Below are 57671 nucleotides of genomic sequence, written 5' to 3'. Positions count from 1 at the left end.
GTACCGTGGGGGTCATGCGGCCCGTTTCCGAGATCGAACGCACTGTGGCGCCCTTCGAGGTCGTCAGCCCCTACCGGCCCAGCGGTGACCAGCCCGCCGCCATCGAGGAGCTGGAGCGGCGGATCGGCGGCGGCGAGAAGGACGTCGTCCTGCTCGGCGCCACCGGCACCGGCAAGTCGGCGACCACGGCCTGGATGATCGAGCGTCTCCAGCGGCCGACCCTGGTCATGGCGCCCAACAAGACACTGGCCGCGCAGCTCGCCAACGAGTTCCGCGAGCTGCTTCCCCACAACGCCGTCGAGTACTTCGTCTCCTACTACGACTACTACCAGCCCGAGGCGTACGTCCCCCAGACGGACACCTACATCGAGAAGGACTCCTCGATCAACGAGGAGGTCGAACGGCTGCGGCACAGCGCCACCAACTCCCTGCTCACCCGGCGGGACGTGGTGGTGGTCGCCTCGGTCTCCTGCATCTACGGCCTGGGCACCCCCCAGGAGTACGTGGACCGCATGGTGCCGCTGCGGGTCGGCCAGGAGACCGACCGGGACCTGCTGCTGCGCCGCTTCGTGGACATCCAGTACACCCGCAACGACGCCTCCTTCACCCGGGGCACCTTCCGGGTCCGCGGCGACACCATCGAGATCTTCCCGGTCTACGAGGAGCTGGCCGTCCGCATCGAGATGTTCGGGGACGAGATCGAGGCGCTGTCCACCCTGCACCCGGTGACCGGTGAGGTCATCTCCAGCGATGAGCAGCTCTATGTCTTCCCGGCCTCGCACTATGTGGCCGGCCCGGAGCGCATGGAGCGGGCGATCGGCGGCATCGAGGCGGAGCTGGCGGGGCGGCTGGCCGAGCTGGAGCAGCAGGGCAAGCTGCTGGAGGCCCAGCGGCTGCGGATGCGCACCACCTACGACATCGAGATGATGCGCCAGATCGGCACCTGCTCCGGCATCGAGAACTACTCCCTGCATGTCGACGGCCGGGAGACCGGCTCCCCGCCGCACACCCTGCTGGACTACTTCCCGGAGGATTTCCTCCTGGTCATCGACGAGTCCCATGTCACGGTGCCGCAGATCGGCGCCATGTACGAGGGGGACGCGTCGCGCAAGCGGACACTGGTGGAGCACGGCTTCCGGCTGCCGTCCGCCATGGACAACCGCCCGCTGAAGTGGGAGGAGTTCCAGGAGCGGATCGGGCAGGCCGTCTATCTGTCGGCCACTCCCGGGGCGTACGAGCTGTCCCGCTCGGACGGCGTGGTGGAGCAGATCATCCGGCCCACCGGCCTGGTGGATCCGGAGGTCGTGGTCAAGCCCACCGAGGGCCAGATCGACGATCTGGTGCACGAGATCCGGCTGCGCACCGAGCGGGAGGAGCGGGTGCTGGTCACCACGCTCACCAAGAAGATGGCCGAGGATCTCACCGAGTACTTCACCGAGCTGGGCATCGCCGTGCGCTATCTGCACAGCGACATCGACACCCTGCGCCGGGTGGAGCTGCTGCGCGAGCTGCGGGCCGGTGAGTTCGATGTGCTGGTCGGCATCAACCTGCTCCGTGAGGGCCTGGACCTGCCGGAGGTCTCGCTGGTGGCGATCCTGGACGCGGACAAGGAGGGCTTCCTGCGCTCGGGCACCTCGCTGATCCAGACCATCGGCCGGGCGGCCCGGAACGTCTCCGGACAGGTCCATATGTACGCCGACAAGATCACCCCGGCCATGGCGAAGGCGATCGAGGAGACCAACCGGCGCCGCGCCAAGCAGATCGCGTACAACGAGGAGCGCGGCATCGATCCGCAGCCGCTGCGCAAGAAGATCAACGACATCGTCTCCTCCATCGCCCGCGAGGAGGTGGACACCGAGGAACTGCTCACCACCGGATACCGCCATCCCGGAGGGGGCCGGGCCGGGAAGAACGGCCAGCCCGGCCGGGCGCCGGTGCCCGCCCTGGGCAGGCGGGCGGAGCGGAGGAACGGCGCCGGTGCGGCGCCGACCGACCGTCCGGCCACCGAGCTGGCGCAGACCATCGAGGAGCTGACGGAGCGGATGCGGGCAGCCGCCGCGGAGCTCCAGTTCGAGGTGGCGGCCCGGCTGCGGGACGAGGTCACGGAACTGAAGAAGGAACTGCGCCACATGCGGGAGGCCGGCCTCCAGTAGGGTGGCCGGTACCTCCGTGGGACGCCGGGGGCGGGGCCTTCGGCACACAATGCCGGGAAGGCGGGATCAGATGGCAGTCAATCTCACCAAGGGCCAGGCCATCAGCCTGAAGAAGGACGACGGCACCGGGCTGACGGTGGTGCGCATGGGCCTGGGCTGGAAGGCGGTCCAGCGCAAGGGCCTCCTCGGGCGGCTGATGGGCGGCGGTGACATCGATCTGGACGCCTCCGCGGTGCTGTTCTCCGGACAGCAGATCACCGACCAGGTGTGGTTCCGGCAGCTGACCAGCCGGGACGGCTCGGTGCAGCATTCCGGCGACAACCTGGTCGGCGGCGCCGGCGCGGGCTCCGACGACGAGACCATCCGGGTGGATCTGACCAAGGTGCCCGGCGGCGTGGACCAGATCGTCTTCACCGTGAACTCCTTCACGGGGCAGACCTTCGCCCAGGTGGAGAACGCCTTCTGCCGGCTGGTGGACGAGACCACCGGGGTGGAGATGGCCCGCTACACCCTCACCGGAGGCGGCCCGGTCACCGGGCAGATCATGGCCAAGGTGCAGCGGCAGGGCGGCGGCTGGTCCATGACCGCGATCGGCGCGCCGGCCAGCGGCCAGACCTTCCAGCATCTGCTGCCCGCCATCCTGCCCCACCTGTGACGGCCCCGCGGGCCCGGCCGACCGGGCCGCGGGGCCCGGCGGTCAGCCGGCGGCAGCGGCAGCGGCAGCGGCGGGGTGCGGACGGATCTCCGCGGAGAGCCAGTCCGGGCCGCCGCGGGAGGGATCACGCCGGACGCCGAGCCAGTCGGCGGCGGAGAGCCGGTCCACGCCGAACAGCGTCCAGCCGTTGACGGCGCCCGCTTCCCCGCTCGCCGCCGGGGCGCCGGTCAGCCCGCCGCCCAGCACATACGGCACCCCGGAGTGCAGATAGGCGTCGAAGAGCCCGGCATGGCCGCCCAGGCAGGTCACCCCCTTGCCGGTGGCCGCCCGGAAGCCGGTCAGCCAGTGCTCCAGCAGCAGGGCGTCCATCCGGTCGGTCAGCCGTCCGGTGTCCCGGACCGAGGTGTCCCGCGGCGGCACATGGGTGATCACCGCCACCGCGCCGACATTCTCGTCGCGGGCCGCGTCCAGGAGCCGGGAGCGAAGCTCCAGCCACTGCTCCAGGCCGCCGCCGCTGATGGACCGGGTGGAGGTGTCCAGCGTGATGAAGCGGGTCCCCCGGTGGTCGAAAACCCGCCGGGTCTCCCCGAACTCCGCCTCCCAGCCCTCCAGCGAGCCGCCGTGCATCTCGGCGTCACCCGGTACATAGACCCAGGGCACGGTCAGTTCCCCGGTGAGCAGTTCCCGCGCGAAGGCGAGGTTCTCGGCGGTGCCCCCGGCCACCCAGTCGCCGTTGACCACCACGAACTCGGGGCCCGCCGACTGGATCTCGGCCAGGGCGGCGCGGGCGGTGCGGGCCGCCTCGCCGTCGGGCCCGGCGGCGGCCTCCAGCCCGGCGCCCGACACCACGGCGAACCGCCACTCCCGCCCGGCCACCTCGGCGGCTTCCGCGAACACCGGACCGGCCGGACCGGTCTCCTCCGGCAGTTCGACCTCCTGCGGGGTCAGCGCGGTCAGTTCGTCGATCAGGATCTCGCCCCGGTAGCGCACCGGCGGCCGGGTCTCGGTGAGGTAGAAGCGGTAGACCGACACCGGCTGCGGAATGTCGTCCGGTACCTCGAAGACGATGCGCCGCCAGCCCTGATGATCGATATGGGGCCCGCGCAGCACCCGGCTGGTGCCGGTGGCGTCGAGCAGATGCAGGGCGGGCCAGGCGCCGCGCCCGTCGCCGTGCACCCACAGGGCGAAGGCGCTCGGCCGGCCGGTCACCGGGATCTCGGCGGGCGGGGTGGCGCGGGCGGTGCGGGCGCTCTCCGAGAGGCTGAAGTCGTAGCTGAGCCGCAGCGCCGTGTCCTGATGGCCGTCCGGGGCGGGGGAGAGGGACCCGGCGGCCCGGCTGTGGCTGAACCGCCAGTCCCCGGCGTTCTCGAAGTCGGCCACCACGGTCTCCTCCAGACCGATGCCGGCCCCGAGCACCGTGCTCACCCCGCCGGCGCGGGCGGTGATCCGTCCGGAGGTGAAGCCGTCGGCCAGCGCGGTCACCACAAAGCCTCCGCTGTCCGCCTCCGGCCGGACGGCGAACAGCGAGCGGTCGTACTCCAGGGTCACATCGGCCGGTTCCACGGGGGCACTGGTGCCCGTGGCGTCATGGCCCAGCAGCCCGAACCAGGCGGTGTCCCCGGCCCCGGTCAGGCCGATCCGCCGCTGGGTGGATGTCAGCCGGGCCAGCTCACCGATCACGGTGAGCCGCAGGGAGCCGCGGGCGGAGCCGGAGGACGCCCGCACCTCGGCCGTGCCCGGCCGCCCGGCGGTGAACACTCCGTCCGCACCGACCTCCCCGGCGGCCGTTCCCTCCGTCCGCCACACCGTGCTTCCGGCCGCCCCCGGCGCCGGGCCGAAGGTCTCGTCGTGGCCGACCGCGGACAGCGCGCGGGTCAGGCCCGGGAAGACCCGCTCCGGCCGGCCGCCGCCCAGCACTTCGGCGGTGGCGGCGCGGGCGGGGTCGATCACGGTGCGCACGGTGAGAGCGGCCGGGTCACCGCTGCCGGTCGGCGCCGTGATCGCCAGCCCGTTCGGGACCTCCCGCTCCCGGCCGTCGGACGGCGAGTTCACCAGCCGGGGAGTCTCCGCCCCGGGATCGCGGGCGAGCAGCGTGGTGGAGCCGCCGCCGTCCAGATTGAGCGCCTCCCAGGCGCCCAGTTGCCGCATCATCTCGGCGAGCCGGGTCAGGGTGACCCCGCCGGAGTGGGCCTGCCGGCCATCCACCACCAGCACGAACATCCGCTGCCCGTCCCGGGAGAAGCCCACCGCGGTGCGCGGCGCGGCCAGGTTGTTGGGCGCGCCCTCCCAGTTGTGCGGCTGGCCGTCGGTGACCAGCAGTTCCCCTCCGCCCACCGCGGTGCGCGGCAGCGGCAGGCCGTCGTCGGTGCGCACCGTGTACGCCAGGTCGATCCGGTCGCCGGCCGCCAGTCCGGCGAGGGCCGTGGCCCCGGCGTCCCGGCCGAGCAGCGCCGTGACTCCCTCGGGCAGCGGCTCCCCGTCCGGCTTGGCGGAGACCGAGGTCACCTCGCCGTCCTCCACCAGGACCTCGGTGACGAGCGGGCTGCCGCGCACGGTCAGCGCCCGGTCGGCCGCGCCCCAGCCGTCGGTGAAGACGCCGATGCCGTCCTCGGGGATCACGGGGGAGTTGTAGGCGGACAGCGGCAGTTCGTCCCCCGCCGCGGTCTCGGCCTTGCCCTCGAACAGGATGTGCAGCACCCGGCCGGTGCCGTCCTCGTCGATTCCCACCGCATGGTGGCGGCCGGGGCTGCCGGACTGCACCAGTTCGCCGTTGCGCACGCCCGGCGCGAGGGGCGCCTCGGTGACATTGATGTCGAAGAAGTCCGCGTTGAGGGCGGCGACCGTGGCGCGGCCCGGACCGGGCGCGTGGGCGGCGGTGAGTTCGGAGAGGGTGCCGCGCTCGCTGACGGTGGCGGGCCCGAGGTAGTCGACGGAGAGATCGTGCCCCAGGTCCAGGCTGAGCTGCCGGATGTCCAGCCATGCGTCGGTCTCGCGGCGCCGGACGGCCGTCAGTTCGGCGCCGGGGGCAAGGGTCTGCTGCTGCCGGGACAGCTCCAGGCCGTTCGCATCGGTGACGCCGAGGGTCTCTTCGAAGGCGGAGCCGCGGGCGGTGGCATCGCCGGCCGGCGGGCCGGAGGAGAGAAGGCCCCCGGCCGCGGGGGCCCGGTCCGGTCCCGCGGCGGCGGACGGCACGGCGGGCGGCACCAGCCACAGCAGCAGTGCCGCCACCGTCAGCGCCTGTGCCGCCAGCCGTCGCCGCGCCGCCCCTGCCGGCCGTCCGCCTGCCCGTCCCTGCCACTGTGCGTCTGCCACCGATGCTCCCCGGGGTCTGCCCGCGTGCGTTCCTGCGCGGATAACGCGGTGAGATCCCCTGGAGTATTGGGTGCTGATACGGACGGGTGCCGACCATCGGAGAGCTTCCCGATGGCAAACCCATGACGAGACGGCGAATCCGGTGAATGCCCGGTGAACCCCCGGTGGCGTCCGGCTCGGCCGGTCCGTCCGGAGGGACCGGCCCGGACCGGCCCGAGCCGGACGCCTCTTGCCGTTACCCCTTCCGGGCCGTGCGCGCGGGGCTCTTGCGGGCGGGCGGGGCATCGCTGACCGCCTCGCCCAGGATGTCGCGCAGGAATTTGCCGGTGTGGCTGGCCGGGACGGCGGCGATCTCCTCCGGGGTGCCCTCGGCGATCACCAGACCGCCGCCGCTGCCGCCCTCCGGGCCCATGTCCACGATCCAGTCGGCGGTCTTGATCACATCGAGGTTGTGCTCGATGACGATTACGGTGTTGCCCTTGTCGACCAGGTTCGACAGCACCCCGATCAGCTTGCGGATGTCCTCGAAATGCAGGCCGGTGGTGGGCTCGTCCAGCACATAGACCGTCCGCCCGGTGGAGCGCTTCTGGAGCTCGGAGGCGAGCTTGACCCGCTGCGCCTCGCCGCCGGAGAGGGTGGGCGCCGGCTGCCCCAGCCGGACATACCCCAGGCCGACGTCGTTCAGCGTGCGCAGATGGCGGGCGATCGCGGGGACGGCGGAGAAGAACTCCAGTGCCTCCTCGATCGGCATGTCCAGCACCTCGGCGATGGACTTGCCCTTGTAGTGCACCTCCAGCGTCTCGCGGTTGTACCGGGCGCCGTGGCACACCTCGCACGGGACATAGACATCCGGCAGGAAGTTCATCTCGATCTTGATGGTGCCGTCGCCCGCGCAGTTCTCACAGCGCCCGCCCTTGACATTGAAGGAGAACCGGCCGGGCAGATAGCCCCGCACCTTGGCCTCCATGGTCTCCGCGAACAGCTTGCGGATGTTGTCGAAGACACCGGTGTAGGTGGCCGGGTTGGAGCGGGGGGTGCGGCCGATGGGGGACTGGTCCACGTGCACGACCTTGTCCACCTGGTCGATGCCGTCGATCCGGGTGTGCCGGCCGGGCACCAGCCGGGCACCGTTCAGCTCGCGCGCGAGATGGGTGTAGAGGATGTCGTTGACCAGGGTGGACTTGCCGGAGCCGGAGACCCCGGTGACCGCGGTCAGCACCCCCAGCGGGAAGCCGACGGCGATGTTGCGGAGGTTGTTCTCCCGGGCGCCGTGCACGGTCAGCCGGCGGTCCGGGTCGGCGGGCCGGCGCTGCGCCGGCACCGGGATGCTCCTCCTGCCCGCGAGATACTGCCCGGTCAGCGAGGCGTCGTTGGCCAGCAGCTCCTTCAGCGGACCGCTGTGCACCACCTCACCGCCGTGCTCACCGGCGCCCGGGCCGATGTCCACCACCCAGTCCGAGGTGCGGATGGTGTCCTCGTCGTGCTCCACCACGATCAGGGTGTTCCCCAGGTCGCGCAGCCGCACCAGGGTCTCGATCAGCCGGTGGTTGTCCCGCTGGTGCAGGCCGATGGAGGGCTCGTCCAGCACATAGAGCACGCCCACCAGACCGGAGCCGATCTGGGTGGCCAGCCGGATGCGCTGCGCCTCGCCGCCGGAGAGGGTGCCGGCGGCGCGGTTGAGCGAGAGATAGTCCAGGCCGACATCGACCAGGAAGCGCAGGCGCTCGTTGACCTCCTTGAGCACCCGCTCGGCGATCTTCTTCTCCCGGGCGGTCAGCCTCAGCTCGCGCAGGAAGTCGGCGCACTCGCTGATCGACATGGCGGAGATGTCCGCGATCGACCTGCCCTTGACCGTGACCGCCAGCACCACCGGCTTGAGCCGGGTGCCGCCGCAGGCGGAGCAGGGCACCTCGCGCATATAGCCCTCGAACCGCTCCCGGCTGGAGTCCGACTCGGACTCGGCGTGCCGCCGCCGCACAAAGGGGATGACCCCCTCGAAGGCGGTGGTGTAGGTGCGCTCCCGGCCGTGCCGGTTCTCGTAGCGCACCTCGATCCGGGCCTTGTGGCCGTGGAGCAGGGCCTTGCGGGCGCGCTGCGGCAGCCCCTCCCAGGGGATGTCGGTGCGGAAGTTCAGCGCCTCGGCGAGGGCGTTGATCAGGTGGTTGAAATAGCCCTTGGTATGGCCGTTGGACCAGGGGTGCAGGGCTCCTTCGTCCAGCGAGCGCTCCGGGTCGGGCACGATCAGCTCCGGGTCCACCTCCATGGTGGCGCCGAGACCGGAGCAGGCCGGACAGGCGCCGAAGGGGGAGTTGAAGGAGAAGGAGCGCGGCTCCAGCTCCTCGAAGGAGAGGTCGTCGTAGGGGCAGTACAGGTGCTCGGAGTACATCCGCTCGCGCTGCGGGTCGTCCTCCGGAAGATCCACGAAGTCCAGCACCACCATGCCGCCGGACAGGCCGAGCGCCGTCTCCACCGAGTCGGTCAGCCGCCGCTTGGCGCTCTCCTTGACGGTGAGCCGGTCGACCACCACCTCGATGGTGTGCTTCTCCTGCTTCTTCAGCACGGGCGCCTCGGCGAGCTGGACCACCGCGCCGTCCACCCGGGCCCGGCTGTAGCCCTTGGCGCGCAGCTCGGCGAAGAGGTCGGCGAACTCGCCCTTGCGCTGCCGCACCAGCGGGGAGAGCACCTGGAAGCGGCTGCCCTCGGCCAGGCCCAGCACCTTGTCCACGATCGCCTGGGGCGACTGCCGGGCGATGGGCCGGCCGCACTCCGGGCAGTGCGGCTTGCCGATCCGGGCGAACAGCAGCCGGAGGTAGTCGTAGACCTCGGTGATGGTGCCGACCGTGGAGCGGGGGTTGCGCGAGGTGGACTTCTGGTCGATGGAGACCGCGGGGGACAGGCCCTCGATGAAGTCCACGTCCGGCTTGTCCATCTGGCCCAGGAATTGCCGGGCGTAGGAGGACAGCGATTCCACGTAGCGGCGCTGGCCCTCGGCGAAGATGGTGTCGAAGGCCAGCGAGGACTTGCCCGAGCCGGACAGGCCGGTGAACACGACCAGCGCGTCCCGGGGGAGGTCCAGCGAGACGTTTTTGAGATTGTGCTCGCGAGCGCCGCGAACGATGAGTCGGTCGGCCACGCCGAATGGCACCTTTCCTGTCCGTCAGGGGCATCGGGGTGTTTCTGGATACCCCGGCCTCAAGAGTAGGCGGGGGGTCCGACAAAGACCCTCCGGCCGCCGGGCCGGGGACTCAGCAGCATATAGCACATGCGTTCGATCAAGGGTCCGTTTCCCTTTTCCGGACCGGTCCCGGACCCGGGCGTGGCGCGGCGGCGGGCCCCGGACTAGCGTGGTGATCATGAGTCGACCCATGACCGATCTCGCCGGGGTGTCGGACGCCACACAGCGGCTGATCGCCGGTGCCGCCGCCCTCCGCCCCGAAGCCGTCGGCGAGCCGTCCCTGCTGCCGGGCTGGACCCGGGGCCATGTCCTGGCACACCTCGCCCGCAATGCCGACGCCCTGGTCAACGTCTGTTCCGGCCTGCCCATGTACCCCAGCGCCGAGGCCCGGGACGCCGACATCGAGCGGGATGCCGGCCGCCCGCTCCAGGCCCACCTCGCCGACCTGCGGGAGAGCGCCGGCCGGCTGTCCGCCGCCTGGGACCGGCTCACCGGCGAACAGTGGGCGGCCACCGTGGAGCTGCGCAACGGGGTGACCGACCGTGCCTCCTCCGTCCCCCTCCGCCGCTGGGTGGAGGTGGAACTGCACCACATCGACCTCGGCGCCGACCGCTCCGTCGCCGACCTGCCGGGAGCCTTCACCGACCGCGCCGTGGACTACTTCGCCCGCCGCTTCGCCGGGCATCCCGGGGTGCCCGCCCTGGAACTGCGCGCCGAGGACGGCCGCCGCTGGCGCACCGGGGACCCGGCGGGCGAGCCGCTGGTGGTGGCCGGCACCCCGGCCGCGCTCACCGGCTGGCTGGCCGGCCGCACCACCGGCACCGGCCTCACCGCGGGCGGTGCGCCCGGCGCCGCCCTGCCCGTCCTGCCCCCGCTCTGACCGGCTCCGGCCCCGCTGATCCTGCTCCGCCGTCCGCAGTACCGTCCCGCTCCGAGGGAGCCGCATGCCATGACCTACACCGGAAAGGTTGCCGTTGGCGGCCCGCCCGCCGTCCATGAACTGGCCGAACTGATCATCTCCAAGGTCGCCGTCGGTTCCCTGGAGAACAACGCCTATCTGCTGCGCTGCCGCCGCACCGACGAGCAGCTGCTGATCGACGCCGCGGCCGAGCCGGCGGTGCTGCTCCGGCTGATCGGCGCGGACGGGCTGCGCACCGTGGTCACCACCCACCGGCACGCCGACCACTGGCAGGCCCTGGCCGAGGTGGTGCGGGCCACCGGCGCCCGCACCTGTGCCGGGCGCTACGACGCCGAGGGCATCCCGGTGCCCACCGACGTACCGCTGGACGACGGCGACGAGCTGCGGGTCGGTGCCTGTGTGCTCACCGTCCGCCACCTCACCGGTCACACCAAGGGCTCGGTGGCCCTGTGCTACGACGACCCGCACGGCCATCCGCATCTGTTCACCGGCGATTCCCTCTTCCCGGGCGGGGTGGGCAACACCTTCGGCAACCGGGCGGCGTTCGAGCGGCTGATCCACGATGTGGAGACCAAGCTGTTCGGCGAGCTGCCCGACGAGACCTGGGTCTATCCGGGCCATGGCGCGGACACCACGCTGGGCGCCGAGCGCCCGCAGCTCCCCGCCTGGCGCGAGCGCGGCTGGTGACCGGGGCAGGCGCCCGGCCCGCCCCGGATCCCCGGGCGCCGGACCCGGTTGTCACTGAGTGTGAGTAGGGTTGCTGTCATGGCAGATCCCTCCACCTACCGGCCGCGGCCGGGACAGATCCCGGACTCCCCGGGCGTCTACCGGTTCCGGGACGAACACCGCCGGGTGATCTACGTCGGCAAGGCGAAAAGCCTCCGGCAGCGCCTGTCCTCCTACTTCCAGGACCTGGCCGGGCTGCACCCGCGCACCGCCACCATGGTCACCACCGCCGCCTCGGTGGAGTGGACGGTGGTCTCCACCGAGGTGGAGGCCCTCCAGCTCGAATACACCTGGATCAAGGAGTACGACCCCCGGTTCAACGTCAAATACCGGGACGACAAGAGCTATCCCTCGCTGGCCGTCACCCTGGGCGAGGAGTTCCCGCGCGCCCAGGTGATGCGCGGCCCGCGCCGCAAGGGCGTGCGCTACTTCGGCCCCTACGCGCACGCCTGGGCCATCCGGGAGACGGTCGACCTGCTGCTGCGCGCCTTCCCCGTCCGCACCTGCTCCGCCGGGGTCTTCAAACGCGCCGCCCAGGCCGGCCGGCCCTGCCTGCTCGGCTATATCGACAAGTGCTCCGCCCCCTGCGTGGGCCGGATCAGCGCGGCGGACCACCGCGCGCTGGCCGAGGAGTTCTGCGACTTCATGGCCGGCCGCACCGGCACCTATCTGCGCCGGCTGGAAGAGGCCATGCACACGGCCGCCGAGGAGCTGGAGTTCGAGAGGGCGGCCCGGCTGCGGGACGACATCGACGCGCTGCGGCGGGCCATGGAGAAGAACGCCGTGGTGCTGCCGGACGGCACCGACGCCGATCTGATCGCGGTCGCCGAGGACGAGCTGGAGGCCGCGGTCCAGATCTTCCACGTGCGCGGCGGCCGGGTGCGCGGCCAGCGCGGCTGGGTCACCGACAAGGTGGAGGACGTCTCCACCCCCGAGCTGGTGGTGCACGCCCTCCAGCAGCTCTACGGCGACGAGCGGGGCGGCAGCGAGGAACTGGCGGGCAGCGGCGGCGTGCCCCGCGAGGTGCTGGTGCCCGCCCTGCCCGAGCCGGTGGCGCCGCTCGCCGAGTGGCTCGCCGGGCGCCGCGGCGCCCGGGTCGCCCTGCGGGTGCCGCAGCGCGGCGACAAGAAGGAGCTGCTGGCCACCGTCGCCCGCAACGCCCAGCAGTCCCTGGCGCTGCACAAGACCCGGCGGGCCTCGGATCTCACCACCCGCTCCCGTGCCCTGGAGGAGATCGCCGAGGCGCTGATGCTCGACTCCGCGCCGCTGCGCATCGAGTGCTACGACATCTCCCACCTCCAGGGCGAGGACGTGGTCGGCTCCATGGTCGTCTTCGAGGACGGCCTGGCCCGCAAGAGCGAGTACCGCCGCTTCCAGATCAAGGGCTTCACCGGCCAGGACGACGTCCGCGCCATGCACGAGGTGATCTCCCGCCGGTTCCGCCGCTATCTGCGGGAGAAGGAGCGCACCGGCGAGTGGACCGGCTCCGCCGAGGCCGGCTCCCCCGACGGCCCGGTCCCCGCCGGGGAACCGGGGGCCGGAACGGAGGCGTCCTCCCCCGGGGACGAGGAGGGCCGCCCCAAGCGGTTCGCCTACCCGCCGCAGCTGGTGGTGGTGGACGGCGGCGCGCCCCAGGTGGCCGCGGCCCGGCGGGCCATGGACGAGCTGGGCGTCGACGATGTCGCCGTGTGCGGCCTGGCCAAGCGGCTGGAGGAGGTATGGCTCCCCGGCGAGGAGGACCCGGTCATCCTGCCCCGCAGCAGCGAGGGGCTCTATCTGCTCCAGCGGGTGCGCGACGAGGCGCACCGCTTCGCCCTGCGCTACCAGCGCGGCAGGCGCGCCCGGGCGGTCCGCCGCAGCCCGCTGGACGAGGTGCCCGGCCTGGGCGAGACCCGGAAGAAGGCGCTGCTGAAGCACTTCGGCTCGATGAAACGGCTGCGCGCGGCCACCATGGAACAGATCGGCGAGGTTCCCGGCATAGGCCCGAAGACCGCCGAGGCGGTCGCCGCCGCACTGGCGGCCGGAGCGCCGCCGGAGCCGGCCGTGAACACCGCCACCGGAGAAATCCTGGAGGATTGACCCGGCGCCGCCGGCCGGACGGAAGCGCCCGGCGGCACCATCGACAGGCGACCATGGAGAGACACGTGAACCGCGGGGGAGAAGAGATGCAGGACGAGCGAACACCGCAGGAGGAACCGGCACCCGCCGGGCAGGGCGAGGAGGGACTGACCCTCCCCGAGCTGGTGATCATCACCGGCATGTCCGGGGCCGGCCGCTCCACCGCGGCCAACACCCTGGAGGATCTCGGCTGGTTCGTGGTGGACAACCTGCCGCCCGCCCTGATCACCACCATGGTCGACCTCGGCGCCCGCTCGCAGGGCAATGTGGCCAGGATCGCGGTCGTGGTGGACGTCCGCGGGCGCAGCTTCTTCGACAGCCTGCGCGAATCCCTGGCCGATCTGGCCGCCATGGGCGTCACCCGCCGGATCGTCTTCCTGGAGGCGTCCGACAACGCCCTGGTGCGCCGCTTCGAGTCGGTGCGCCGGCCGCACCCGCTGCAGGGCGAGGGCCGCATCGTGGACGGCATCGCCGCCGAGCGCGATCTGCTGCGCGAGCTGCGCGGCGACGCCGACCTGGTGATCGACACCTCCAACCTCAATGTGCACGAGCTGCGCGCCAAGATGGACGCCCAGTTCACCAGCGGGGACGAGCCGGAGCTGCGCGCCACCGTGATGTCCTTCGGCTTCAAGTACGGCCTGCCGGTGGACGCCGACCATGTGATGGACGTGCGCTTCCTGCCCAATCCGCACTGGGTGCCCGAGCTGCGCCCCTACACCGGCACCAGCGAGGAGGTCTCCTCCTATGTGATGGGCCAGCCGGGCGCCAAGGAGTTCCTGGACCACTACGCCGAACTGCTCAATCTGATCGCGGCCGGCTACCGCCGGGAGGGCAAGCGCTATGTGACCGTCGCCATCGGCTGTACCGGCGGCAAGCACCGCAGCGTGGCCATGGCCGAGAAGCTGGCCCGCCGGCTCTCCGACGCCGGCGTGGAGACCGTTGTGGTGCACCGGGACATGGGACGCGAGTAGACATGGGACACCAGTAATGGGGGGAATGCCGGGCGGCACCGCGGGCCGGGGCCGGTCCGGCGGACACCGGGAACGCCCGGGGACCGCCGGTCCGGCGGACCCCGGGCACCCCGAGCGCCCCGAGCGCCCGGGGACCGCGCGCACCCACCGCGGCCTGCGCACCCTGCGCGGGCTGCGGGCCCGCCGCGGCGCCCAGCCCAAGGTGGTGGCGCTCGGCGGCGGGCACGGGCTGTCCGCCTCGCTGACCGCGCTGCGCCGGATCACCGGGGATCTCACCGCCGTGGTCACCGTCGCCGACGACGGCGGCTCCAGCGGCCGGCTCCGCGACGAGCTCGGCGTGCTGCCCCCGGGCGATCTGCGCAAGGCCCTGGCCGCGCTGTGCGGGGACGACGACTGGGGCCGCACCTGGGCCGAGGTGATCCAGCACCGCTTCAAGACCCGCGGCGAGCTGCACGACCACGCGGTGGGAAATCTGCTGATCGTCGCCCTGTGGGAGCAGCTCGGCGATCATGTGCAGGCGCTGGACCTGGTCGGCCGGCTGCTCGGCGCGCACGGCCGGGTGCTGCCGATGTCCGCGGTGCCGCTGGAGCTGACCGCCCTGGTGCGCGGGCACGACCCGGAGCGGCCCGGCGAGCTGTCCACCGTGCGCGGCCAGGCCACGGTGGCGCTCACCCCCGGTGAGGTGCAGCGGGTGCGCCTGGAACCGGCCGATCCGCCGGCCGTGCCGGAGGCGGTGCGCGCCGTGCGGGACGCCGACTGGGTGGTGCTCGGGCCGGGCTCCTGGTTCAGCTCGGTCATCCCGCATCTGCTCGTGCCGGAACTGCGCGAAGCGCTGACCGAGACCAAGGCCCGGCGGGTGCTCTCGCTCAATCTGGCCCCCCAGCCCGGCGAAACCGATGGGTTTTCTCCGCAGCGTCATGTGGAGGTTTTGGTACAACACGCCCCTAAACTCGCCTTCGACGTGGTGCTGGCCGACCGCTGCGCGGTGCCCGACGAGGACAGTCTGCGCGCCGCCGCCGCGAAGCTGGACGCCACCGTCGAGCTGGCGCCGGTGGCCGCCGCCGACGGGGCGCCGCGGCACGACCCCGAGCTGCTGGCCGCCGCGTACGACCGTATTTTTCGGATGCATGGAAGGATCGGCCCATGGCGATGACGGCAGCGGTGAAGGACGAGATCTCCCGGCTCCCGGTGACCCGGACCTGCTGCCGCAAGTCGGAGGTGTCGTCCACCCTGCGCTTCGCCGGCGGACTGCATCTGGTCAGCGGGCGGATCGTGATCGAGGCCGAGCTGGACACCGGGATCGCCGCCCGGCGGCTGCGCCGGGACATCCTGGAGATCTTCGGCCACGCCTCCGATCTGGTGGTGATGGCGCCCGGCGGGCTCCGCCGCGGCAGCCGGTACGTGGTCCGGGTGGTGGCCGGCGGCGAGCTGCTGGCCCGTCAGACCGGCCTGGTGGACGGCCGCGGCCGGCCCATCCGGGGCCTGCCGCCCCAGGTGGTCTCCGGCGCCACCTGTGATGCCGAGGCCGCCTGGCGCGGCGCCTTCCTGGCGCACGGCTCGCTCACCGAACCGGGCCGCTCGTCCTCCCTGGAGGTCACCTGCCCAGGCCCGGAGGCCGCGCTGGCCCTGGTCGGGGCCGCCCGCCGGCTCCAGATCGCGGCCAAGGCCCGTGAGGTGCGCAATGTGGACCGGGTGGTGGTGCGGGACGGCGACGCGATCGGCGCGCTGCTGACCCGGCTCGGCGCCCACGAGTCCGTGCTGGCCTGGGAGGAGCGCCGGATGCGGCGCGAGGTGCGGGCCACCGCCAACCGGCTGGCCAACTTCGACGACGCGAATCTGCGCCGCTCGGCGCGGGCCGCGGTGGCGGCCGGCGCCCGGGTCTCCAGGGCCCTGGAGATCCTCGGCGAGGAGGTGCCGGATCATCTCGCCGCCGCCGGCAAGCTGCGCATGGAGCACAAGCAGGCGTCGCTGGAGGAGCTCGGGGCGCTGGCCGATCCGCCGCTCACCAAGGACGCGGTGGCGGGCCGCATCCGCCGGCTGCTGGCCATGGCCGACAAGCGCGCGGCCGACCTCGGCATCCCCGGCACCGAGGCGAACCTCACCGAGGAGATGGTGGGTTAGCCGGGCCCGCGGTGCGGCTGCCCGGCGGGGGCTTCGCCGCGGTCGGCGTGCCCGGGCGGTCCGGGAGGGGCCGGGGCGGTCTCCCGGACGCCGCCGGAGCCGTGCGCGAGGGCCGTGCGCGAGGGCCGTGCCCGGAGCCGTGCCGGGGCCCGGCTCGCGGGCGGCTCGCGCGGCGGGTCGCCCGGCCCCGCCGGGCCGGGGCCGCACCGCCGTCCGGACCGGACGGGGACCCGGGCTCCGCCCGGCCGCGCGCCTCGCCCGGGACCCGGAATCCGCTCTGCTGAGCGGGGGTCCGCGCGGTTGGTGCGGCCGGCGCAACGTCACCGCGGTTACCGGGAAGTAGGGCCGGTCGGCGGGGCCGGACAGGCCCCGGTCAATGTCACGGCGGCGGGCCCGGCGCGGTAGGGTCGTGGGTGGTCGGGGACATCCCAAAAAGCTCCGCCGGTGTCCGCGCCGGCGCACCAACGAGGAGATCGGTTCCGTGACGATCCGCGTAGGTATCAACGGTTTCGGCCGTATCGGACGCAACTACTTCCGGGCCCTGCTGGACCAGGGGGCGGACGTGGAGGTCGTGGCCGTCAACGATCTGGGCGACACCGCGACCACGGCTCATCTGCTGAGGTACGACACCATCCTGGGCCGCCTCGACGCCGAGGTCACCCACACCGAGGACAGCATCACGGTCAACAACAGGACCATCAAGGTCCTGTCCGAGCGCGACCCGGCCGACCTGCCCTGGGGCGAGTTGGGCGTGGACATCGTCATCGAGTCCACCGGCATCTTCACCAAGCGCGAGGACGCCGCCAAGCACCTGGCCGGCGGCGCCAGGAAGGTGCTGATCTCGGCGCCCGCCAAGAACGAGGACATCACCGTGGTGATGGGCGTCAACGAGGGCGACTACGACCCGGCCGCCCACCACGTGATCTCCAACGCCTCCTGCACCACCAACTGCGTGGCGCCGATGGCCAAGGTGCTGGACGAGAACTTCGGCGTGGTCAAGGGCATGATGACCACCGTTCACGCCTACACCAACGACCAGCGCATCCTGGACTTCCCGCACAAGGACCTGCGCCGCGCCCGGGCCGCCGCGCAGAACATCATCCCGACCTCCACCGGCGCCGCCAAGGCCACCGCCCTGGTGCTGCCGCAGCTCAAGGGCAAGCTGGACGGCATCGCCATGCGCGTCCCGGTGCCCACCGGCTCGGTCACCGACCTGGTCGTGGAGCTGAGCCGCGAGGTCACCCGGGACGAGGTGAACTCCGCCTTCCAGAAGGCCGCCGAGGGCCAGCTCCAGGGGGTCCTGGAGTACACCGAGGACCCGATCGTCTCCTCCGACATCGTCAACACCCCGCCCTCCTGCACCTTCGACTCGCTGCTCACCATGGCGCAGGGCAAGCAGGTCAAGGTGGTCGGCTGGTACGACAACGAGTGGGGCTACTCCAACCGCCTGGTCGACCTGACCGTCTACGTCGGCGAGCGGCTCTGACCGAGCCGGCAGGCAACGCGATGAGACGACAGGGCCCGTGCACCGCACGGGTCCTGTCGTGCGAGATCCCCCGACTGGCACAGCACCTGGCAGGAGCCGATTCGACATGAAGACGATCGAGGAACTGATCGCGGACGGCGTGGCCGGCAAGCGGGTGTTCGTCCGCGCCGACCTCAATGTGCCCCTGGAGGGCGCCGAGGGGGCCCGCCGGATCACCGACGACGGCCGCATCCGCGCCGCCCTCCCCACCATCAACGCCCTGGCCGCGGCCGGCGCCAAGGTCCTGGTGGCCTCCCACCTGGGCCGTCCCAAGGGCGCCCCGGACCCGGTGTACTCCCTGGCCCCGGTGGCCGCCCGGCTCGGCGAACTCCTCGCCCCCGAGGGCCGCTCCGTGGTCTTCGCCCACGACACCGTGGACGACTCCGCGCGGGACGCCGCCGCCGCGCTCGCCGACGGCGGCGTGCTCCTGCTGGAGAACCTCCGCTTCAACCCCGGCGAGACCAGCAAGGACGACGCCGAGCGGGCCGCCTTCGCCGACCGCCTGGCCGCCCTGGCCGACCTCTATGTCGGCGACGGCTTCGGCGCCGTGCACCGCAAGCACGCCTCCGTCTACGACCTGCCGCAGCGGCTGCCGCACGCCGCCGGCTATCTGATCGCCACCGAGGTCGGCGTGGCGCGCCGGCTCACCCACGAGGTGGCCCGCCCCTACGCCGTGGTGCTCGGCGGCGCCAAGGTCTCGGACAAGCTGGGCGTCATCGACAATCTGCTGGAGAAGGCCGACCGCATCCTGATCGGCGGCGGCATGGCCTACACCTTCCTCGCCGCCCAGGGCCACCCGGTGGGCCGGTCGCTGCTCCAGCAGGACCAGCTCGACGCGGTGCGCACCTATCTGCGGCGCGCCGAGGAGCGGGGCGTGGAGTTCGTCCTCCCGGTGGACGTGGTCGCCGCCGCGGACTTCCCCGACCTGGCCGCCAAGGCCCCCACCGAGCCGGTCACCGTGGCCGCCTCGGAGATCCCGGACGCGCTGATGGGCCTGGACATCGGCCCGGAGTCGCGGAAGCTCTACGCCGCCAAGCTGGCCGACGCGGGCACCGTGTTCTGGAACGGCCCGATGGGCGTCTTCGAGCACCCGGACTACGCCGAGGGCACCCGCACCATCGCCCAGGCGCTGACCGACAGCCCCGCCTTCACGGTGGTCGGCGGCGGCGACTCGGCGGCGGCGGTGCGGCTGCTCGGCTTCGACGAGGCCGCCTTCGGCCACATCTCCACCGGCGGCGGGGCCAGCCTGGAGTATCTGGAGGGCAAGACCCTGCCCGGCCTGGCCGCGCTGGCCGTCTGAGCCGCTCCGGCCGCTCCGGCCCCGTCACCCACCCCAGGACCATCCGAGGACCATCCGAGGACGATCGAGGAAACCGGCAGACATGACCACTCGCATTCCGCTGATGGCGGGCAACTGGAAGATGAACCTCAACCACCTGGAGGCCATCGCCCACACCCAGAAGCTCGCCTTCGCCCTGGAGGACAAGGACTTCGCGGCCGTGGAGGTCGCCGTCCTGCCCCCCTTCACCGATCTGCGCTCGGTGCAGACCCTGGTCGACGGCGACAAGCTGAAGATCAAGTTCGGCGCCCAGGACATCTCGGCCCACGACCTCGGCGCCTACACCGGCGAGGTCTCCGGAGCGATGCTGGCCAAGCTGGGCTGCGCCTACGCCGTGGTGGGCCACTCCGAGCGCCGCCAGTACCACGGCGAGGACGACGAGCTGTGCAACACCAAGGTGAAGGCCGCGCTGCGGCACGGGCTCACCCCGATCCTGTGCATCGGCGAGGGCCTGGACACCCGCCGGGCCGGGGACCACGTGCCCTACACCCTGGCCCAGCTCGACGGCGCGCTGCACGACGTCGGCGCGGAGCAGGCGGCCGGCCTGGTGATCGCCTACGAGCCGGTGTGGGCCATCGGCACCGGTGAGGTGGCCACCCCGGAGGACGCCCAGGAGGTCTGCTCGGCGATCCGCGGCCGGCTGGCCGAGGTCTACGGCCGGGAGACCGCGGACCAGGTCCGCATCCAGTACGGCGGCTCGGTCAAGGCCTCCAATGTGGCGGCGATCATGGCGCAGCCGGATGTGGACGGCGCCCTGGTCGGCGGCGCCTCGCTGGACGCCGACGAGTTCGTGCGGATCGTCCGCTTCCGCGACCAGTGACCGGGCGGGCGGGCCGGCCGCCGGCCGGTCACCGTCCGTCCGCGGTCCGCCGCCCACCGCCCCGCACCTTTCTCCCGGGCGTCCGGCCGGGTGGCCCGGCGCCCGGGAGCCTGTACATTGGGGGGCGCCCGGGCTTTGTCCCGTTGTCGTTCCGCAGTCCATCCGTTCCCGAGTGTCCGAGAGAGTGGGTCCAGCCGTGGTCGTGGGGTTCTCGATCGCCCTTGTCGTGTTCAGCTTCCTGCTGGGGCTGCTGGTGCTCATGCACAAGGGGAAGGGCGGCGGCCTGTCGGACATGTTCGGCGGCGGCATGCAGTCCTCGGTGGGCGGCTCCTCGGTGGCCGAGCGCAACCTGGACCGGATCACCGTCGTGGTCGCGCTCGTGTGGTTCGCCAACATCGTGGTGCTCGGCCTGCTGATGAAGTGAGGCGCCGCCCGGGACATTCCGTCCCGGGGCGGAGCGCCGGTGCACCGCCGCGCGCCCCGGCGGGTTGCGGGCACATCGCAATTCAGTAACCACGCCCCTGGACTGGCGTTGAACCTTGCATAGACTGAGGCGACTTCGCAGCACGTGAGGCAGGGAGTACGACCGTGGCAGGTGGCAACGCGATTCGCGGCAGCCGGGTCGGGGCGGGGCCCATGGGTGAATCCGAGCGCGGCGAGTCGGCACCGCGGGTCCGGGTCTCGTTCTGGTGCGCCAATGGGCACGAGACGCGGCCCAGTTTCGCTTCCGACGCGCAGATTCCGGAAAGCTGGGACTGCCCCCGGTGCGGCTTCCCGGCCGGCACCGACCAGGACAATCCCCCGGATCCGCCGCGTACCGAGCCGTACAAGACGCACCTGGCCTATGTCCGGGAGCGGCGCAGCGAGGCGGACGGCGAGGCGATCCTGGCCGAGGCCCTGGCCAAGCTGCGCGGCGAGCTCTGACCGACCGCGGTCACCGGCCGCCGCCGCGGCACTCCGCGGCGGCGGCCGGTGACGCGTGGGGCCCCCGAGCCGCGCAGCGGTTCCGGTTCCACCGGAGGCAACGGGAGGTTGGCCGGAACGCCAACGTATGGTGAAGGCCGGTGGAAGGGGGCGACGGGCAGAGACCGGATCACTAAGGTCGTGCCATGTCGAAGCCGTCAACGCCGCGTCGGCTGGCCGGCGCCGTTCTCCGCCCCGTACTCCGCAGGCTCGACGCCCGGACCGACTGGCGCATCCGCCGGGCCGGCACCGCGCAGCGGAGAACCATCGCCGAACTCCAGCGGACGGTGGACCGGATGAGCGCCGAACTGCTGGCACTGCGCGCGGCGGTCCAGGCCGGCGCCGCCGCCCCGGCCGCGGGCCCGTCCGCCGCCGCGGCGGAGCGTCCCGCCGCCGGCGCCCCGGCCGAGCCCTCGGTCGCCGGGCTGGTCACCGCCTCGGTGTACGCAGCCTACGGCCCGGAGGGCCGCCGCGACCGGCGGGTCAGGCCCGGCCAGCTGCGCCGGCTCGCCTCCGAGGTGGCCGATGTCTCCGGTGTCTCCTCGGCCGCCCGCGAGACCGTCACCGCCTACCGCACCCTGCTGGAGGTGGAGAACCGCGGCGTCGGCCGGATCGCCGGCGGCACCGCCAACATCGTGGGCAAGCTGGCCGCGGTGCCGCTGCTCAGGCCGCCGAACGGGGAGATCCTGGAGATCGGCTGCCTGTACGGCCTGTTCGCCGGCGCGCTGGTCCGCCAGGTGCTGCGCACCGGCCTGGACTACCACCTCACGCTGGTCGACCCGGTGGCCACCCGGCAGATCCAGAACGGCCACGAGGGCCGGGGCGAGGACGCCTCCGGCACCCCCATCAGCGAGTCCCTGATCCGGGCCAATCTGGCCCTGTCCGGCGTGGACGACGGCCGGCTGCGGCTGTGCCGCGGCTTCTCCCAGGACGAGGCGGTGCGGGCCGCGGCCGGCGACCGGCGCTACGGCCTGGTCGTCATCGACGGCGACCATGCCCGGGAGGGCGTGCTGGCCGATCTGGAATGGGTGGAGAACATCGTGGTTCCCGGCGCGGTGGTGGTGCTGGACGACTACGGCGCCCGCCAGTGGCCCGGCGTCGAGGAGGCCACCGACGAGTATCTGAAGCGCGGCGACGCCCGGCTGCGCTGGGTCGGCCAGGTGGCCACCAGCGCCTTTCTGCGTGCCCAGTGAAGACTCCCGGCCGCGGCCGGGCCCCGTGATCGGCTAGCGTGGGTGCCGGCGGGGCCAGTGTTGACCGACAGATGGGCTGAATCGACAGATGAACGCAGCAGACCGGGCCAGGCTGGACCGGATGCCGGAGTGGCATGCCCTGGCGAAGCACCGGGAGCAGCTCGGCGAAGCGCACCTGCGTGAGCTCTTCGCCGAGGACGCCGGCCGGGCCGCGCGCCTCACCGTGAAGGTGGGCGATCTGTTCCTGGACTACTCCAAGAATCTGGTCACCGACGAGACACTGCGGCTGCTCCGCGATCTGGCGGTGGCCGCGGACGTCCCCGGCCTGCGGGACGCCATGTTCCGCGGCGAGCGGATCAACACCACCGAGGACCGGGCGGTGCTGCACACCGCGCTGCGGGCGCCGCAGGACGCGGTGGTGACCACGGCCGGGCCGCGCGGCGAGCAGAACGTGGTGCCGGGCGTGCACGCCGTGCTCACCAGAATGCAGGTCTTCGCCGACAAGGTGCGCTCCGGCCGGTGGACCGGCCACACCGGGCGGCGCATCCGCAATGTGGTGAACATCGGCATCGGCGGCTCCGACCTGGGCCCGGCCATGGCCTGCGAGGCGCTGCGCTCCTTCACCGCGCGGGAGCTCGACTGCCGCTTCGTCTCCAATGTGGACGGCGCCGATCTGCACGAGGCGGTGCGTGACCTGGACCCGGCGGAGACCCTGTTCATCGTCGCCTCCAAGACCTTCACCACCATCGAGACCATCACCAACGCCACCTCGGCGCGGCAGTGGCTGCTGGACGGCCTGGGCGCCGACCAGGAGGCGGTCGCCGACCACTTCGTGGCGGTCTCCACCAATGCCGCCAAGGTGGCCGAGTTCGGCATCGACACGGCCAACATGTTCGAGTTCTGGGACTGGGTCGGCGGGCGCTACTCCTACGACTCGGCGATCGGGCTCTCCCTGATGGTGGCCATCGGCCCGGACAACTTCCGGGACATGCTGGCCGGCTTCCGTCTCATGGACGAGCACTTCCGCGAGGCCCCCGTCGAGGCCAACGCGCCCGTGCTGCTGGGGCTGCTGGGCATCTGGTACGGCGCCTTCTTCGGGGCGCGCTCGCACGCGGTGCTGCCGTACTCGCACTATCTGTCCAGGTTCACCGCCTACTTGCAGCAGCTCGACATGGAGTCCAACGGCAAGTCGGTGCAGCGGGACGGCACGCCGGTCGGCTGGCAGACCGGCCCGGTGGTCTGGGGCACTCCCGGCACCAACGGCCAGCACGCCTACTTCCAGCTCCTCCATCAGGGCACCCAGATGATCCCGGCCGATCTGCTCGGCTTCGTCCGCCCGGTGCCCGAGCTGTCGCCCCGGCTGCGGGAGCACCACGATCTGCTGATGGCCAATCTGCTGGCCCAGGGGCAGGCGCTGGCCTTCGGCAAGACGGCCGAGGAGGTGCGCGCCGAGGGGGTGGCCGAGGAGCTGGTGCCGCACCGCACCTTCCGGGGCAACCGGCCGACCACCACCATCCTGGCCGCCGAGCTGACCCCGTCGGTGCTGGGACAGCTCGTGGCGCTCTACGAGCACAAGGTGTTCGTGCAGGGCGCGGTGTGGAACATCGACTCCTTCGACCAGTGGGGCGTGGAGCTGGGCAAGGTGCTGGCCAAGCGCGTCGAGCCCGCCCTGACCGGCGCCGCCACCGCCGAGGACGCGGGCCTGGACCCCTCCACCGCCTCCCTGGCCGCCCACTACCGCGCACTGCGCGGCCGCTGATCCGGCTCGTCCGGCTGTCCGGCTCCGGCAGGCGCCGCCCGTGGCCCGGGCGGCGCGCCCGGGCCACGGCTCAGGCGGTGGCCGGGGGGTAGAGCTGTGGGGGGAGGTGGGTGGCGGCGGGGCGGTCCAGGAGCCACAGGGTGCGGCGGCGGCCGTAGGCGCCGGCCGCGGGCGCCTGGAGCTCCCCGGCGCCGGAGAGCGCCAGCGCCACGGCCTTGGCCTTGTCCGCCCCGGCGGCCAGCAGCCACACCTCACGCGCCGCCCGGACGGCCGGCAGGGTCAGGCTGATCCGGGTGGGCGGCGGCTTGGGCGAGCCGTGCACCCCGACCACGGTGCGCTGCCGCTCCCGCACCCCCGGGTGCTCGGGGAAGAGCGAGGCCACATGGGCGTCCGGGCCGACGCCCAGCAGCAGCACGTCGAAGGTGGGCACCGGACCGTGCTCCTCCGAGGCGCAGGCCGCGGCCAGTTCGGCGGCATACGCCCCGGCCGCGGCATCGGCGTCGTCGCCCCAGGGGCCGCCGCCCGGGGCGGGCATCGGATGCACCCGCGCCGGGTCCGGGCCCACCCGGTCCAGCAGGGCGGCGCGTGCCTGGGTGTCGTTGCGTCCGGGATCGCCGGCCGGGAGGAAACGCTCGTCGCCCCACCACAGATCCAGCCGGGACCAGTCCACCGCGTCCCGGGCCGGGGAGCCGGCGAGCGCGGCCAGCAGGGCGGTGCCGTTGCGCCCGCCGGTGAGCACCACCGAGGCGGCGCCCCGGGCGGCCTGGGCGTCCACCACCCGGGTGATCAGCCGGGCCGCGGCGGCCTGCGCCATCAGCGGGGCGTCCCGGTGCACCACCAGCTGCGGCACCCGCGCGGTGGCGGCGGAGCCGGTCATGCCGCGCCGCCCGCCGCGCCCGCGTGCGGGGTGTCGGTGGTCAGCCGGGGCACGCCGAACTTCACCGCGTGGGCATAGGCCGCGTCCGGGTCCAGGCGGCGCAGCTCCTCGGCGATCAGCTCCGCGGTCATCCGCCGGTGCAGCGCGACATGGCGCTCCGGCTGGCCGGGCATGGCCAGCGTGGCCAGCGCCCCGTCGGGCCGGTCCAGGCAGATCACGCCGTCGGTGGTGACCAGCCGCACCGCGGTGATGCCCGGTCCGGCGGAGACGTCCCGGCGCACCGGGACATGCAGCCGCTCGGCCAGCCACAGCGCCAGCAGCTCGGTGGAGGGGTTGTACTCCTCGCCCTCCACGACCGCCGACTCCAGGGCGCCGTGCCGCTGGTCCAGCGCCGAGGCCAGCACCGAGCGCCAGGGCGTGATCCTGGTCCAGGCCAGATCGGTGTCGCCGGGGGCGTAGCCGCGGGCCCGCACGCCCAGCGCCGCCACCGGGTCCTCGGTGGCGGACGCGTCGGTGATGCGGCGCTGCGCCAGGGTGCCCAGCGGGTCCTTGGCCGGGACCTCCGGGGCGTCCTCGGGCCACCACACCACCACCGGGGCGTCCGGCAGCAGCAGCGGCAGCACCACGCTGTGCGCGTGCGCGGACAGTTCGCCGTAGAGCCGCAGCAGCACCGTCTCGCCGGTGCCGGACTCGCCGCCCCGGCGCACCTCGGCGTCCAGCCGGGCGCCGGCCCGCTGCCGCGGGGTGCGGCCGGGGCGGCGGATCACCACCAGGATCCGGCACGGGTGCTCCCGGGCCGCCTCGGTGGCGGCCTTGAGCGCGTCGTAGTGGTTGCCCTCGTCCGTGACGATCACCAGGGTCAGCACCATGCCCACGGCCGGGGTGCCGGAGGCCCGCCTGGCCTTCACCAGCGCGGCGTTGATCTGGCCGGCCGTGGTGTCGGTGAGGTCGATGTTCATGGCCTGCGCCAGCTCCGTCCGTCGCGCGCGAGCATCTCGTCGGCGGCCTTGGGACCCCAGGTGCCGGCCGTGTACGGCTCCGGGCGGCCGTGCCGGGCCCAGTACTCCTCCACCGGGTCCAGGATCTCCCAGGAGCGCTCCACCTCCTGGTGGCGCGGGAAGAGGTTGGCATCGCCCAGCAGCACGTCCAGAATCAGCCGCTCGTACGCCTCGGGAGAGGACTCGGTGAAGGACTCGCCGTAGGCGAAGTCCATGGTCACGTCCCGGATCTCCATCTGGGTGCCGGGGACCTTGGAGCCGAACCGCAGGGTCACGCCCTCGTCCGGCTGCACCCGGATCACCAGCGCGTTGTTGTTCAGCTCCCGGGTGTCGGTGGCGTCGAAGGGGGAGTAGGGCGCCCGCTGGAAGACCACCGCGATCTCGGTCACCCGCCGGCCCAGCCGCTTGCCGGTGCGCAGATAGAACGGCACCCCGGCCCAGCGGCGGTTGTCGATCTCCAGCTTGAGCGCGGCATAGGTGTCGGTGACCGAATCGGGCGCGATGCCCTCCTCCTCCAGATAGCCGGGCACCCATTGGCCGCCCTGCCAGCCCGCGGTGTACTGGCCGCGCACGGTGTGCCGGCCCAGGTCCTTGGGCAGCCGGACCGCGCCCAGCACCTTGAGCTTCTCGGTCAGCAGCGCCCTGGCGTCGAAGGAGGACGGCTCCTCCATGGCGGTCAGCGCCAGCAGCTGGAGCAGATGGTTCTGGATGACGTCCCGGGCCGAGCCGATGCCGTCGTAGTAGCCCGCCCGGCCGCCGATGCCGATGTCTTCGGCCATGGTGATCTGCACATGGTCGACATAGCCGCGGTTCCACACGGGCTCGAACATGGTGTTGGCGAAGCGCAGCGCCAGGATGTTCTGGACCGTCTCCTTGCCCAGATAGTGGTCGATGCGGAAGACGTTCCGGCTGGGGAAGACCTCGTGCACCACCCGGTTGAGCTCCTGGGCGGAGGCCAGGTCGCTGCCGAACGGCTTCTCCACCACCGCCCGGCGCCAGCTTCCGTCCGGCGCCTCGGACAGCCGGTGCGCCTTCAACTGTCGCATCACCTGCGGGAAGAACTTCGGCGGCACGGAGAGGTAGAAGGCGAAGTTGCCGCCGGTGCCGCGTTCCTTGTCCAGCTTCTCGATGGTCTCGCGCAGGGTGCGGAACGCCGCGTCGTCGTCGAAGACCCCGGGCACGAACCGCATGCCCTGGCAGAGCTGCTGCCAGACCTCCTCGCGGAACGGGGTCCTGGCGTGTTCCTTGACCGAGTCGTGCACCACCTGGGCGAAGTCCTCGTCCGCCCAGTCCCGGCGGGCGAAGCCGACCAGCGAGAAGCCCGGCGGCAGCAGCCCCCGGTTCGCCAGGTCGTACACCGCCGGCATCAGCTTCTTGCGGGACAGATCCCCCGTGACGCCGAAAATGACCAGGCCCGACGGCCCCGCGATGCGCGGGAGCCGCCGGTCCTGGACACTGCGCAGCGGGTTCCCGGGAGCGGAGCCGGCGCTCCCGGTCGCGTCCCCTGGTCCGGGGGTGACGCTGCTGCTCACGTGTGGTTCAGCCTTCCTTCGGTGCGAGCCGTTCCAGTTCCGCGCGGGTGGAGCCGAGCAGATCGTTCCAGGCGCTCTCGAACTTCTCCACGCCCTCCTCCTCCAGAAGGTTCACCACTTCTTCGTAGGAAATGCCGAGCGCCTCCAGGTCGTCCAGGACGCGGCGGGATTCCTCGTAGGTGCCCTTGACGGTGTCGCCGGTGACCTCGCCGTGGTCGGCGACGGCCTCCAGGGTGGCCTCCGGCATGGTGTTGACCGTGCCCGGGGCGACCAGTTCGGTGACATAGAGGGTGTCGGGGTAGGCCGGGTCCTTGACACCGGTGGACGCCCACAGCGGACGCTGGGCGTTGGCCCCCTGCGCGGACAGCGCCTGCCAGCGGTCCGAGCCGGTGACCTCTTCGAACGCCTGGTAGGCCAGGCGGGCGTTGGCCACCGCGGCCTTGCCGCGCAGCGCCTTGGCCTGCCCGGTGCCGAGCGAGTCCAGGCGCTTGTCGATCTCGGTGTCCACCCGGGAGACGAAGAAGGACGCCACCGAGTGGATGCGGCCCAGGTCCAGGCCCTTGGCGGCGGCCTGCTCCAGGCCGGTCAGATACGCGTCCATCACCTCGCGGTAGCGCTCCAGGGAGAAGATCAGCGTGACATTGACGCTGATGCCCTGGGCGATGGTGGCGGTGATGGCGGGCAGCCCGGCGCGGGTGGCCGGGATCTTGATCAGCACATTGGGCCGCTCCACCAGCCAGGCGAGCTGCTTGGCCTCGGCGATGGTGGCCTCGGTGTCGTGCGCCAGCCGGGGGTCCACCTCGATGGAGACGCGGCCGTCCAGCCCGCCGGTCTCCTCGTAGACGGGGCGCAGCACATCGCAGGCGTCGCGGACGTCCGCGGTGGTGATCATGCGCAGGGCCTCCTCGACGGTGACCCGGCGGGTGGCCAGTTCGTGCACCTGGCGCTCGTAGCCGTCGCCGGCCGAGATCGCCTTCTGGAAGATCGCCGGGTTGGTGGTCACACCGACCACCGAGCGGGCATCCAGCAGTTCGCCGAGGGCTCCGGAGCTGATCCGGCGGCGGGACAGGTCGTCCAGCCAGATCGCCACGCCCTCCTGGGAGAGGCGGGTGAGTGCATCGGTCATGGGATCGTCTACTCCTGCTTGACGTCTGACAGGTTCAGCGCGTGGTGGCGGTCAGGGATTCCCGGGCGGCGTCGGCGACGGCGTCGGCGGTGATGCCGAACTCACGGTAGAGCGTCTGGTAGTCGGCCGAGGCGCCGAAGCGCTCCAGGGAGATCACCTTCCCCGCGTCGCCGACCCAGCGGTGCCAGGGCTGGGCGATACCGGCCTCGACCGCGACCCGGGCACGCACGGCGGGCGGCAGGACGGCATCACGATAGGCCTGGTCCTGCTCGGTGAACCACTCGACGCACGGCATGGACACCACCCGGGTGGGGATGCCCTCGGCCTGCAGCGCCTCCCGGGCCGCCACGGCGAGCTGCACCTCCGAGCCGGTGCCGATCAGCAGCACCGCCGGCTCGGCCGGCCCGCCGTCCGGGCCGGTGGCCTCGGCCAGGACATAGCCGCCGCGGGCGGCGTCGGGATCGGCCGGGTAGACCGGCACGTTCTGCCGGGTCAGCGCCAGACCGTGCGGAGCCGGGGCGGCGGTGTGCCGGCGCATGATCTCCGCCCACACCAGCGCCGTCTCGTTCGCATCCGCGGGACGGACCACATTCAGCCCCGGGATCGCCCGCAGCGCGGCCAGATGCTCCACCGGCTGGTGGGTGGGGCCGTCCTCGCCCAGCCCGATGGAGTCATGGGTCCACACATAGGTGACCGGCAGGCCCATCAGCGCGGCCAGCCGCACCGCCGGGCGCATGTAGTCGGAGAACACCAGGAAGGTGCCCCCGTACACCCGGGTCTTGCCGTGCAGGGCGATGCCGTTCATCACCGCGCCCATGGCGTGCTCACGGATGCCGAAGTGCAGCGTGCGCCCGTACGGGTCGGCGCCGGGCAGCGGGTTGGAGGCCGGCAGGAAGGACGAGGAGGCGTCGATGGTGGTGTTGTTGGACCCGGCGAGGTCCGCCGAGCCGCCCCACAGCTCCTCGATCACCGCGCCCAGCTCCGCCAGCACCTTCCCCGAGGCCTTGCGGGTGGCCATCGAGCCGCCCGCCTCGAACGCCGGCAGCGCCTTCTCCCAGCCCGCGGGCAGCTCACCGGCGCTGATCCGGTCGTACAGCGCGGCCCGCCCGGGGTGCGCGGCCCGCCAGGCGGCCAGCTTCTCCTCCCAGGCCGCCCGCGCGGCCTTGCCCCGCTCGGCCACCTGCCGGGCATGCGCCAGCACCTGCGGCTCCACGGCGAAATGCACCTCGGGGTCGAAGCCCAGCAGCCGCTTGGTCGCCGCGACTTCCTCCTCGCCCAGCGCCGAGCCGTGCGCGGCCTCGGTGTTGCGCGCGTTGGGCGCCGGCCAGGCGATGATGGAACGCGCGGCGATGATGGAGGGGCGGCCGGTCTCGGCCCGGGCGGCCTTCAGCGCCTCGAACAGCGCGTGGGGGTCCAGATCGCCCTCGGCGGTGGGGGCCACCCGCTGGGTGTGCCAGCCGTAGGCGGCGAAGCGGCCCAGCACGTCCTCGGAGACCGCGGTGGCGGTGTCGCCCTCGATGGAGATGTGGTTGTCGTCCCACAGCAGCACCAGGTTGCCCAGCTGCTGGTGCCCCGCCAGGGAGGCGGCCTCCGCGGCCACCCCTTCCTGGAGGTCGCCGTCCCCGGCGAACACCCACACGGTGTGGTCGAAGGGGGAGGTGCCCGGCGCGGCGTCGGGGTCGAACAGGCCGCGTTCCTTGCGCGCGGCCATCGCCATGCCCACCGCGTTGGCCACCCCCTGCCCCAGCGGGCCGGTGGTGGTCTCCACTCCGGTGGTGTGGCCGTACTCGGGGTGCCCCGGCGTTGCCGAGCCCCAGGTACGGAAAGCCTTCAGATCCTCCAGCTCCAGTCCGTAACCGGACAGGTAGAGCTGGAGGTACAGGGTCAGGCTGGAATGCCCGACCGACAGCACGAAGCGGTCCCGGCCGTCCCATCCGGCATCGCCGGGGTCGTGCCGCAGCAGCTTCTGGAACAGCACATAGGCGGCCGGCGCCAGGCTCATCGCCGTACCGGGGTGGCCATTGCCCACCCTCTGCACGGCGTCCATGGCCAGCACACGGACGGTATCAACAGCCCGCTGGTCCAACTCGGACCAGTCGAGCGGGACATCGGGCTCGGAGGCGATCGGCTTGCTGCTCACCCTGCGTCAGGGCTCCTCTCCGCGGTCTTCGGGGCTGTCTGGTGAGGGCGACCGCGCCGGTCCGTACGGGCGGCCGGCGTCCTTGCCGGCCAGGGCTCACCAAGTCCTGGCTGAGCCTACCTCCGCGGTACCCGACGACCGGACCGCCCCGGCAATCAGCCTGCCCGGTGCGCTCGAAATTATCGAGATGTAGACGAAAATTTCGGCTTCGGGTGTCCCGGCGGCTCCGTACCGTCACCGCCGCCGGGCGGGCGCGGCGGGCCCTGGCGCGCCGGGGTCACCCCGGGGACGGGCCGGACGGAGCGGGCGTCTAGAGTGACCGGGTACGTGTGGGCCCCGCTTCGGGCCCGTTCATCTGCCCGCAGCGCCCGACGCTGATGTCGCACAACCAGGGGTGTCCGTGACGGCCGTCGAATCCCGTCCCGTCGAGGAGCACAGCACGGGTTCCCGCCGGCTCACGGCCGGTGCCCGGGCCGGGGCCTTTGTGGCGCTGACCAAGCCGCGGATCATCGAACTGCTGCTGATCACCACGATCCCGGTGATGTTCCTGGCCGAGCAGGGCGTGCCCGACCCCTGGCTGGTGCTGGCCACCTGCCTCGGCGGCTATCTCTCGGCGGGCGGCGCCAACGCGCTCAACATGTACCTGGACCGGGACATCGACGCGCTGATGCACCGCACCGGCAACCGGCCGCTGGTGACCGGGGCGGTCAGCCCGCGCGAGTGCCTGGTCTTCGGCCTCACCCTGGCGGTGGTCTCCACCCTGTGGTTCGGCCTGCTGGTCAACTGGCTCTCGGCCGCGCTGTCCCTGGGCGCGCTGCTGTTCTATGTGGTCGGCTACACCATGCTGCTCAAGCGGCGCACCCCGCAGAACATCGTCTGGGGCGGCATCGCCGGCTGCATGCCGGTGCTGATCGGCTGGTCCTCGGTCACCGACTCGCTGTCCTGGGCCGCGTTCATCCTCTTCCTGGTGATCTTCTTCTGGACGCCGCCGCACTACTGGCCGCTCTCCATGAAGGTCAAGGAGGACTACGCGCGGGTGGGGGTGCCGATGCTTCCGGTGATCGCCGCCAACACCGTGGTGGCCCGCCAGATCGTGCTCTACAGCTGGGTCATGGTCGCGGTCTCGCTCACCCTCGCCCCGCTGGGCTACGCGGGCTGGTTCTACACCGTGGTGGCGGCCGGATCCGGCGCCTGGTGGCTGTGGGAGGCACACGCGCTGCGGGCCCGTGCCCGGGCCGGCCTCACCGGGGCCAGGCTCAAGGAGATGCGGCTCTTCCACTGGTCCATCACCTACGTCTCCCTGCTCTTCCTGGCCGTCGCCATCGACCCCTTCCTCCGCTGATACCCGCTGCGCGGGAGGCGCGCGGGGCGCCGCCGCCGGCGGCCGGTGTGACGGATGTCCCGGGGCGGCGATGTGCCGGTGGGGCATACCGGTGGGTAATGTGCTGCCATGGCTGACAGCTCATCGACCGAAGCGTCGACCGAGGGCCCGGTACGCGGCGACCGCCGGGGGGAGCGGGAGACGGCCCGGCTGGCGAAGTGGGTGCGGGCGTTCGCCGCCGCGCACGGCGGCTCCGCCGACGGGCAGATCGCCTACCTGGGAGCGCGCGGTTTCCGGCTGCTGCTGGTCGGCGCGGACGGCGCCTGGGGCGACCTGGTGGCCCGGCGCCGCGAGTCCGCGGAACATGCCGCCGCCCGGGCCGGAGTGACCCTGCACGAGACCCTTGACGGCGAACTGGCCGCCCGGATGCGCACCGGACCCTACGAGTGGAGCCGGATGGCCGGCAGCCAGCTCGGCGGCCCGCGGAACCCCTGAGCGGCGCGCTCGGTCCGCACTACCGTTCGTGCGTCGTGCGCCCCCTTCGAGCGCCCCGTGCACGGTGCCAAACGCCTGAACCGGCGTCCTTCCGGGCACCATACTGATCCCGGAACCGACCGTGGCCGCTGAGCTCCCGGTGGGCTCCGGTCACTGTCCTTTCGCGCGTAAGGCCGGCATGCACGCTCCGTCTCCGCCGCCCTCGTCCCTGCGCTCCGCGGCGCCCGCCATGGTGGACCAGCACAGCCACCACGTGGTCTGCACCGACCTCGGCCTCGGCGCCTTCGAGCGGCATCTGGCCGCGGCGGCCGGCTCCGGCGGCGGTCCCGGGGATCCCGGTGGTCCCGGTGGCCGGGCGGCCGGCAATATCGGCATTGCCGGCAATATCGGCAATGTCTTCGACAGCCGCACCGGCCTGGCGCTGCGCCGCTGGTGCGGCCCGCTGCTGGGCCTGGACCCGGATGTCCTGCCGGTCCGCTATCTGGCCCGCCGCCGCGAACTCGGCGCCTACCGGGCCACCTGCGCGCTGCTGCGCGGCAGCGGCATCGCCACCCTGCTGATGGACCCCACGCCCGCCCCCGGGCTGCCGGACGCCCCGGCCGCCGTGCCCCACGAGGGCATGCGGGAGCTCGTGCCGCTGGACCGGCTCGCCGTCCAGGTCGCCGACACCTCGGGCACCGTGCGGGGCTTTCTGGCCAATATCGGGGACGCCCTGCACTCCGCCGCCCGCACGGCCCCCGCCTTCGTCTGCGACGCCCGGGAACTCCAGGGCACCGACGGCACCCCGCCGGACCCGGCCGACGTGGGCCGCGCGGCCGGCAACTGGCTGGCCGATCACACCGCCGCGGCGGCCACCGCGCCGCCCGCGCAGGTCACCCTGCATCTGCTGTGGGGCGCGCTGTGTGCCGGCCGGCCGGTGCAGCTGCGGTGCACCGATCCGGCGTCGCTCGCCGGCCTGCTGCGGGCCACCGCCGGCCGCGGCAGCCTGGTGCTGCTGCCCGGACGGGCGTACCACCGCCGGGCCGCCGCCCTGGCCGGTGCCTTCGCCCATGTGCACGCCGACACCGGCCCCGATCCCCGGCAGACCCTGGGCGAGGCCCCGTTCGGCAAGCTGCTGTTCTCCACCGGGGCACGGCTGCTGCCGGAGCTCCATGTGATCCGGGCGCGGCAGTTCCGGCTGGCGCTGCACCGGCTGCTGGCCGAGTGGACGGCCGACGACGCCTGCACCCCGGCCGACGCCGCCCGCATCACCGCCCTGGTGACCGCGGACAACGCCCGTCGCCTCTACGGCCTGGACACCGCCGGAAGCTGAACCCGGCCCCGTCCGGCCCGTCAGCCCGGGAGGGCGGCGACCAGGGCGGCGGCGGTCGGGACCGGGATACCGTGCGCCTCCGCGGCGCGCAGCAGCGCGCCGCCGATCGCGTCCAGTTCCAGCGGCCGGCCGGCCTCGGCGTCCCGCTGCATGGAGGACTTCATCCCGGCCGGGAGGGCGTCCCAGAAGCCCAGCAGCTCGGCCGCGTCGGCCGGGGCGCCGCAGGCGGCGGCGACCGCCACGGTCTCGGCCAGCAGGGCGCGCAGCTCCGCCCGGTGCCCGCTGCGGATGCCGCCGACCGGCTCGCCGTAGCGGGTGGTCAGCAGGGCCAGCGGGGCGAGGAAGGCCATCTTGGACCACAGCACGGCCGCCTCGTCCTCCCGCAGCGTGGTGCGCACCCCGGCGGCGGTGAGCGCGGCGGCCAGGCCGGCCAGCCGGGACCGGACGGCGTCCGGGGCACCGGCCGGGGCGGCGGCGTCGATCCCCGCGAACGGGCTGGTGTGCTCGATGACTCCGGGCGCGGTGCGGGTGGACTCCACCCGGATGGCCGCGGCCACCACCCGCCGAGGGGCGTAGCGCCCGCGCAGCAGCGCCGGATGCTCGACGCCGTTGAGCAGCGGGAGCAGCAGGCCCTCGCCGAGCGCGGCGGGCGGTATCCGCTCCAGCGCGGCCGGCAGCGCGGTGTGCTTGACCGTGATCAGGCAGGCGTCCACCGGCTCGCCCAGTCCGGTGCCGGCCGTCACCGGGGCGGTGAAGTCGCCGTAGCGGGCGCTGCGTACGGTCAGGCCGTGCCGGGCGAGATGGTCCGCGGTGCCGGGGCCGGCCAGGCAGATCACCCGGTGTCCGGCCCGGGCCAGCAGCGCGGCCAGCAGGCCGCCCACGCCGCCGGGTCCGAGGACGGCCACGGTGAGCGGTCCCGGGGCGGGCACGGCGGCGGGCGGGGGCGGGGGTGCTGAGGCGTCCACGCCCGGGAATCTACCGGCGGACGGTGATCCGGGGACCGGTGCGGCGGGTGTTGTTGATCACGGTGTCCGGGGCCGGGCCGCGGCGCCGGTGGAGTCGGCCGCCTGCGTCGCGGCCGGCGAGGCGCTGACGGGCAGCCGCCGTGCCGCCGCCCGCCGCGGTCAGCCGGCGGCGGCCGGTACCGTCGCCCCGTCCGCCCGGCCGGGTCCGGCGGCGGGCGGCCGGGGAACGGCGGAGGCGGCCGGCGTCCCGGGCGCCCCCGGTGCGGTGGGCGCGGGGCCGCGGTCGCGCAGCGAGAGCAGCAGCCGCAGCATGGCGATCCACACCAGGCAGGAGCCGAGCAGATGGATCCCGACCAGGATCTCCGGTTCGCCCAGCGCGTACTGGAGATAGCCCACGCCGCCCTGGGCGAACAGCACCAGCACCAGCTCCCGGGCCCGGGCCCGGGGCCCGGCGGGGGCGTCCAGCAGCCGCATCCCGGCCAGCACGGCCAGCGCGCCCAGCACCACGGCCCAGGCCAGCAGCGAGTGCACCCGGGTGACGGCCTCCCAGTCGAACGGCATCCGCGGCACATCGCCGCTGTCGCCCGCGTGCCTGCCGCTGCCGGTCACCGCGGTGCCCGCCACCAGCAGCGCACCGCAGAGCACGGTCAGGCCCAGCACGGCCCGCCGCACGGGCGGACCGGCCAGCGGGCGCGCCGGTCCGTCGCCCTCCCGGGCGCGCTGCCAGGTCACCATGGCGGCCGTGATCAGCGCGGTGGCCAGCAGGAAGTGCCCGGCCACGGTGTAGGGGTTGAGCCCGGTCAGCACGGTCACGCCGCCCAGCACGGCGTTGCCCATCACGATCCAGAACTGGGCCCAGGCCAGCCGGGTCAGCGGACGGCGGCGCGGCTCGGCGCAGCGGGCCGCCACAATGACCCAGCCCACGGCGGCGGACAGCACATAGGTCAGCATCCGGTTGCCGAACTCGATCAGCCCGTGCACGCCCATCTCGGCGGTCACCACCAGGCTGTCGCCGGTGCACTTGGGCCAGGTGTCGCAGCCCAGGCCGGAGCCGGTGAGCCGGACCGCGCCACCGGTGACCACGATCACCACGCTCATCAGCAGCGCGGCGGACGCGGCCCGCCGTACGGTGCGCGGCTGCGGCGTCCACCGTTCGGCGGTGAAGGCGAGCGGGTTGCGCAGGACACGGGCGGCGGTCAGGAACATACTGGGCACCCGCTCATGGTACGGCCGCACTTGTGCATTCCTTCACGAGCCCCCGGGGCGGCGGGCGGGGGAGACGGGGTCACTCCCAGCGGAAGGCGCGGGCCGCGGCGGCGGTGGCGGCCACCGCCCAGACCGCCAGCACCGCCAGGCTGCCCCAGGGCGGCGACCCGCCCTCCTGGAGCACCCGCCGCAGTCCGTCCGCCAGGGCGGTGAGCGGCAGCAGCCCCAGCACCTCCCGCACCGGGCCGGGGAAGTTCTCCAGCGGCACGATCACATCGCCGCACAGCAGCAGCACCACAAAGACCAGATTGGCGCCGGCCAGGGTGGCCTCGGCGCGCAGTGTGCCGGCCATCAGCAGGCCGAGCGCCGAGAACGCGGTGGTGCCCAGCAGCAGCAGGAGCAGCGCGGCCGGGGCGCCGCCCGGCTCCGGCGACCAGCCCAGGGCCAGGGCGATCGCGATCAGCAGCAGGCTCTGCAGCGCCAGGGTGACCAGCACCGCGCCGGTCTTGCCGGCCAGCAGCCCCCAGCGGGGCAGCGGGGTGGCGCCCAGCCGCTTGAGCACGCCGTAGCGGCGCTCGTAGCCGGTGGCGATGGCCTGGCCGGTGAAGGCGGTGGCGAAGGCGGCCAGTGCCAGCACTCCGGGGGCCAGGAAGCCGGTGCGCTCCGCCGTGGAGCCGGCGTCCGGCAGGGCGAGGATGTCCACGGTGGCGAACAGCAGCAGCGCCAGCGCCGGGATGACCACGGTGAGCAGGAGCTGTTCGCCGTGCCGCAGCAGCAGCCGGGTCTCCAGGGCGGTCTGGGCGGCGATCATCCGGGGCAGCGGCGCGGCGCCCGGCCGGGGCGCGAAGGTGCCCGTCCCCGGGCCGAGCGGCGGGGCGCCGGCGGGCGGCGGCGTCGGGTCGGCGGGGCTCATGGGCGCAGTTCCTTGCCGGTGAGTTCGAGGAAGACGTCCTCCAGGGTGTGCCGCCGGGTGGTGATCCGGTCCGGCAGCACCCCGTGCTGGGCGCACCAGGCGGTGACCGTGGCCAGCAGGTGCGGGGTCACCTCGCCGGTCACCCGGTAGAGCCCGGGGGTGGGTTCGTCCACGCCGGAGCCGAGCGGCAGCGCGCTGCGCAGCGCGGCCAGGTCCAGCCCGGGGCGGCCGGCGAAGCGCAGGCTGTCGCCGCCGCCCCGGCACAGCCCGGCGGGCGTGCCCTCGGCGATCAGCCGTCCGTCGTCGATGATGGCCACCCGGTCCGCCAGCTCCTCGGCCTCGTCCATGAAATGGGTGGTCAGCACCACGGTGACGCCGTCCGCCCGCAGCTGTCGGACCAGGCCCCAGACGGCGCGGCGGGCCTGCGGGTCCAGCCCGGCCGTCGGCTCGTCCAGGAAGACCAGCTCGGGGCGGCCGACCACGGCCATGGCCAGGGCCAGCCGCTGCCGCTGGCCGCCGGAGAGCCGCCGGTAGGGGGTCCGCCCGCAGGAGCCGAGGCCGAGGCGTTCGGCCAGCTCCGGGACGGGCAGCGGGTGGGCGTGCAGCCGGGCGGCGTGGCGCAGCAGCTCCATTGCCCGGGCGCCCGGGTAGCCGCCGCCGTGCTGCGGCATCACGCCGATCCGGGCGCGCAGGCCGCCGCCGCGCGCCATGGGGTCCAGGCCGAGCACCCGGACCGTGCCGGCGTCCGGCCGGCGGTAGCCCTCGCAGGTCTCCAGGGTGGTGGTCTTGCCCGCCCCGTTGGGGCCCAGCACGGCGGTGACGGTCTCCCGCCGGACGGTGAGGTCCAGGCCGTCCACGGCGGTGGTGCGGCCGTACCGCTTCACCAGCCCGGTGATCCGCACGGCCGCTTCGCTCGTCATGCGGGCGAGTTTAGGGGAGGGCCCCCGGGCCCGGTGACGGGCGGGTCGGGCCGGGGGCGCCGCGGGCCGTCCCGCGGCGGCCCCGGCCCGCGGGTTCAGGGGGCGAGCAGCCGGGTGCCGCCGTCGGTGAGACGGACCGGCAGGCCGGTGCGGGCCGACTCGTTGCCCGCCGCGCCGATCAGCACGCTGCGGATGCCGTCCTCGAAGCCGGCCTGGCGGGCCAGCGGGTCACCGGACGGGCCGCGGAAGACGTCGTCGAGCAGCAGCCGGTCGCCGCCGCCGTGGCCGCCCGCGCCCTGCTCGACCGGGATGTCCTGCGGCTCCTCCCAGTGCCGGTGCAGGGTGAGCCTCTCCCAGGCGCCGGCGGCGTGCTCCTTGCCGGCCGCGGAGGGGTCGATGGCGGCGTGCGGCGGGGTCCAGGCCCGCTCGCACACGGCCAGCTCGATGCGGCCCTCGGTGCCGTTGAAGGCCACCCGGTAGCCCTCCCAGGGGGCGTAGGCGGTCAGCGAGTAGGTCAGCACCGTCCGGCTGTCGTAGCGGACCAGCAGCGACATGGTGTCGTCGATGGTGATGCCGGGCGCGAACACGTCCTGGTCGCGCAGGTAGCCGTCCTCGTGCTCGGCGTCCAGATAGAGCCGCTTGAGCCGCTCGTCGCGGGAGATGTCCAGGATGAACGGGTCGCTGCCCAGGCCCGGGGCGCCCTGGCCGCGTTCCGGGCGCGGGGCCAGGCCGCGGGCGGAGGCGTTGGCGTCGCCGTAGAAGCGCAGCGCGGTCTGGGCGAAGACCAGCTCGGCGCGGGCGCCCAGCCACCAGTTGACCAGGTCGAAGTGGTGGGTGGACTTGTGCACCAGCAGGCCGCCGGAGTTCGCCCGGTCGCGGTGCCAGCGGCGGAAGTAGTCGGCGCCGTGGATGGTGTCCAGGGTCCATTCGAAGTGCACCGAGGTCACCTCGCCGATCCGGCCGTCGGCGATCAGCCGCCGCACCGCCGAGTTGCGCGGCGAGTAGCGGTAGTTGAAGGTGACGATGATCTTGCCCGTGGAGCGTGCGGCGGCCTCGGCGATGGCCGCGCAGCCGGCCGCGTCGACGGTCAGCGGCTTTTCCACCACCACGTCCCGGCCGGCCTCCAGGGCGGCGCAGACATACCGGGCGTGGGTGGCGTCCACGCTGGTCACCACGACGGTGTCGGCGCCCTGGAGCATCTCGGTGAACTGCTCGGGGGCGTAGCAGGGCACCGGCTTGCCGCCGGCCGCCGTGATGCGGTCGTTGTAGTAGTCCATCCGGGTCCGGTTGGGGTCGCAGAGCGCGACGATCTCCCCGGTGTCGCTCCAGTCGCCCAGCAGGGCGTCCACATACATCTGCGCGCGGTGGCCGAGGCCGACGAATGCGTAGCGGCGGCGTGTCACGGGTGAAGGTCCTTACCTGAAGGGGAGTGCGGCGGGTGGTGCGGGAGCCGCCCCGGGAGCGGCGGTGCCGGTCCCGGGGCGGCGCGTCGGGGCCGTCGGACGGCCGGCGGCGGCTCAGCTCAGCACGCCGTTGGCCTCCCGGAGGAACTCCTCGGCGGCCTGCTCCGGCGTCATCCGCTCGAAGATGACCTCCTCGCCGTAGCGCTGGAGCATGTCCGGGACGTCACCGGCACCGTTCGGGTAGGCGGTGGGCGCGGTGAGCGAGTCGGCGTGCTCCTCGATGAAGGCCAGCGACTGCTGGTCGGCGGCGGGCAGCTCGTCCCGGATCTCGGACAGCACCGCGTCGTTCATCGGCAGACCGCGGTCACTGCCCAGAATGGCGCCCGCCTCCGGGTCGTTGACCAGGAAGTCCACCAGCTTGGCGGCGGCCTCCTGCTTGTCGCTCTGCTCGCTGATCGCCCAGAACATGGTGGGCTGGAGGAACATGCCGTTGGTGGTGGCTCCCTCCTCCTTGGGCACCTGGAGGAGCTGGACGTCCTCGCCGGAGCCGGTGGTCAGCGCGCCGAGCTGGTTGCTCCACCACATGCCCATGGCGCCGGTGTTGGTGGCGATCAGGGACTGCTCCACGCTGGTGGCGCCGACCTCGGTGGACAGGGCGGCGTCGGGCGAGCCGCCGTTGCCGATCAGGTCGAGGTGGGTCTGGAACCAGTCGGCGATGGTCTCCGGGGAGATGCCGATCTGGGTGCCCTCGTAGAACTCCTCGCCGCGCTGGGCCGCGAACAGCCGCAGATAGGCGTCGTTGAAGTTGATCTGGGTGCCGTAGACGTCCTCCCCGGTGGCCTCGCTGACCTGCGCGGCCAGCGCGTGGTAGTCCTCCCAGGTCCAGCTGGAGTCGTCGGGCAGTTCCACCCCGGCGTCGGCCAGGATCTTGGTGTTGGCCATCAGGGCGAAGGTGTTGGCGCCGGTCGGGATGGCGTACTGGGTGCCGTCCACCTGGCCCGAGGTGAGGAGCTGGCTGTTGAGTCCCTCGGTGGCGACCATGCTGCCCGCGTCCGCCAGCCGGCCGGCCCGGGCGAACTCGCCCAGCCGCCGGATCTCTATGGTGAAGACGTCCGGTGCGTCGCCCGAGGCGACCTGGGTGGTCAGGGTGTCGTAGAACGAGTCCCAGTCGGAGAACTGCACCTCGACCTTGATGCCGGGGTTCTTGGCCTCGAAGGCGTCGACGGCCTGCTGGGTGAGCTGGTGACGCTCGTCGGAGCCCCACCAGCTGAACTCGATGGTGGTCTGGCCGCCGTCCGCGGAGCCGCCGGAGCCGCCGTCGTCGTCACCGCCGCAGGCGGCCGTGAAGGCAAGGGCGCCGGTCACCAGCAGCGCCGGCCAGACTCTGCTCCTGCGGCTGGAGTACGGGGACATGCGCAGAGACACGGAACTCTCCTTTGAATTCGGTGAGAAGGAAGGTCGGGTCAAGAGAGAGGGAACAGGGATCACTTCAGGCCCGAGGTGGCGATACCGCGGACCAGGTACTTCTGGCCTGCCAGGAAGAATCCGAAAATCGGCCCCAGGGAGAGCACCGACATGGCGAACATCGGTCCCCAGGAGGATTGTCCGCTGGAGTCCAGGAAGGTGCGGAGTGCAACCGGCACGGTGTGCATATCCGGGTTGGTGAGGAAGATCAACTGGCTCAGGAAGTCGTTCCAGGTCCAGATGAACGTGAAGATGGCCGTGGTGGCCAGCGCGGGCATCGACAGCGGAATGATGATCCGGCTGAAGATGCGCCAGTGCCCGGCGCCGTCGATGGTGGCAGCCTCGTCCAGATCCCTCGGCAGGGTACGGATGAACTGCACCATCAGGAAGATGAAGAATGCATCCGTGGCGAGGAATTTGGGCACGATGAGCGGATAGAACGTGTTGATCCAGTCCAGCTCGGAGAACAGGATGTACTGCGGCACGATCACCACGTGCAGCGGCAGCATGATGGTGCCCAGCATGATCGCGAACCACATCCGCTTCAGCGGGAACTCCAGCCGGGCGAAGGCATAGGCCGCCAGCGAGCAGGCCAGCAGATTGCCGACCACCGCGCCGAGGGTGATGACCGCCGAGTTGAAGAAGTAGTGGCTGAACGGGTGGCGCAGCGCGTCCCAGCCGTCACCGTAGTTCTCGCCGGTGACGCTGGAGGGTATGAGCCCCGGCTCCCGGAAGATGAGCTCCTCCGGCTTGACGGAGCTGGAGATCATCCACAGCAGCGGGTAGAGCATGGCCAGGCCGAACAGGATCAGGCCGGCGTGGGTGAGGAGCTTGTTGCCGCGGACCGCGAGCAGTGTCCTGGCCAGCAGGGTGTCGTTCAGCCCGGTGTCCCGGCCGCCCCCGCGGGCGCTTTTCGTGATTGCCCGGTTATTTGTCACTGTAGAACACCCAATACTTCGACATGAGGAAGTTCACCGCGGTGAGGGTGGCGATGATCAGGACCAGAACCCAGGCCATCGCCGACGCATAGCCCATTTCGAAGGAGGTAAATCCCTTGTTGTACACGTACATCGTGTAGAACAGCGTGGAATCCGCCGGGCTGCCGTTTCCGCCGCTGATCACAAACGCCTGGGTGAAGGACTGGAAGGCGTTGATCAGCTGGAGGACGAGGTTGAAGAAGATGATCGGGGTGAGCAGCGGCAGCGTGATGGAGAAGAACTGCCGCACCTTGCCGGCGCCGTCGATGCTGGCCGCCTCGTAATAGCTCGGCGGTATCTGCCGCAGACCGGCCAGGAAGATGACCATGGGGGAGCCGAAGGTCCAGACGTTCAGCACGATCAGCGTGCCCAGCGCGGTGTCCGGGTCCGCGATCCAGCTCTGGCCCTCGACCCCGAAGATGCCCAGGAAGTCGTTGAACAGGCCGTCGTCGCCGAACATCTTCCGCCACAGGATGGCGATGGCCACGCTGCTGCCCAGCAGCGAGGGCAGGTAGTAGACCGAGCGGTAGATCGCCAGGCCCCGCACCCCGCGGTCCAGGACCATGGCCAGCGCCAGCGCGAAGGCCAGCTGGAGCGGGACCGAGACGAAGACGTAGATCGCGGTGTTGGTCAGGGCCTTGACGAACCGCGGGTCGTCCGTCATCCGCGTGTAGTTCTCCAGCCCGATCCAGTGCGCCCCGCCGATGGGGCTGTAGTCGGTGAAGGAGAGGTACAGCGAGGCGAGCAGGGGCCCGGCGGTGATGCACAGCAGCCCGATGAACCAGGGTGCCAGGAAGAGATGGGCGGTCAGCGCCTCCTTGCGCCGGCGCTTCTTGCGCGCCTTGTCGGCCCGGACCGCCCCGGGGCGGGGCTCGGGCGGGCGTTTCTGTGCCCCCGCGACGGGCGGGCGCACCTGGGTATCGGTCATGCGGGCCTCCCGGAAAGTCCGGAGAACTGCGGAAGCTCGGAGAAGAGCGAGAGGGTCTCGGCGGCGGCGCGGACGAGTCCGGTGACGCCGGGGACCACCCGGCGCCGGGCGCCGTTGTCGCCCGGCAGGTCCTCGGCGCGGAGCGGGGCGGGGTCGGGGGCGGTCCGCACCGCCTCCAGCACCTGCATGAAGGGCCGGGTGGCGGCCAGCGGCACCAGCAGCGGCGGAGCTGCGGCCCCGGTCCGCGCGGCGGCCAGGTGGCCGACCAGATTGCGCAGCAGCACGGTGCGCGGATGGGTGGTGGTGTGCGGGGGCTCGCCGGGGCGCTCCACCGTCACCCGGTCCAGGGTGTAGTGCAGGATGATCCGGCCGCGCTCGCCGTGCACGGTGATCACCGGCGGCTGCTGCTCGGGCGCGGCCAGGGTGACGGCCACCACCAGCGGGGCGCCGTCCAGCAGCCCGCCGCGGGTGCGGACCCGCATGCAGGAGGTGTCGTCGGCCTCGATGTCGAAGGCGTGGAACAGCTCCAGCTCCAGGCCGGTGATCTCGCCGCCGTCCAGTGCCAGGGCGGTGGCCACGGCGTGCGCGAACGGGTTGGTGAGCGCGCCGTCCACCACGTCGGTGCCGTCCAGGCGGCGCATTCCGGCCCAGCGGGCCCGGCCGTAGTAGGCGGTGTCCCGGGACCAGGCCCCGGCCACCCCGATGCCGCGCGGCCGGCCGATCGCGCCGTCCGCGACCAGCTCGCGCACCGCCCGCGGCGCCTGCGAGCCCAGGGACTGGAAGCCGACCTGGCACACCCGGCGGTGCTGCCCGGCGGCGGCCAGCACCTCCTCGAACTGGGCCAGCGAGGCCACCGGCGGCTTCTCCAGCTGGAGGTGGGCCCCGGCCGCCATGGCCGCCCGGGCCAGCTCCGCATGGGTGTGCAGCGGGGTGGCGATCACGGCGATGTCCGCGGCGGTGTCCCTGACCAGCCCGGCCAGTCCGGCGGCCTGGCGCGGGGTGCCGAGGCCGGCCAGCAGTTCCGCGGGCACCGGGTTGAGATCGCAGATCCCGGCCAGCTCGGCCCGGCCCTCGGCGGCCAGCTCGCGCAGCACCGGCAGGTAGGTGCGCCCGAAGCCGTGCGCCCCGGCCAGCACCACGCGCAGCGGCCCGGCGGCCGGGCCGCCGGCGGTCGCGGCGTTAGCGGCGTTCGCGGCGGTCATCGGACCGCCTCCGGTTCGCCGACGGGCGGGCGCGGGCCGGCATGGCCGTCGGCCGCGAGCTCCGCCAGCCGGGCGGGGTCGAAGCGCAGGCCCAGACCGGGCACCCGGTTCAGCCGCAACACCGGGCCGCGCACGGTCACCGGCGCCTCCCCGGCCAGCAGGCCGAGCGCGGCGAAGGAGGCGTCCTCCACGTCCTCGACCATGGCCGGCAGCGGCAGCGCGCAGGCGAGCTGGCCGGAGACCTCCGGCAGCAGATGCGGCCAGACCGGCACCGACCACAGCGCGGCCAGCTCGGCGATCCGCCGGAACGGGGTGATGCCGCCGACCCGGGCCACATTGGGCTGCACCACGTCGCAGCCGCCGGCCGTCAGCCAGTCCCGGAAGGCGTGCACGGTGCGCAGATTCTCGCCGACCGCGACCGGCACCCCGGTCTCCCGGCGCAGCCGGACATGCCCGGCGAGGTCGTCGGCGCGCAGCGGCTCCTCCACCCAGCGCAGGCCGAACGGGCGCAGCGCCTCGATCGCCTCCCGGGCACGGAGCAGGTCCCAGCGCTGGTTGGCGTCCACCATCAGCGCCACATCCGGGCCGACGGCCTCCCGCACGGCGGCGATCCGGGCCACGTCCACCGCCACCTCCGGGTGGCCCACCTTGACCTTGACGGCCCGGTGACCGCGCGCCTTCCAGCGCCGGGCCTGCTCGGTGAGCTGCTCCAGGGAGTAGTGGAGATTGACCCCGCTGCCGTAGACCTCGGCCGTCTCCCGGCGCAGCCCCAGCTCCTCGGCCAGGCTGTGCCCGGCACCGGCCGCCCGCAGGTCCCACAGCGCAGTGTCGATCGCGGTCATGGCCATGGTGGTGATGCCGGAGGAGCCCGCCTCGTGCAGATGGGCCCACAGCTCGTCCCACACCGTCTCGGGGTGGGCCGGCCGGCCCAGCACCGCGTCCCGGCAGTCCTGGGTGAGCAGCGCGTGCACCGCGCCGGCGCCGATCTGCGGGGTCCAGGTGAAGCCGGTGCCGGTGCGTCCGTCGGCCAGCGTGACCCGGCAGACGATGACGTGGTTGGCGGGCACCTCCGGCCCCCACGGGCGCGGCAGCGGTACCCGGTACGCCCGGGCCGTCACCTCGCTGATCAGGGGATAGGTCATGCCGCGGCCCTCACCAGGGCCAGCCCGGTGTCGATCAGCCGGGACAGCTCGGCCAGGTCGGCGGCGTCCGGCTCGACCAGCGGCGGACGGACCGGACCGGCGTCCTGGCCGCGCAGCCGCACCCCGGCCTTGACCAGGGAGACCGCATAGCCGGGCACCTTGTTGCGCAGCTCCACCAGGGGGGCGTAGAAGTCGGTGAGCAGCTTCCCGGCCAGCTGCGGGTCGGCGGTGCCGGCCTCCTCGTCCAGCGCCCGGTGGAAGGCGGCGGCGATCTCGGGGGCGAAGCAGAAGACCGCCGAGGAGTACAGCCGCACGCCCAGGGCCCGGTAGGCGGGCTGGGTCAGCTCGGCGGTGGGCAGGCCGTTGAAGAAGGTGAAGTCCTCGCCCAGGCGGGCGCGGGCGGCCAGCACGATGCGCTGCATCCGGTCGATGTCGCCGAGCCCGTCCTTGAGCCCGGTGACCCCGGGGATCCGGCCGAGCGCGACGACCTGGTCCGGCTCCAGCACCAGCGGACCGCGCTGGTAGAGGATCACCGGCAGGCCCACGGCGGCCACCGCGGCGACATAGTCGTGCAGGCCCCGGCGGGGGCCGGCGGCGAGGTAGGGCGGCAGCAGCAGAATGCCGTCCGCGCCCGCCTCGGCGGCCTGCCGGGCGTGGGCCAGGGCGGCGCCCAGCGGGCCGCCGGCGCCGGCCAGCACCGGAACCCGGCCGGCCGTCTCCTTGACCGCGGTGCGCACCACGGTGGCCTGCTCCTCGGCGGACAGCGAGGTCAGTTCGCCGGTGCCGCAGGCGGCGAAGACCCCGCCGGGGCCGTGCGCCAGACCGGCGGCCAGATGCTCGGCCAGTGCGCCGGTGTCCACCCGGCCGGTGCCGTCGAACGGCGTGACCGGGAAGAACAGCACTCCCGAGAGTTGCATGGCGTTTCGTTTCCCCTCAGCTCAGGAACGGGTCCGTCGGGACATTTCGGCGAGCCGGCCGCCGGTGCTCGCGGTGCTGTCGGCGGCGGGCGCGGCGGCGGCGTCCGGCAGTTCGGTGCGCCAGCTCCGCTTGGCGCGCCAGCCGAGCAGCCGCTCCGCCTTGGCGCTGGAGAACGCGGGCGCGGTGCCGGTGAGCACGGCGGCGGCCTGCTCGGTGGTGGGATGGAAGCGCGGCAGCAGCCCGGCGAGCGGGGCCCGGGCCAGCGCGTCGGCGGCGCCGGCGAAGAACACCTCGCCGTTGGGGATCTCCGGCAGGGCGGCCAGCAGGGTGTCCACCATCTCGCCGCCGTCCCGGGCGTCCAGGTAGTTGAAGAGCGAGGCGCCCGCGATCGACGGGTCGTCGAGCCGTTCGGTGAGCGAGTGGCCGGTCTGGGTGGGCGCGCCCTGCCATTCCTCGGGCGGGATCACGAAGCAGGGGCGCACCGCGGCGAAGCGGACCGTGTCACCGGCCGCGGCGGTGAAGGTGCGCATGGTCTGCTCGGCGGCGAGCTTGGAGAGACTGTAGGCGTTCCAGGGCCGCACCGGGTGGTCCTCGTCCAGCGGAAGGTAGCTGGGGGTCCAGGAACCGTCCGGGGCCCCGTAGCCGATCACGGTCGGGCTGCTGGCCACGATGACCCGGCGCACTCCCGTGTGCACCGCTGCCTCGCATACATTGAAGGCAGCCTGGGTGTTCACCCGGTAGGTGAGCCCGTCCGTCCGGCCGAAGGGGGTGGCGACAGCCGCGAGGTGCACCACCGCCTCCGGGCGGTAGCGGCTCATGACTTCGAAGGACTCCCCGAGGTCGGTCACGTCCGCGGCGAGCACCGAGGCACAGGCGCCGTCGGCCGGGTCACCGGGACTGATGTCAATCCCGATCACCTCATGGCCGGACGAGGCCAGTGCGGTGACAACGCTGCGGCCCATACGACCCGCGCTGCCCGTAACGAGCACCCTCATGGCTTCTGGATCTCCCATCAACGCAACAAGCGGTTGCAGAACCGTGGCTTAACTACGCCGAAACGTCAAGACTTCCAGCGACTATTGATTACAACCGATTGCAAGCTAGGGTGGGGCAGTGTGAGCGAACACTTCGGCCGCACCGCGGATGGAACCCCAGTTGAGCGCCATGTTCTGAGCGCTCCGGGGATCCGTGCCTCGGTGCTCACCTACGGATGCGTGGTCCAGTCCCTCGACGTTCCGGACTCCCGGGGACGGCCGGGGAACGTGGTGCTGGGACTGGACACCATGGACGGCTATCTCACCCGCAGCCGGTTCTTCGGCGCGGTGGTGGGCAGGTACGGCAACCGCATCGCCGACGGCCGCTTCACCCTGGAGGGCCGGGCGTACGAGCTGCCGCGCAACAACGGCAGCAACAGCCTGCACGGCGGGCCGGAGGGCTTCGACAAGCGCGTCTGGCGGCCGGCCGGTACCGCCGGCGACCGGATCAGCCTGGCCTACCGCAGCGCGGACGGCGAGGCCGGCTACCCCGGCACCCTGGACGCCACCGTCACCTACACGGTGGCCGGCACCGGGGAGGGGCCGGAGGGCGAGTGGTCACTGCGCATCGACTACCGCGCCGTCACCGACGCCCCCACCCATGTCAACCTGACCAACCACTCCTACTTCAACCTGGCGGGCGCCGGCCCCGGGCCCACCGGCGGCCCCGGCACCGTGCACGACCACGAGGTCACCCTGCGGGCCTCGCGCTACCTGCCGGTGGACGACCGGCTGATCCCCACCGGCGAACTCGCGCCGGTGGCCGGCACCCCCTTCGACTTCACCGCCCCGCGGCGGATCGGCGACCGGCTGGACGACGGCCATCCGCAGCTGAAGACCGCCGGCGGCTACGACCACTGCTGGGTCTTCGACGAGCCGGCCGGCCCGCTGCGCCCGGTGGCGCGGGTCACCGAGCCGGGCTCCGGCCGGGCCATGGAGGTGCTGACCACCGAGCCCGGGGTGCAGTTCTACTCCGGCAATATGCTCACGGACGCGGTGTACGGCCGGGGCACCGGCCTGTGCCTGGAGACCGAGCACTTCCCGGACTCCCCGAACCGCCCGGAGTTCCCCTCCACCGTGCTGCGTCCCGGGGAGGCGTACTCCTCGACCACCGTCTACCGTTTCACCGCCGGCGCCCCGGCGGGAGACCGGTGAGCGACACCTGCGCGGCCGGGACGGGGCCGCGCGGCGCAGGGAACGACCTTGGGGGGACGGCACAGTGGCGGTGACCATCCGTGATGTGGCACGGGCCAGCGGGGTCCATGTCTCGACCGTCTCCCGTACCTTTTCCGCGCCGCACCTGGTGAGCGCGGACACCCGCGAGCGGGTGCTGGCCATCGCGGGCGAGCTGGGCTACCGGCCCAACCGGGCGGCCCGCGCGCTGACCACCGGGCGCACCCACAACCTCGGGCTGATCGTCTCGGACATCGCCAACCCCTTCTTCCCGCCGCTGATCAAGGCCGCCCAGGCCTACGCGCGGGAGCGGGAGTACCACGTCTTCGTGGCCGACACCGACGAGGACCCGCAGGCCGAGGAAGAGCTGATACAGACCCTGGCCAAACAGGTCGACGGTGTGGTGCTGGTCGCCCCCCGGCTCACCAACCAGGCCATCGAGCGGCTGGGCATGGAGCTGCCCTTCGTGGTGGTCAACCGCAAGGTCAAGGGGCTGTCCGCGGTGCTGATGGACGTCGCCCAGGGCGCCGCCCAGGCGGTGCAGCACCTCGCCTCGCTGGGCCACCGGCGGCTCGCCCTGCTCGGCGGCCCGCGCGGCTCCTGGACCAGCGAGCAGATGCGCAAGTCGGCGGAGGCCGCCGTGGCCGGGCACGGCATCGACCTCACCGCCATCGGGCCCAACGCCCCGACCGAGGAGGGCGGCCAGGCCGCGGCCCGAGCCGTCCAGGGCAGCGGCGCCACCGCCGTGCTGGCCTACAACGACCTGGTCGCGATAGGCGTCATCGAGGGACTGGGCGAGCTGGGCGTGGAGGTGCCCGGCGACGTCAGCGTGGTGGGCGTGGACGACACGGTGGCCGGCCGGCTCAACCGGCCCAAGCTCACCACCATCGTGATGCCCACGCCGGCCGCGGGCCGCACCGCGGTGGACCTGCTGCTCCAGGCGGTGGACGCGGGCGGCGGCCGGACCGCCGCGCAGACCATCCTGGAGACCGGCATCGTGGTCCGCGAGTCCACCGGCCCGGCCCCGGCCTGACTCCCGGCGCGGCCGGACCTGCCGCGGAACACGGTGCCGCCCGGGCCATGACCGGGCCGCCCGTGGTTAGGCATGCCTAACGTGATGAACGGCATTCGGGCTGGTCACGGGGCGGCTTGCTGCCGCCGCGCGAATTACGCAACAATGGCGTTGTGAAAAAGCGGGACGGGCGACGGCAGACGCGCGGGACGACGGTCGGCACACCGGCCGCCGTCCCGGCCGGCGTGTCCGCGTCCGCGGAGGAGCAGCAGGGCACCCGCCGCCGGGTGGCCCGCTCCATTCTGGACCACGGGCCGTCCACCGCCGCCGAGCTGGCCGGCCGGCTGGGCCTGACCCAGGCGGCCGTCCGCCGTCATCTGGACGCGCTGGCCGGTGAGGGCGTGGTCGAGGCCCGGGAGAAGCGGGTCCACGGTCACCGCGGCCGGGGGCGCCCGGCCAAGGTGTTCGCGCTGACCGACGAGGGCCGCGGCTCCTTCGGCCAGTCGTACGACGAGCTGGCCGTGGAGGCACTGCGCTGGATCGCCGGCCGGGCCGGCGGCGGCGAGAGCGCCCGGCAGGCCGTACTGGCCTTCGCCCGGGCCCGGGCCGCCGCCCAGGCGGAGCGGTACCGGGCGGTGCTGGAGCAGGCCGGTGCCGAGTGCGCCGCGGAGTCGCCCACCGAGGCGCTGGCCCGGGCCCTGTCCCGGGACGGTTACGCTGCTGTGGCGCGCGCCGCCCCGGCCGCCGCCGGGGAGCAGCTCTGCCAGCACCACTGTCCGGTGGCGCATGTGGCGGAGCGGTTCCCGCAGCTCTGCGAGGCCGAGACGGAGGCGTTCTCGCGCCTGCTGGGCACCCATGTGCAGCGTCTGGCCACCATCGCCCACGGGGACGGGGTCTGCACGACCTTCGTTCCGGCGGCCGGGCATGCCAAGCCGTCCCCCGATCGCCGCGGCTCCGCCGCGGCGAAGACCACCACCGAAAGCACTGCCGGGAGGAACCCCGCATGACGCTCCCCACGGAGACCGCCCACCCCGAGCTGGAGGGCCTGGGCAGGTACGAGTACGGCTGGGCCGACTCGGACATCGCCGGCGCATCGGCCAGGCGCGGCCTCTCCGAGGAGGTCGTCCGCGACATCTCCGCGAAGAAGGCCGAGCCCGAGTGGATGCTCAGGATGCGGCTGAAGGGCCTGAAGCTGTTCGGCAAGAAGCCCATGCCGACCTGGGGCTCGGACCTGTCCGGCATCGACTTCGACAACATCAAGTACTTTGTGCGGTCCACCGAGAAGCAGGCCCAGTCCTGGGAGGACCTGCCGGAGGACATCCGCGCCACCTACGACAAGCTGGGCATCCCGGAGGCCGAGAAGCAGCGCCTGGTCGCCGGGGTCGCCGCGCAGTACGAATCCGAGGTGGTCTACCACCAGATCCGCGAGGACCTGGAGAAGCAGGGCGTCATCTTCCTGGACACCGACACGGCGCTCAAGGAGCACCCGGAGATCTTCCAGGAGCACTTCGGCACGGTGATCCCGCCCGGTGACAACAAGTTCGCCGCGCTGAACACCGCCGTGTGGTCCGGCGGCTCCTTCATCTACGTGCCGAAGGGCGTGCACGTGGACATCCCGCTGCAGGCCTACTTCCGGATCAACACCGAGAACATGGGCCAGTTCGAGCGCACCCTGATCATCGTGGACGAGGACGCCTACGTCCACTACGTGGAGGGCTGCACCGCCCCGATCTACCAGTCGGACTCGCTGCACTCCGCGGTGGTGGAGATCATCGTCAAGAAGGGCGGGCGCTGCCGCTACACCACCATCCAGAACTGGTCCAACAACGTCTACAACCTGGTGACCAAGCGCGCCGTGGCCTACGAGGGCGCCACCATGGAGTGGGTCGACGGCAACATCGGCTCCAAGGTCACCATGAAGTACCCGGCCGTCTACCTGATGGGCGAGCACGCCAAGGGCGAGACGCTGTCCGTCGCCTTCGCGGGCGAGGGCCAGCACCAGGACGCCGGCGCCAAGATGGTGCACATGGCGCCGAACACCTCCTCCAACATCGTCTCCAAGTCGGTGGCCCGGGGCGGTGGCCGCACCTCCTACCGCGGTCTGATCGAGATCGGCGAGGGCGCGGCCGGCTCCAAGTCCAATGTGCTGTGCGACGCCCTGCTGGTGGACACCGTCTCCCGCTCCGACACCTATCCCTATGTGGATGTGCGGGAGGACGACGTCACCATGGGCCACGAGGCCACCGTGTCCAAGGTGAGCGACGACCAGCTCTTCTACCTGATGCAGCGCGGCCTGTCCGAGGACGAGGCCATGGCGATGATCGTGCGCGGCTTTGTCGAGCCGATCGCCAAGGAGCTGCCGATGGAGTACGCCCTGGAGCTGAACCGGCTGATCGAGCTCCAGATGGAGGGCGCGGTCGGCTGACGCGCCGCAGCGCGCGCACCGTCACGCCCTCCCGAGTGAGCGCACGATCACCCGTACCCGTCCGCGGAAGCAGAAAGCGAGCACGACAACAGTCATGGCCAAGGCCCAGACCCCCAGTCCGGCGGGCGCCGCAGGCGGCGGCGCCGTCGCGGTGGCCGCCGAGTCCACCGTCGCCACCCGGATGAGCGCCCCGCCCTCCTTCGACGTGGCCGACTTCCCGGTCCCGCACGGCCGGGAGGAGGAGTGGCGGTTCACCCCGCTGGAGCGGCTGCGCGGCCTGCACAGCGGCACGGCGAAGGCCGACGGTTCGGTGAAGGCGGATCTGTCCGCGCCGGACGAGGTGATCATCGAGACGGTGGGCCGGGAGGACGCCCGGCTGGGCCGGGCCGGCACCCCGGTGGACCGGGTGGCCGCCCAGGCGTACTCCTCCTTCGAGAAGGCCCTGGTGGTCACGGTGCCGTCCGAGCGGGTGCTGGACGAGCCCATCCGGCTCACCGTGCACGGCGAGGGCGGGGTCACCTTCGGGCACACCGTCTTCGAGCTGAAGCCGTTCGCCGAGGCCGTCCTGATCCTGGACCACACCGGCGACACGGTGCGCGCCGCCAATGTCGAGTATGTGCTGGGCGACGGCGCGAAGCTCACCGTGGTCTCGGTGCAGGACTGGGACGACACCGCGGTGCACGTCTCCCAGCACAACGCGCTGGTCGGCCGGGACGCCTCGCTGAAGTCCATCGTGGTGACCTTCGGCGGCGACCTGGTGCGGATCCACCCCAGGGTCAGCTATGCCGGCCCCGGCGGCGAGGCCGAGCTCTACGGCCTGTACTTCACCGACAACGGCCAGCACCACGAGCACCGGCTGTTCATCGACCACGACTCCCCGAACTGCCGCTCCAACGTGGCCTACAAGGGCGCCCTGCAGGGCCAGGACGCGCACGCGGTGTGGATCGGTGACGTGCTGATCCGCGCCCGGGCCACCGGCACCGACACCTACGAGCTCAACCGCAATCTGGTGCTCACCGACGGCGCCCGGGTGGACTCGGTGCCCAATCTGGAGATCGAGACCGGCGAGATCGCCGGCGCCGGGCACGCCTCGGCCACCGGCCGCTTCGAGGACGAGCAGCTCTTCTATCTGATGACCCGGGGCATCCCGGCCGAGGAGGCCCGCCGCCTGGTGGTGCGCGGCTTCTTCGCCGAGCTGGTCCAGCAGATCGGGGTGCCGGACGTGGAGGAGCGGCTGATCGCCAAGCTGGAGGCCGAACTGGAGGCGTCGATCGCATGACCGCCGCCGTTCCCGCCGCCGAAGGCTTCGTCCAGGTCTGTGTCCTGAAGGAGCTGGAGGAGGACACGCCCAAGCGCGTGGAGATCGGCCGGACCCCGGTCTCCGTGGTCCGGACCGAGGGCGAGGTCTTCGCGGTGTACGACATCTGCTCGCACGCCAACGTCTCGCTCTCCGAGGGGGAGGTCGAGGACTGCCAGATCGAGTGCTGGCTGCACGGCTCCATGTTCGATCTGCGCACCGGCGAGCCCTCCGGCCTGCCGGCCACCCGTCCCATCCCCACCTATCCCGTCAAGATCGTTGGAGACGGCCCCGACGCGGCTGTGCTCGTCTCCGTCACCCAGGAGTCCTAGTTCCCCATGGCAACGCTTGAGATCAACGACCTGCACGTTTCCGTCGAGACCGAAGGCGGTCCCGCGGAGATCCTGCGCGGTGTCAACCTGACCGTGAAGCAGGGCGAGACCCACGCCATCATGGGGCCCAACGGCTCCGGCAAGTCCACCCTGGCCTATTCCCTGGCGGGTCACCCCAAGTACACGGTCACCGGCGGCACGGTCACCCTGGACGGGGAGGACGTGCTGGAGATGGCGGTGGACGAGCGGGCCCGGGCCGGCGTCTTCCTCGCCATGCAGTACCCGGTCGAGGTGCCGGGCGTGTCCGTCTCCAACTTCCTGCGCACCGCCGCCACCGCCGTCCGCGGCGAGGCCCCCAAGCTCCGCACCTGGGTGAAGGAGGTCAAGGAGGCCATGGCGCGGCTGGAGATGGACCCGGCCTTCGCCGAGCGCAATGTGAACGAGGGCTTCTCCGGCGGTGAGAAGAAGCGCCACGAGATCCTTCAGCTCGAACTCCTCAGGCCGAAGATCGCGATCCTGGACGAGACCGACTCCGGCCTGGACATCGACGCCCTGCGCACGGTCTCCGAGGGGGTCAACCGGGTCCGCGGGAGCGGTGAGGTCGGCACCCTGCTGATCACCCACTACACCCGTATCCTGCGCTATATCAACCCCGACCACGTGCATGTCTTCGCCAGGGGCCGGATCGTCGAGTCCGGCGGTCCGGAGCTGGCGGAGAAGCTGGAGGCCGAGGGGTACGAGCAGTACGTCAAGGGAGGCGCTGCCGAGTGAACCTGCCCGGCCTCCTCGACACCGAGGCGATTCGCAAGGACTTCCCCGTCCTGGACCGAGTGCTCCATGAGGGGAAGAAGCTGGTGTATCTGGACAACGCGGCGACCTCGCAGAAGCCGCGCCAGGTCCTGGACGCACTCCAGCAGTACTACGAGCTGCACAATGCCAATGTGCACCGCGGCATCCATGTGCTCGCCGAGGAGGCCACGGCGCTCTACGAGGGTGCCCGCGACAAGGTCGCCGCGTTCGTCAACGCCCCCAGCCGGGACGAGGTGATCTTCACCAAGAACGCCTCGGAGTCGCTGAACCTGGTGGCCAACATGCTCGGCTGGGCGGACGAGCCCTACCGGGTGGACGAGCGCACCGAGATCGTCATCACCGAGATGGAGCACCACTCCAACATCGTGCCCTGGCAGCTTCTGTCCCAGCGCACCGGCGCGAAGCTGAAGTGGTTCGGCATCACCGACGACGGGCGGCTGGACCTGTCCCGGATCGACGAGATCATCACCGAGAAGACCAAGATCGTCTCCTTTGTGCTGGTCTCCAACATCCTGGGCACCCACAACCCGGTGGAGACCATCGTGCGCCGGGCCCAGGACGTCGGCGCCCTGGTGCTGATCGACGCCTCCCAGGCGGCCCCGCACATGGCGCTGGACGTGCAGGCGCTCCAGGCCGACTTCGTGGCCTTCACCGGCCACAAGATGTGCGGGCCGACCGGGATAGGCGTGCTGTGGGGCCGGCAGGAGCTGCTGGAGGATCTGCCGCCGTTCCTGGGCGGCGGGGAGATGATCGAGACGGTCTCCATGCACTCCTCCACCTATGCCCCGGCGCCGCACAAGTTCGAGGCGGGCACCCCGCCGATCGCCCAGGCGGTCGGCATGGGCGCGGCAGTGGACTATCTGAGCGGCATCGGCATGGACCGGATCGCCGCCCATGAGCAGACCCTCACCGAGTACGCGCTGCACCGGCTGCGGGACATCCCCGGGCTGCGGATCGTCGGCCCGGAGACGGCCGAGGACCGTGGCGCGGCGATCTCCTTCACGCTCGGTGACATCCATCCGCACGACGTCGGCCAGGTCCTGGACGAGCAGGGGATCGCGGTCCGGGTGGGGCACCACTGTGCCCGCCCGGTCTGTCTGCGGTTCGGAATTCCCGCGACCACCAGGGCGTCGTTCTATCTGTACTCCACTCCCGCCGAGGTGGACGCCCTGGCGGACGGGCTGGAGTACGTCCGGAACTTCTTCGGCTGACCGGCGCGCGAGGGAATGGACTCCATGACCATGAAGCTGGATTCGATGTACCAGGACGTGATCCTGGATCACTACAAGAACCCGCACGGGCGCGGGCTGCGCGACGGCGACGCCGAAGTGCACCATGTGAACCCGACCTGCGGTGACGAGATCACGCTCCGGGTCAGTCTGGACGGCGGGACCGTCCGGGACGTCAGCTACGAGGGGCAGGGCTGTTCCATCAGCCAGGCCAGCGCCTCGGTGCTGAACGAGCTGCTGGTGGGCAAGGAGCTGCCGCAGGCCCGGCGCATCCAGGAGACCTTCCTGGAACTGATGCAGTCCAAGGGCCGGATCGAGCCGGACGACGCGATGGAGGAGCTGCTTCAGGACGCGGTCGCGTTCGCCGGTGTCTCCAAGTACCCGGCCCGGGTCAAGTGCGCGCTGCTGTCCTGGATGGCCTGGAAGGACGCCACCGCCCAGGCCCTGGGCACCGGCGGAAAGGAACCCCACCCCGCATGACCACCACCGACACCGCCAAGACCGCCCGGGCCTCGGAGGACGAGATCCGCGAGGCCATGCACGACGTCGTCGACCCGGAGCTGGGCATCGACGTGGTCAACCTCGGCCTGGTCTACGGCATTCACATCGACGAGGACAACGCCGTCACCCTGGACATGACCCTCACCTCGGCGGCCTGTCCGCTGACCGAGGAGATCGAGGACCAGGCCAGGACCGCCACCGAGGGACTGGTGAGCGAGCTGCGGATCAACTGGGTCTGGATGCCTCCGTGGGGCCCGGACAAGATCACGGACGAGGGGCGCGAGCAGCTCCGGGCCCTCGGCTTCAACGTCTGAGCGTCCCCGCGCCCGCCCGGCCCGCAGCCGGGTCCCGCCGCCCGCACGCGGGCCGGGACCCGGCCGGGCCTTTTTGTCATGCGCGCATGAGCGGCGCCCTTGAGCGGGCGGCCGGCAATTGCCGCCCGCCGAATTCCCGGCCGACGCGACCGCCATGCGGCGATGGGGTGCGTCATCCTTCGTATTTTCGTTCGTAACGTGGAGTCCATGTGCCGGGGGATGGCCGAAACTCATCGGTTTGAACCGCCCTCGGGTGCGGCAAGCTGGAGAAAGAGCCGGAGGGGGGCGCGGCTTGCTTTGCCATTGCGTCAGCCCGTTCACCACCCGTACATTCACAGAAGTGGATTACGTCACAAGGTGGGCTTACCCTGCCCGGAACCATACGCCGCCATACGCCGTCCTGCGGCGGAGTGGGGAGGAGAATCCGGGTGCAGTTCAGAATCGGTAGGCCGGTGCGGCGCGCCACGGCCGGGTTGCGGAAGGACACCGTGCGGGACGGGTCCGGTCTCGCGGCCCGCATTCAGGACTGCGCGGTCACCGGCGGGCAGCTCGTCGGCAGCGCGGACCCGCAGCGGCAGAAGCTGGCCGAGGCGATCCGCACACTGACCGCCGCCTACACGGCCGCGCTGAGCAGACCGGCCGACGCGGCGGCCCTCCTCGCCGACGACAGAGGCTGGCCCAAGACCCATCCGGAGCTGTTCGACGCCCTGCTGCAGACCGGGCGCGCCGCCGCCGATCTGCATACCGACGCGTATCTGCCCCTGGCCCTGCGGATCACCGACACCCTCCTCGGGGTGCGCAAGGAGTCCCGGGCCGCCTGGCGGCTGCGCGCCCGGGTGCTCGACCTCCAGGGCGACGACCGCGCGGCCATCGCCGCCCATGAGCGCTATCTCAAGATCTGCGCCGTGGACGATCTCGGCACCGGCGCCCGGATCAGTGCGCTCAGGCGGAGCCGGGAACGGCTGACGGAGTGTCTGGACCTGCTCCAGGAGCGCGGCCCAGGGGCCGCGGAACACGCCGGAGAGTCCGAGACGGAGCTGTGGTCGCGGGCCGGGGCGCTGCGCGAGCGCGGTGACCGGGCCGGCGCCGAGGAGCTGATGACCGCCGCCCTGCTCGCCATGGAGCGGTCCGGCCGCCGGCTCGGCGAGCTCAGCACCTGCCTCACCACGCTGGTCGAGCTGCTGACCGAGAGCGGGGAGACGACCGGCCCGCGCGAACTGCGGCTGCTGGAGGCGTACTCCGAGCACCGGCGGCTGCTGCGCCGGGACGAGACGCCCGAGCCGCTGCTCGGCGGCACCAAGGTGATCGGCATCAGCGACTTCCGCAATCTCATCGCCGGCAAGACGGTCTGCCTGGTCGCCAACTCCAACAAGATCGCGGAGAGCCGGATGGGTGAGGAGATCGACTCCTACGACCTGGTGGTCCGCTTCAACTCCTTCCGCATCGACCCCGCGAACACCGGCCGGCGCACCGACATCCACGCCACCATCCACAAGCACAGCTACAACTGGGACGTCCCGGTGCAGACCCGGCTGGTGTTCGGCGGCAAGGCGGGTGTCTGGAACACCTCGCTGCGCCGGCGCCTGGTGCCGGGCGCCCAGACCTATGTCAACGACCGCACCCTGCGCTGGCCGCTGCGGGAGGTCGGCAAGGTCCCGGCCAGGGTGTGGCCGGCCATCCCCACCAGCGGTTTCAACATGCTCTGGCTGCTGGACTTCCTGGACGTCAGCCCGCGCATCGATCTCCTCGGTTTCGACTTCTACGCCTCCGGCGCCTACCGCCTGCCGGACGCCATGAAGCATCCGATCACCGCGGTCCACGAGTACCGCCGCGAGCGCGACTGGATCATGGACCGCGCACGCCACACCGATGAGATGAGGATCGCTCTCCGATGACCACCAGCACCTCCGCGCAGCCCCTCAAGCGGCGGGTGGCCTTCGCGTCCTATGTGGACGA

The 57671-nt window shown here is 72.5% G+C and carries 49 protein-coding genes (1 of these 49 running past the window's edge); 30 read left to right on the top strand and 19 right to left on the bottom strand.

Annotated features, from left to right (window positions below; all coding sequences use genetic code 11):
• Positions 1 to 14: 14 nt before the first annotated feature.
• Positions 15 to 2153 (top strand): excinuclease ABC subunit UvrB, encoded by a 2139-nt coding sequence (gene uvrB / locus BM242_RS13420; RefSeq protein ID WP_093839125.1) that lies wholly within the window; start codon positions 15 to 17, stop codon positions 2151 to 2153.
• Between the two features lie 70 nt (positions 2154 to 2223).
• Positions 2224 to 2808 carry a TerD family protein gene (locus BM242_RS13415; RefSeq protein ID WP_093839036.1) on the top strand — a complete coding sequence of 195 codons (585 nt, stop codon included), beginning with the start codon at positions 2224 to 2226 and terminating at the stop codon, positions 2806 to 2808.
• Between the two features lie 42 nt (positions 2809 to 2850).
• Here BM242_RS13415 and BM242_RS13410 read toward each other — a convergent pair whose 3' ends face one another.
• The gene (locus BM242_RS13410) at positions 2851 to 6120 is read right to left on the bottom strand and encodes a phosphodiester glycosidase family protein (RefSeq protein ID WP_139238328.1); all 3270 of its coding nucleotides are present in this window, start codon (positions 6118 to 6120) and stop codon (positions 2851 to 2853) included.
• Positions 6121 to 6355: 235 nt separating this feature from the next.
• Positions 6356 to 9253 (bottom strand): excinuclease ABC subunit UvrA, encoded by a 2898-nt coding sequence (gene uvrA / locus BM242_RS13405; protein ID WP_093839034.1) that lies wholly within the window; start codon positions 9251 to 9253, stop codon positions 6356 to 6358.
• A gap of 220 nt (positions 9254 to 9473) precedes the next feature.
• Here uvrA and BM242_RS13400 point away from each other — a divergent pair, with 220 nt between their 5' ends.
• The 13 genes from BM242_RS13400 (at position 9474) to pgi (ending at position 23749) form a co-directional block, all read left to right on the top strand.
• Positions 9474 to 10175 carry a maleylpyruvate isomerase family mycothiol-dependent enzyme gene (locus BM242_RS13400; protein WP_093839124.1) on the top strand — a complete coding sequence of 234 codons (702 nt, stop codon included), beginning with the start codon at positions 9474 to 9476 and terminating at the stop codon, positions 10173 to 10175.
• Positions 10176 to 10244: 69 nt separating this feature from the next.
• Positions 10245 to 10901 carry an MBL fold metallo-hydrolase gene (locus tag BM242_RS13395; RefSeq protein ID WP_093839033.1) on the top strand — a complete coding sequence of 219 codons (657 nt, stop codon included), beginning with the start codon at positions 10245 to 10247 and terminating at the stop codon, positions 10899 to 10901.
• A gap of 78 nt (positions 10902 to 10979) precedes the next feature.
• Entirely contained in the window at positions 10980 to 13019 is a 2040-nt protein-coding gene (uvrC, locus tag BM242_RS13390; protein ID WP_093839032.1) for an excinuclease ABC subunit UvrC, read from the top strand.
• Positions 13020 to 13105: 86 nt separating this feature from the next.
• Positions 13106 to 14029: an RNase adapter RapZ gene (rapZ, locus tag BM242_RS13385; RefSeq protein WP_245834040.1), complete on the top strand. Its 924-nt coding sequence runs from the start codon at positions 13106 to 13108 to the stop codon at positions 14027 to 14029.
• A gap of 25 nt (positions 14030 to 14054) precedes the next feature.
• Entirely contained in the window at positions 14055 to 15182 is a 1128-nt protein-coding gene (locus tag BM242_RS13380; RefSeq protein ID WP_093839030.1) for a gluconeogenesis factor YvcK family protein, read from the top strand.
• On the top strand, positions 15173 to 16150 hold the full coding sequence (gene whiA / locus BM242_RS13375; protein ID WP_093839029.1) for a DNA-binding protein WhiA: 978 nt from the start codon (positions 15173 to 15175) through the stop codon (positions 16148 to 16150). Before BM242_RS13380 ends, whiA begins: the two co-directional genes overlap by 10 nt.
• A gap of 481 nt (positions 16151 to 16631) precedes the next feature.
• Positions 16632 to 17636, top strand: a complete 1005-nt coding sequence (gap, locus tag BM242_RS13370; RefSeq protein ID WP_093839028.1) for a type I glyceraldehyde-3-phosphate dehydrogenase — start codon at positions 16632 to 16634, stop codon at positions 17634 to 17636.
• A 106-nt stretch (positions 17637 to 17742) separates the two neighbouring features.
• Positions 17743 to 18975, top strand: a complete 1233-nt coding sequence (locus BM242_RS13365; RefSeq protein WP_093839027.1) for a phosphoglycerate kinase — start codon at positions 17743 to 17745, stop codon at positions 18973 to 18975.
• 82 nt (positions 18976 to 19057) lie between these two features.
• Positions 19058 to 19834 (top strand): triose-phosphate isomerase, encoded by a 777-nt coding sequence (gene tpiA, locus BM242_RS13360; RefSeq protein ID WP_093839026.1) that lies wholly within the window; start codon positions 19058 to 19060, stop codon positions 19832 to 19834.
• 196 nt (positions 19835 to 20030) lie between these two features.
• Positions 20031 to 20258, top strand: coding sequence for a preprotein translocase subunit SecG (secG, locus tag BM242_RS13355; protein ID WP_093839025.1), 228 nt, complete (start codon positions 20031 to 20033; stop codon positions 20256 to 20258).
• 164 nt (positions 20259 to 20422) lie between these two features.
• Positions 20423 to 20758 carry an RNA polymerase-binding protein RbpA gene (locus tag BM242_RS13350; protein ID WP_093839024.1) on the top strand — a complete coding sequence of 112 codons (336 nt, stop codon included), beginning with the start codon at positions 20423 to 20425 and terminating at the stop codon, positions 20756 to 20758.
• 185 nt (positions 20759 to 20943) lie between these two features.
• Positions 20944 to 21990, top strand: a complete 1047-nt coding sequence (locus BM242_RS13345) for a class I SAM-dependent methyltransferase (RefSeq protein ID WP_093839023.1) — start codon at positions 20944 to 20946, stop codon at positions 21988 to 21990.
• An 88-nt stretch (positions 21991 to 22078) separates the two neighbouring features.
• Positions 22079 to 23749 carry a glucose-6-phosphate isomerase gene (gene pgi, locus BM242_RS13340; protein ID WP_093839022.1) on the top strand — a complete coding sequence of 557 codons (1671 nt, stop codon included), beginning with the start codon at positions 22079 to 22081 and terminating at the stop codon, positions 23747 to 23749.
• Positions 23750 to 23819: 70 nt separating this feature from the next.
• Here pgi and pgl read toward each other — a convergent pair whose 3' ends face one another.
• From pgl to tkt, 5 genes are all read right to left on the bottom strand, one after another.
• On the bottom strand, positions 23820 to 24626 hold the full coding sequence (gene pgl / locus BM242_RS13335) for a 6-phosphogluconolactonase (RefSeq protein WP_093839021.1): 807 nt from the start codon (positions 24624 to 24626) through the stop codon (positions 23820 to 23822).
• Positions 24623 to 25585 (bottom strand): glucose-6-phosphate dehydrogenase assembly protein OpcA, encoded by a 963-nt coding sequence (gene opcA, locus BM242_RS13330; protein ID WP_093839020.1) that lies wholly within the window; start codon positions 25583 to 25585, stop codon positions 24623 to 24625. The genes pgl and opcA overlap by 4 nt, the downstream gene beginning before the upstream one ends.
• The gene (gene zwf, locus BM242_RS13325) at positions 25582 to 27087 is read right to left on the bottom strand and encodes a glucose-6-phosphate dehydrogenase (RefSeq protein WP_245834059.1); all 1506 of its coding nucleotides are present in this window, start codon (positions 27085 to 27087) and stop codon (positions 25582 to 25584) included. Before zwf ends, opcA begins: the two co-directional genes overlap by 4 nt.
• 76 nt (positions 27088 to 27163) lie before the next feature.
• Positions 27164 to 28282 (bottom strand): transaldolase, encoded by a 1119-nt coding sequence (gene tal, locus BM242_RS13320; RefSeq protein ID WP_093839018.1) that lies wholly within the window; start codon positions 28280 to 28282, stop codon positions 27164 to 27166.
• Positions 28283 to 28316: 34 nt separating this feature from the next.
• Positions 28317 to 30422, bottom strand: a complete 2106-nt coding sequence (tkt, locus tag BM242_RS13315; RefSeq protein WP_093839017.1) for a transketolase — start codon at positions 30420 to 30422, stop codon at positions 28317 to 28319.
• A gap of 400 nt (positions 30423 to 30822) precedes the next feature.
• On the opposite strand from tkt, the gene BM242_RS13310 reads away from it, so the two are divergent.
• The 3 genes from BM242_RS13310 (at position 30823) to BM242_RS13300 (ending at position 33550) form a co-directional block, all read left to right on the top strand.
• A complete protein-coding gene (locus BM242_RS13310) occupies positions 30823 to 31764 on the top strand; it encodes a heme o synthase (RefSeq protein WP_093839123.1) in 942 nt (313 codons plus the stop codon).
• A 108-nt stretch (positions 31765 to 31872) separates the two neighbouring features.
• On the top strand, positions 31873 to 32238 hold the full coding sequence (locus tag BM242_RS13305; protein WP_093839016.1) for a hypothetical protein: 366 nt from the start codon (positions 31873 to 31875) through the stop codon (positions 32236 to 32238).
• Positions 32239 to 32416: 178 nt separating this feature from the next.
• Positions 32417 to 33550: a hypothetical protein gene (locus tag BM242_RS13300; protein WP_093839015.1), complete on the top strand. Its 1134-nt coding sequence runs from the start codon at positions 32417 to 32419 to the stop codon at positions 33548 to 33550.
• A 20-nt stretch (positions 33551 to 33570) separates the two neighbouring features.
• On the opposite strand, the gene BM242_RS13295 is transcribed toward BM242_RS13300, so the two are convergent.
• From BM242_RS13295 to BM242_RS13240, 12 genes are all read right to left on the bottom strand, one after another.
• Entirely contained in the window at positions 33571 to 34515 is a 945-nt protein-coding gene (locus BM242_RS13295; RefSeq protein ID WP_245834038.1) for a ketopantoate reductase family protein, read from the bottom strand.
• Positions 34516 to 34674: 159 nt separating this feature from the next.
• Positions 34675 to 35721, bottom strand: coding sequence for a COX15/CtaA family protein (locus BM242_RS13290; protein WP_093839121.1), 1047 nt, complete (start codon positions 35719 to 35721; stop codon positions 34675 to 34677).
• Positions 35722 to 35800: 79 nt separating this feature from the next.
• Positions 35801 to 36634, bottom strand: a complete 834-nt coding sequence (locus BM242_RS13285) for an ABC transporter permease (protein WP_093839014.1) — start codon at positions 36632 to 36634, stop codon at positions 35801 to 35803.
• A complete protein-coding gene (locus tag BM242_RS13280) occupies positions 36631 to 37554 on the bottom strand; it encodes an ABC transporter ATP-binding protein (protein WP_093839013.1) in 924 nt (307 codons plus the stop codon). Before BM242_RS13280 ends, BM242_RS13285 begins: the two co-directional genes overlap by 4 nt.
• Positions 37555 to 37649: 95 nt before the next feature.
• A complete protein-coding gene (locus BM242_RS13275) occupies positions 37650 to 38957 on the bottom strand; it encodes a Gfo/Idh/MocA family protein (protein ID WP_093839012.1) in 1308 nt (435 codons plus the stop codon).
• Between the two features lie 114 nt (positions 38958 to 39071).
• The gene (locus tag BM242_RS13270) at positions 39072 to 40382 is read right to left on the bottom strand and encodes an ABC transporter substrate-binding protein (RefSeq protein WP_245834037.1); all 1311 of its coding nucleotides are present in this window, start codon (positions 40380 to 40382) and stop codon (positions 39072 to 39074) included.
• A 59-nt stretch (positions 40383 to 40441) separates the two neighbouring features.
• The gene (locus BM242_RS13265; RefSeq protein WP_245834036.1) at positions 40442 to 41359 is read right to left on the bottom strand and encodes a carbohydrate ABC transporter permease; all 918 of its coding nucleotides are present in this window, start codon (positions 41357 to 41359) and stop codon (positions 40442 to 40444) included.
• On the bottom strand, positions 41349 to 42326 hold the full coding sequence (locus BM242_RS13260) for a carbohydrate ABC transporter permease (protein ID WP_093839010.1): 978 nt from the start codon (positions 42324 to 42326) through the stop codon (positions 41349 to 41351). The genes BM242_RS13265 and BM242_RS13260 overlap by 11 nt, the downstream gene beginning before the upstream one ends.
• Positions 42323 to 43528, bottom strand: coding sequence for a Gfo/Idh/MocA family protein (locus tag BM242_RS13255; protein WP_093839009.1), 1206 nt, complete (start codon positions 43526 to 43528; stop codon positions 42323 to 42325). The genes BM242_RS13260 and BM242_RS13255 overlap by 4 nt, the downstream gene beginning before the upstream one ends.
• A complete protein-coding gene (locus BM242_RS13250) occupies positions 43525 to 44670 on the bottom strand; it encodes a mandelate racemase/muconate lactonizing enzyme family protein (protein WP_093839008.1) in 1146 nt (381 codons plus the stop codon). The genes BM242_RS13255 and BM242_RS13250 overlap by 4 nt, the downstream gene beginning before the upstream one ends.
• Positions 44667 to 45587: a 5-dehydro-4-deoxyglucarate dehydratase gene (locus BM242_RS13245; protein WP_093839007.1), complete on the bottom strand. Its 921-nt coding sequence runs from the start codon at positions 45585 to 45587 to the stop codon at positions 44667 to 44669. Before BM242_RS13245 ends, BM242_RS13250 begins: the two co-directional genes overlap by 4 nt.
• A 21-nt stretch (positions 45588 to 45608) precedes the next feature.
• Positions 45609 to 46583 carry an NAD-dependent epimerase/dehydratase family protein gene (locus tag BM242_RS13240; RefSeq protein WP_093839119.1) on the bottom strand — a complete coding sequence of 325 codons (975 nt, stop codon included), beginning with the start codon at positions 46581 to 46583 and terminating at the stop codon, positions 45609 to 45611.
• Between BM242_RS13240 and BM242_RS13235 the strand changes: the two genes are divergently transcribed.
• From BM242_RS13235 to BM242_RS13180, 12 genes are all read left to right on the top strand, one after another.
• A complete protein-coding gene (locus BM242_RS13235) occupies positions 46509 to 47777 on the top strand; it encodes an aldose epimerase family protein (protein WP_093839006.1) in 1269 nt (422 codons plus the stop codon). The genes BM242_RS13240 and BM242_RS13235 overlap by 75 nt on opposite strands.
• An 85-nt stretch (positions 47778 to 47862) precedes the next feature.
• Positions 47863 to 48828, top strand: a complete 966-nt coding sequence (locus tag BM242_RS13230) for a LacI family DNA-binding transcriptional regulator (RefSeq protein WP_245834033.1) — start codon at positions 47863 to 47865, stop codon at positions 48826 to 48828.
• A gap of 224 nt (positions 48829 to 49052) precedes the next feature.
• On the top strand, positions 49053 to 49814 hold the full coding sequence (locus BM242_RS13225; protein ID WP_245834032.1) for a helix-turn-helix transcriptional regulator: 762 nt from the start codon (positions 49053 to 49055) through the stop codon (positions 49812 to 49814).
• Complete coding sequence (gene sufB / locus BM242_RS13220; RefSeq protein ID WP_093839003.1) at positions 49811 to 51232, top strand: Fe-S cluster assembly protein SufB; 1422 nt, start codon at positions 49811 to 49813, stop codon at positions 51230 to 51232. The genes BM242_RS13225 and sufB overlap by 4 nt, the downstream gene beginning before the upstream one ends.
• A gap of 94 nt (positions 51233 to 51326) precedes the next feature.
• Positions 51327 to 52511, top strand: coding sequence for a Fe-S cluster assembly protein SufD (sufD, locus tag BM242_RS13215; RefSeq protein WP_093839002.1), 1185 nt, complete (start codon positions 51327 to 51329; stop codon positions 52509 to 52511).
• A complete protein-coding gene (locus tag BM242_RS13210) occupies positions 52508 to 52861 on the top strand; it encodes a non-heme iron oxygenase ferredoxin subunit (protein ID WP_093839001.1) in 354 nt (117 codons plus the stop codon). The genes sufD and BM242_RS13210 overlap by 4 nt, the downstream gene beginning before the upstream one ends.
• Before the next feature lie 6 nt (positions 52862 to 52867).
• Positions 52868 to 53632, top strand: coding sequence for a Fe-S cluster assembly ATPase SufC (sufC, locus tag BM242_RS13205; RefSeq protein WP_093839000.1), 765 nt, complete (start codon positions 52868 to 52870; stop codon positions 53630 to 53632).
• Entirely contained in the window at positions 53629 to 54882 is a 1254-nt protein-coding gene (locus tag BM242_RS13200) for a cysteine desulfurase (protein WP_093838999.1), read from the top strand. Before sufC ends, BM242_RS13200 begins: the two co-directional genes overlap by 4 nt.
• A gap of 30 nt (positions 54883 to 54912) precedes the next feature.
• Complete coding sequence (gene sufU, locus BM242_RS13195) at positions 54913 to 55380, top strand: Fe-S cluster assembly sulfur transfer protein SufU (RefSeq protein ID WP_093839118.1); 468 nt, start codon at positions 54913 to 54915, stop codon at positions 55378 to 55380.
• Positions 55377 to 55715, top strand: a complete 339-nt coding sequence (locus BM242_RS13190; RefSeq protein ID WP_093838998.1) for a metal-sulfur cluster assembly factor — start codon at positions 55377 to 55379, stop codon at positions 55713 to 55715. The genes sufU and BM242_RS13190 overlap by 4 nt, the downstream gene beginning before the upstream one ends.
• A 428-nt stretch (positions 55716 to 56143) precedes the next feature.
• Positions 56144 to 57610, top strand: coding sequence for a glycosyltransferase family 29 protein (locus BM242_RS30170; RefSeq protein WP_245834031.1), 1467 nt, complete (start codon positions 56144 to 56146; stop codon positions 57608 to 57610).
• A protein-coding gene (locus BM242_RS13180; protein WP_093838996.1) for a glycosyltransferase crosses the window boundary here: on the top strand, positions 57607 to 57671 show its 5' portion. 2275 nt of this gene lie beyond the right edge of the window; the window shows 65 of its 2340 coding nt (coding positions 1-65); its start codon is at positions 57607 to 57609; its stop codon lies off the right edge, out of view. The genes BM242_RS30170 and BM242_RS13180 overlap by 4 nt, the downstream gene beginning before the upstream one ends.

The sequence above is a fragment of the Streptomyces aidingensis genome, from assembly GCF_900112355.1.
In the GTDB taxonomy this organism is placed as follows: Bacteria; Actinomycetota; Actinomycetes; order Streptomycetales; family Streptomycetaceae; genus Streptomyces; species Streptomyces aidingensis.
The sequence above is the reverse complement of the archived record's forward strand: the minus strand, read 5'-3'. Positions and strand labels throughout refer to the sequence as shown.

Excerpts from the sequence above, each read along its gene's own strand:
- uvrB (WP_093839125.1), top strand. The coding sequence starts at position 15 with ATGCGGCCCGTTTCCGAGATCGAACGCACTGTGGCGCCCTTCGAGGTC.
- BM242_RS13415 (WP_093839036.1), top strand. The coding sequence starts at position 2,224 with ATGGCAGTCAATCTCACCAAGGGCCAGGCCATCAGCCTGAAGAAGGAC.
- BM242_RS13400 (WP_093839124.1), top strand. The coding sequence starts at position 9,474 with ATGAGTCGACCCATGACCGATCTCGCCGGGGTGTCGGACGCCACACAG.
- BM242_RS13395 (WP_093839033.1), top strand. The coding sequence starts at position 10,245 with ATGACCTACACCGGAAAGGTTGCCGTTGGCGGCCCGCCCGCCGTCCAT.
- uvrC (WP_093839032.1), top strand. The coding sequence starts at position 10,980 with ATGGCAGATCCCTCCACCTACCGGCCGCGGCCGGGACAGATCCCGGAC.
- rapZ (WP_245834040.1), top strand. The coding sequence starts at position 13,106 with ATGCAGGACGAGCGAACACCGCAGGAGGAACCGGCACCCGCCGGGCAG.
- BM242_RS13380 (WP_093839030.1), top strand. The coding sequence starts at position 14,055 with ATGCCGGGCGGCACCGCGGGCCGGGGCCGGTCCGGCGGACACCGGGAA.
- whiA (WP_093839029.1), top strand. The coding sequence starts at position 15,173 with ATGGCGATGACGGCAGCGGTGAAGGACGAGATCTCCCGGCTCCCGGTG.
- BM242_RS13365 (WP_093839027.1), top strand. The coding sequence starts at position 17,743 with ATGAAGACGATCGAGGAACTGATCGCGGACGGCGTGGCCGGCAAGCGG.
- tpiA (WP_093839026.1), top strand. The coding sequence starts at position 19,058 with ATGACCACTCGCATTCCGCTGATGGCGGGCAACTGGAAGATGAACCTC.
- BM242_RS13345 (WP_093839023.1), top strand. The coding sequence starts at position 20,944 with ATGTCGAAGCCGTCAACGCCGCGTCGGCTGGCCGGCGCCGTTCTCCGC.
- pgi (WP_093839022.1), top strand. The coding sequence starts at position 22,079 with ATGAACGCAGCAGACCGGGCCAGGCTGGACCGGATGCCGGAGTGGCAT.
- pgl (WP_093839021.1), bottom strand. The coding sequence starts at position 24,626 with ATGACCGGCTCCGCCGCCACCGCGCGGGTGCCGCAGCTGGTGGTGCAC.
- opcA (WP_093839020.1), bottom strand. The coding sequence starts at position 25,585 with ATGAACATCGACCTCACCGACACCACGGCCGGCCAGATCAACGCCGCG.
- tal (WP_093839018.1), bottom strand. The coding sequence starts at position 28,282 with ATGACCGATGCACTCACCCGCCTCTCCCAGGAGGGCGTGGCGATCTGG.
- BM242_RS13305 (WP_093839016.1), top strand. The coding sequence starts at position 31,873 with ATGGCTGACAGCTCATCGACCGAAGCGTCGACCGAGGGCCCGGTACGC.
- BM242_RS13300 (WP_093839015.1), top strand. The coding sequence starts at position 32,417 with ATGCACGCTCCGTCTCCGCCGCCCTCGTCCCTGCGCTCCGCGGCGCCC.
- BM242_RS13290 (WP_093839121.1), bottom strand. The coding sequence starts at position 35,721 with ATGTTCCTGACCGCCGCCCGTGTCCTGCGCAACCCGCTCGCCTTCACC.
- BM242_RS13285 (WP_093839014.1), bottom strand. The coding sequence starts at position 36,634 with ATGAGCCCCGCCGACCCGACGCCGCCGCCCGCCGGCGCCCCGCCGCTC.
- BM242_RS13280 (WP_093839013.1), bottom strand. The coding sequence starts at position 37,554 with ATGACGAGCGAAGCGGCCGTGCGGATCACCGGGCTGGTGAAGCGGTAC.
- BM242_RS13260 (WP_093839010.1), bottom strand. The coding sequence starts at position 42,326 with ATGACCGATACCCAGGTGCGCCCGCCCGTCGCGGGGGCACAGAAACGC.
- BM242_RS13255 (WP_093839009.1), bottom strand. The coding sequence starts at position 43,528 with ATGACCGCCGCGAACGCCGCTAACGCCGCGACCGCCGGCGGCCCGGCC.
- BM242_RS13250 (WP_093839008.1), bottom strand. The coding sequence starts at position 44,670 with ATGACCTATCCCCTGATCAGCGAGGTGACGGCCCGGGCGTACCGGGTA.
- BM242_RS13245 (WP_093839007.1), bottom strand. The coding sequence starts at position 45,587 with ATGCAACTCTCGGGAGTGCTGTTCTTCCCGGTCACGCCGTTCGACGGC.
- BM242_RS13235 (WP_093839006.1), top strand. The coding sequence starts at position 46,509 with ATGGCCGGACGAGGCCAGTGCGGTGACAACGCTGCGGCCCATACGACC.
- BM242_RS13240 (WP_093839119.1), bottom strand. The coding sequence starts at position 46,583 with ATGAGGGTGCTCGTTACGGGCAGCGCGGGTCGTATGGGCCGCAGCGTT.
- sufB (WP_093839003.1), top strand. The coding sequence starts at position 49,811 with ATGACGCTCCCCACGGAGACCGCCCACCCCGAGCTGGAGGGCCTGGGC.
- sufD (WP_093839002.1), top strand. The coding sequence starts at position 51,327 with ATGGCCAAGGCCCAGACCCCCAGTCCGGCGGGCGCCGCAGGCGGCGGC.
- BM242_RS13210 (WP_093839001.1), top strand. The coding sequence starts at position 52,508 with ATGACCGCCGCCGTTCCCGCCGCCGAAGGCTTCGTCCAGGTCTGTGTC.
- sufC (WP_093839000.1), top strand. The coding sequence starts at position 52,868 with ATGGCAACGCTTGAGATCAACGACCTGCACGTTTCCGTCGAGACCGAA.
- sufU (WP_093839118.1), top strand. The coding sequence starts at position 54,913 with ATGAAGCTGGATTCGATGTACCAGGACGTGATCCTGGATCACTACAAG.
- BM242_RS13190 (WP_093838998.1), top strand. The coding sequence starts at position 55,377 with ATGACCACCACCGACACCGCCAAGACCGCCCGGGCCTCGGAGGACGAG.